Annotated in this window: 48 protein-coding genes, 1 tRNA gene and 1 pseudogene (1 of these 50 running past the window's edge); 23 read left to right on the forward strand and 27 right to left on the reverse strand. The window is 72.2% G+C overall.

The annotated features are described in order from the left end of the window. Positions 1–32: 32 nt before the first annotated feature. The 5 genes from ACWFR1_RS17140 to ACWFR1_RS17160 all read right to left on the reverse strand — a co-directional run bounded on the left by ACWFR1_RS17140 (position 33) and on the right by ACWFR1_RS17160 (position 7,212). The gene (locus ACWFR1_RS17140; protein WP_453551772.1) at positions 33–1,058 is read right to left on the reverse strand and encodes a TerC family protein; all 1,026 of its coding nucleotides are present in this window, start codon (positions 1,056–1,058) and stop codon (positions 33–35) included. A gap of 232 nt (positions 1,059–1,290) precedes the next feature. Beyond that, positions 1,291–3,174 (reverse strand): TerD family protein, encoded by a 1,884-nt coding sequence (locus ACWFR1_RS17145; protein WP_453551773.1) that lies wholly within the window; start codon positions 3,172–3,174, stop codon positions 1,291–1,293. Between the two features lie 189 nt (positions 3,175–3,363). Next, the gene (locus ACWFR1_RS17150) at positions 3,364–3,942 is read right to left on the reverse strand and encodes a TerD family protein (RefSeq protein WP_030206036.1); all 579 of its coding nucleotides are present in this window, start codon (positions 3,940–3,942) and stop codon (positions 3,364–3,366) included. Between the two features lie 139 nt (positions 3,943–4,081). Then, on the reverse strand, positions 4,082–6,220 hold the full coding sequence (gene uvrB, locus ACWFR1_RS17155; protein ID WP_453551776.1) for an excinuclease ABC subunit UvrB: 2,139 nt from the start codon (positions 6,218–6,220) through the stop codon (positions 4,082–4,084). A 92-nt stretch (positions 6,221–6,312) separates the two neighbouring features. Continuing rightward, positions 6,313–7,212 (reverse strand): MHYT domain-containing protein, encoded by a 900-nt coding sequence (locus tag ACWFR1_RS17160; protein ID WP_453551778.1) that lies wholly within the window; start codon positions 7,210–7,212, stop codon positions 6,313–6,315. Between the two features lie 318 nt (positions 7,213–7,530). Between ACWFR1_RS17160 and ACWFR1_RS17165 the strand changes: the two genes are divergently transcribed. After that, on the forward strand, positions 7,531–8,097 hold the full coding sequence (locus ACWFR1_RS17165; protein ID WP_453551781.1) for a methylated-DNA--[protein]-cysteine S-methyltransferase: 567 nt from the start codon (positions 7,531–7,533) through the stop codon (positions 8,095–8,097). Positions 8,098–8,187: 90 nt separating this feature from the next. Further along, the gene (locus ACWFR1_RS17170; RefSeq protein WP_453551784.1) at positions 8,188–9,495 is read left to right on the forward strand and encodes an MFS transporter; all 1,308 of its coding nucleotides are present in this window, start codon (positions 8,188–8,190) and stop codon (positions 9,493–9,495) included. Between the two features lie 92 nt (positions 9,496–9,587). Here ACWFR1_RS17170 and ACWFR1_RS17175 read toward each other — a convergent pair whose 3' ends face one another. The 4 genes from ACWFR1_RS17175 to ACWFR1_RS17190 form a co-directional block, all read right to left on the reverse strand. Beyond that, positions 9,588–10,586: a hypothetical protein gene (locus ACWFR1_RS17175; RefSeq protein ID WP_453551787.1), complete on the reverse strand. Its 999-nt coding sequence runs from the start codon at positions 10,584–10,586 to the stop codon at positions 9,588–9,590. A 3-nt stretch (positions 10,587–10,589) separates the two neighbouring features. Then, complete coding sequence (locus ACWFR1_RS17180) at positions 10,590–12,005, reverse strand: MFS transporter (RefSeq protein ID WP_453551789.1); 1,416 nt, start codon at positions 12,003–12,005, stop codon at positions 10,590–10,592. Next, a complete protein-coding gene (locus ACWFR1_RS17185; protein ID WP_453551792.1) occupies positions 12,005–13,363 on the reverse strand; it encodes a discoidin domain-containing protein in 1,359 nt (452 codons plus the stop codon). Before ACWFR1_RS17185 ends, ACWFR1_RS17180 begins: the two co-directional genes overlap by 1 nt. A gap of 281 nt (positions 13,364–13,644) precedes the next feature. Continuing rightward, entirely contained in the window at positions 13,645–14,001 is a 357-nt protein-coding gene (locus ACWFR1_RS17190) for a cupin domain-containing protein (protein ID WP_351818773.1), read from the reverse strand. A 273-nt stretch (positions 14,002–14,274) separates the two neighbouring features. On the opposite strand from ACWFR1_RS17190, the gene ACWFR1_RS17195 reads away from it, so the two are divergent. Both ACWFR1_RS17195 and ACWFR1_RS17200 read left to right on the forward strand, forming a co-directional pair. After that, complete coding sequence (locus ACWFR1_RS17195; protein ID WP_453551795.1) at positions 14,275–15,276, forward strand: pseudouridine-5'-phosphate glycosidase; 1,002 nt, start codon at positions 14,275–14,277, stop codon at positions 15,274–15,276. Then, complete coding sequence (locus ACWFR1_RS17200) at positions 15,273–16,238, forward strand: carbohydrate kinase family protein (protein WP_453551798.1); 966 nt, start codon at positions 15,273–15,275, stop codon at positions 16,236–16,238. The genes ACWFR1_RS17195 and ACWFR1_RS17200 overlap by 4 nt, the downstream gene beginning before the upstream one ends. Before the next feature lie 123 nt (positions 16,239–16,361). Here ACWFR1_RS17200 and ACWFR1_RS17205 read toward each other — a convergent pair whose 3' ends face one another. Next, a complete protein-coding gene (locus ACWFR1_RS17205) occupies positions 16,362–17,000 on the reverse strand; it encodes a uridine kinase (RefSeq protein ID WP_453551800.1) in 639 nt (212 codons plus the stop codon). Positions 17,001–17,076: 76 nt separating this feature from the next. Here ACWFR1_RS17205 and ACWFR1_RS17210 point away from each other — a divergent pair, with 76 nt between their 5' ends. After that, a complete protein-coding gene (locus ACWFR1_RS17210) occupies positions 17,077–17,829 on the forward strand; it encodes an SDR family NAD(P)-dependent oxidoreductase (RefSeq protein WP_453551802.1) in 753 nt (250 codons plus the stop codon). Positions 17,830–17,855: 26 nt separating this feature from the next. Further along, positions 17,856–18,287, forward strand: a complete 432-nt coding sequence (locus ACWFR1_RS17215) for a MerR family transcriptional regulator (RefSeq protein ID WP_453551805.1) — start codon at positions 17,856–17,858, stop codon at positions 18,285–18,287. Here ACWFR1_RS17215 and ACWFR1_RS17220 read toward each other — a convergent pair. Both ACWFR1_RS17220 and ACWFR1_RS17225 read right to left on the reverse strand, forming a co-directional pair. Beyond that, positions 18,221–18,715 (reverse strand): cupin domain-containing protein, encoded by a 495-nt coding sequence (locus ACWFR1_RS17220; protein WP_453551808.1) that lies wholly within the window; start codon positions 18,713–18,715, stop codon positions 18,221–18,223. The two genes, ACWFR1_RS17215 and ACWFR1_RS17220, sit on opposite strands and share 67 nt — an antisense overlap. A gap of 99 nt (positions 18,716–18,814) precedes the next feature. Then, positions 18,815–19,492 (reverse strand): winged helix-turn-helix transcriptional regulator, encoded by a 678-nt coding sequence (locus ACWFR1_RS17225; protein WP_453551811.1) that lies wholly within the window; start codon positions 19,490–19,492, stop codon positions 18,815–18,817. A 91-nt stretch (positions 19,493–19,583) separates the two neighbouring features. Between ACWFR1_RS17225 and ACWFR1_RS17230 the strand changes: the two genes are divergently transcribed. The 3 genes from ACWFR1_RS17230 (at position 19,584) to ACWFR1_RS17240 (ending at position 22,120) form a co-directional block, all read left to right on the forward strand. Next, positions 19,584–20,795 carry a pyridoxal phosphate-dependent aminotransferase gene (locus tag ACWFR1_RS17230; protein WP_453551814.1) on the forward strand — a complete coding sequence of 404 codons (1,212 nt, stop codon included), beginning with the start codon at positions 19,584–19,586 and terminating at the stop codon, positions 20,793–20,795. A 79-nt stretch (positions 20,796–20,874) separates the two neighbouring features. Beyond that, positions 20,875–21,333 (forward strand): hypothetical protein, encoded by a 459-nt coding sequence (locus tag ACWFR1_RS17235; RefSeq protein ID WP_453551817.1) that lies wholly within the window; start codon positions 20,875–20,877, stop codon positions 21,331–21,333. Between the two features lie 97 nt (positions 21,334–21,430). Further along, the gene (locus ACWFR1_RS17240; RefSeq protein ID WP_453551819.1) at positions 21,431–22,120 is read left to right on the forward strand and encodes a DUF2293 domain-containing protein; all 690 of its coding nucleotides are present in this window, start codon (positions 21,431–21,433) and stop codon (positions 22,118–22,120) included. A gap of 79 nt (positions 22,121–22,199) precedes the next feature. Here the strand turns inward: ACWFR1_RS17240 and ACWFR1_RS17245 are convergent, their stop codons facing one another. The 3 genes from ACWFR1_RS17245 to ACWFR1_RS17255 form a co-directional block, all read right to left on the reverse strand. Then, positions 22,200–23,000, reverse strand: a complete 801-nt coding sequence (locus ACWFR1_RS17245) for a chaplin (RefSeq protein ID WP_453551821.1) — start codon at positions 22,998–23,000, stop codon at positions 22,200–22,202. 140 nt (positions 23,001–23,140) lie between these two features. Then, on the reverse strand, positions 23,141–24,424 hold the full coding sequence (locus ACWFR1_RS17250; RefSeq protein WP_453551824.1) for an SWIM zinc finger family protein: 1,284 nt from the start codon (positions 24,422–24,424) through the stop codon (positions 23,141–23,143). Then, entirely contained in the window at positions 24,421–27,303 is a 2,883-nt protein-coding gene (locus ACWFR1_RS17255) for a DEAD/DEAH box helicase (RefSeq protein ID WP_453551827.1), read from the reverse strand. The genes ACWFR1_RS17250 and ACWFR1_RS17255 overlap by 4 nt, the downstream gene beginning before the upstream one ends. Positions 27,304–27,555: 252 nt before the next feature. On the opposite strand from ACWFR1_RS17255, the gene ACWFR1_RS17260 reads away from it, so the two are divergent. Beyond that, positions 27,556–27,891 carry a hypothetical protein gene (locus ACWFR1_RS17260; protein ID WP_453551830.1) on the forward strand — a complete coding sequence of 112 codons (336 nt, stop codon included), beginning with the start codon at positions 27,556–27,558 and terminating at the stop codon, positions 27,889–27,891. A gap of 136 nt (positions 27,892–28,027) precedes the next feature. Continuing rightward, positions 28,028–28,294 (forward strand): DUF6343 family protein, encoded by a 267-nt coding sequence (locus ACWFR1_RS17265; protein ID WP_453551832.1) that lies wholly within the window; start codon positions 28,028–28,030, stop codon positions 28,292–28,294. A gap of 10 nt (positions 28,295–28,304) precedes the next feature. On the opposite strand, the gene ACWFR1_RS17270 is transcribed toward ACWFR1_RS17265, so the two are convergent. From ACWFR1_RS17270 to rpsA, 4 genes are all read right to left on the reverse strand, one after another. Then, complete coding sequence (locus tag ACWFR1_RS17270) at positions 28,305–28,673, reverse strand: tetratricopeptide repeat protein (RefSeq protein ID WP_453551835.1); 369 nt, start codon at positions 28,671–28,673, stop codon at positions 28,305–28,307. 75 nt (positions 28,674–28,748) lie between these two features. Next, positions 28,749–29,354: a dephospho-CoA kinase gene (coaE, locus tag ACWFR1_RS17275; RefSeq protein WP_453551838.1), complete on the reverse strand. Its 606-nt coding sequence runs from the start codon at positions 29,352–29,354 to the stop codon at positions 28,749–28,751. A 31-nt stretch (positions 29,355–29,385) separates the two neighbouring features. Beyond that, positions 29,386–30,324: a PAC2 family protein gene (locus ACWFR1_RS17280; protein ID WP_453551842.1), complete on the reverse strand. Its 939-nt coding sequence runs from the start codon at positions 30,322–30,324 to the stop codon at positions 29,386–29,388. Between the two features lie 218 nt (positions 30,325–30,542). Beyond that, on the reverse strand, positions 30,543–32,057 hold the full coding sequence (rpsA, locus tag ACWFR1_RS17285; protein ID WP_073806662.1) for a 30S ribosomal protein S1: 1,515 nt from the start codon (positions 32,055–32,057) through the stop codon (positions 30,543–30,545). 353 nt (positions 32,058–32,410) lie between these two features. Between rpsA and ACWFR1_RS17290 the strand changes: the two genes are divergently transcribed. Further along, entirely contained in the window at positions 32,411–33,271 is an 861-nt protein-coding gene (locus tag ACWFR1_RS17290) for a class I SAM-dependent methyltransferase (RefSeq protein ID WP_453551844.1), read from the forward strand. A 59-nt stretch (positions 33,272–33,330) separates the two neighbouring features. Next, on the forward strand, positions 33,331–35,880 hold the full coding sequence (gene hrpB / locus ACWFR1_RS17295) for an ATP-dependent helicase HrpB (protein ID WP_453551847.1): 2,550 nt from the start codon (positions 33,331–33,333) through the stop codon (positions 35,878–35,880). Here hrpB and ACWFR1_RS17300 read toward each other — a convergent pair. The 3 genes from ACWFR1_RS17300 to ACWFR1_RS17310 all read right to left on the reverse strand — a co-directional run bounded on the left by ACWFR1_RS17300 (position 35,864) and on the right by ACWFR1_RS17310 (position 39,015). Continuing rightward, positions 35,864–36,847, reverse strand: a complete 984-nt coding sequence (locus ACWFR1_RS17300; RefSeq protein WP_453551850.1) for a DUF3068 domain-containing protein — start codon at positions 36,845–36,847, stop codon at positions 35,864–35,866. The two genes, hrpB and ACWFR1_RS17300, sit on opposite strands and share 17 nt — an antisense overlap. A gap of 9 nt (positions 36,848–36,856) precedes the next feature. Further along, positions 36,857–36,997: an SPW_0924 family protein gene (locus ACWFR1_RS17305; protein ID WP_453551852.1), complete on the reverse strand. Its 141-nt coding sequence runs from the start codon at positions 36,995–36,997 to the stop codon at positions 36,857–36,859. Positions 36,998–37,170: 173 nt separating this feature from the next. Further along, on the reverse strand, positions 37,171–39,015 hold the full coding sequence (locus ACWFR1_RS17310) for a lytic transglycosylase domain-containing protein (protein ID WP_453551855.1): 1,845 nt from the start codon (positions 39,013–39,015) through the stop codon (positions 37,171–37,173). Positions 39,016–39,284: 269 nt separating this feature from the next. Here ACWFR1_RS17310 and ACWFR1_RS17315 point away from each other — a divergent pair, with 269 nt between their 5' ends. After that, complete coding sequence (locus ACWFR1_RS17315; protein WP_453551857.1) at positions 39,285–40,217, forward strand: DUF4184 family protein; 933 nt, start codon at positions 39,285–39,287, stop codon at positions 40,215–40,217. Positions 40,218–40,458: 241 nt separating this feature from the next. On the opposite strand, the pseudogene ACWFR1_RS17320 reads toward ACWFR1_RS17315, so the two are convergent. Beyond that, a pseudogene (locus tag ACWFR1_RS17320) lies at positions 40,459–41,115 on the reverse strand (serine hydrolase); the annotation flags it as partial. Positions 41,116–41,424: 309 nt separating this feature from the next. Beyond that, a complete protein-coding gene (polA, locus tag ACWFR1_RS17325; RefSeq protein WP_453551860.1) occupies positions 41,425–44,148 on the reverse strand; it encodes a DNA polymerase I in 2,724 nt (907 codons plus the stop codon). Positions 44,149–44,295: 147 nt separating this feature from the next. Between polA and ACWFR1_RS17330 the strand changes: the two genes are divergently transcribed. The 7 genes from ACWFR1_RS17330 (at position 44,296) to ACWFR1_RS17360 (ending at position 53,692) form a co-directional block, all read left to right on the forward strand. Beyond that, positions 44,296–46,578: an FdhF/YdeP family oxidoreductase gene (locus ACWFR1_RS17330; RefSeq protein ID WP_453551863.1), complete on the forward strand. Its 2,283-nt coding sequence runs from the start codon at positions 44,296–44,298 to the stop codon at positions 46,576–46,578. A 78-nt stretch (positions 46,579–46,656) separates the two neighbouring features. Further along, the gene (locus ACWFR1_RS17335) at positions 46,657–47,142 is read left to right on the forward strand and encodes a hotdog fold thioesterase (protein ID WP_453551866.1); all 486 of its coding nucleotides are present in this window, start codon (positions 46,657–46,659) and stop codon (positions 47,140–47,142) included. A gap of 653 nt (positions 47,143–47,795) precedes the next feature. After that, positions 47,796–49,031: a branched-chain amino acid ABC transporter substrate-binding protein gene (locus ACWFR1_RS17340; protein WP_453551869.1), complete on the forward strand. Its 1,236-nt coding sequence runs from the start codon at positions 47,796–47,798 to the stop codon at positions 49,029–49,031. 116 nt (positions 49,032–49,147) lie between these two features. Continuing rightward, positions 49,148–50,077: a branched-chain amino acid ABC transporter permease gene (locus tag ACWFR1_RS17345; protein WP_390485253.1), complete on the forward strand. Its 930-nt coding sequence runs from the start codon at positions 49,148–49,150 to the stop codon at positions 50,075–50,077. Beyond that, positions 50,074–51,915: a branched-chain amino acid ABC transporter permease gene (locus ACWFR1_RS17350; RefSeq protein WP_453551872.1), complete on the forward strand. Its 1,842-nt coding sequence runs from the start codon at positions 50,074–50,076 to the stop codon at positions 51,913–51,915. Before ACWFR1_RS17345 ends, ACWFR1_RS17350 begins: the two co-directional genes overlap by 4 nt. Before the next feature lie 2 nt (positions 51,916–51,917). Beyond that, entirely contained in the window at positions 51,918–52,979 is a 1,062-nt protein-coding gene (locus tag ACWFR1_RS17355) for an ABC transporter ATP-binding protein (RefSeq protein WP_453551874.1), read from the forward strand. Continuing rightward, positions 52,976–53,692, forward strand: coding sequence for an ABC transporter ATP-binding protein (locus tag ACWFR1_RS17360; protein WP_453551877.1), 717 nt, complete (start codon positions 52,976–52,978; stop codon positions 53,690–53,692). The genes ACWFR1_RS17355 and ACWFR1_RS17360 overlap by 4 nt, the downstream gene beginning before the upstream one ends. A gap of 73 nt (positions 53,693–53,765) precedes the next feature. Here ACWFR1_RS17360 and ACWFR1_RS17365 read toward each other — a convergent pair whose 3' ends face one another. Next, positions 53,766–54,422: an ANTAR domain-containing response regulator gene (locus ACWFR1_RS17365; RefSeq protein WP_453551880.1), complete on the reverse strand. Its 657-nt coding sequence runs from the start codon at positions 54,420–54,422 to the stop codon at positions 53,766–53,768. A gap of 116 nt (positions 54,423–54,538) precedes the next feature. On the opposite strand from ACWFR1_RS17365, the gene ACWFR1_RS17370 reads away from it, so the two are divergent. Beyond that, positions 54,539–54,611 (forward strand) — tRNA-Leu (locus ACWFR1_RS17370). A gap of 84 nt (positions 54,612–54,695) precedes the next feature. Here the strand turns inward: ACWFR1_RS17370 and pyk are convergent. Together pyk and ACWFR1_RS17380 are read right to left on the reverse strand one after the other, a co-directional pair. Next, positions 54,696–56,123: a pyruvate kinase gene (pyk, locus tag ACWFR1_RS17375; RefSeq protein ID WP_453551882.1), complete on the reverse strand. Its 1,428-nt coding sequence runs from the start codon at positions 56,121–56,123 to the stop codon at positions 54,696–54,698. Positions 56,124–56,269: 146 nt separating this feature from the next. Then, positions 56,270–56,956 (reverse strand): SIMPL domain-containing protein, encoded by a 687-nt coding sequence (locus ACWFR1_RS17380; protein WP_453551885.1) that lies wholly within the window; start codon positions 56,954–56,956, stop codon positions 56,270–56,272. Between the two features lie 172 nt (positions 56,957–57,128). Between ACWFR1_RS17380 and ACWFR1_RS17385 the strand changes: the two genes are divergently transcribed. Then, positions 57,129–57,245 carry the 5' end (the start) of a bifunctional metallophosphatase/5'-nucleotidase gene (locus ACWFR1_RS17385; protein WP_453551888.1) on the forward strand. Its footprint extends 1,680 nt past the window's final position, so the window shows 117 of its 1,797 coding nt (coding positions 1–117); its start codon is at positions 57,129–57,131; the stop codon falls past the right edge of the window.

Consider the following 57,245-nt stretch of genomic DNA (forward strand, 5'->3'; position numbering starts at 1 on the left):
GCCCCGGGCCGGCCGTCGCCGTGCGTGACGCGTCAGGCGTCGATGCTGTCCTTCTCGACGTCGTCCGCGTCCTCGACACCCTTGGTGTCGGCAGCGCTCTCGGCGGCGTCGCGCTCCGCCTGCTTCTTGGAGGCGATCAGGCTGGTGATCGTGGTGATCACCAGGACGCCGCCGATGACCGCCAGCGAGAACCCGATGGAGATCTCCGGGACGTGCACCCCGGACTCGTGCAGGGCGTGCAGGACGAGCTTCACGCCGATGAAGCCGAGGATCACCGACAGGCCGTAGCTGAGGTGGACCAGCTTCTTGAGCAGGCCGCCGATCAGGAAGTACAGCTGCCGCAGGCCCATGAGGGCGAAGGCGTTGGCGGTGAAGACGATGTACGGGTCCTGGGTCAGGCCGAAGATCGCCGGGATGGAGTCGAGGGCGAAGAGGATGTCCGTGGTGCCGATGGCGATCATGACGACCATCAGCGGGGTCAGGACGCGCTTGCCGTTGACGCGGATGAAGAGCTTGGTGCCGTGGTACTTGTCGGCGACGCCGAACTTCTTCTCGACGGACTTGAGGAGACGGTTCTCCTCCCAGTCCTCCTCCTCTTCGTCGGCCCGCGCCTCCTGGATGAGCTTCCAGGCGGTGTAGATCAGGAACGCGCCGAAGATGTAGAAGACCCACGAGAAGTTCGCGATGACCGCGGCGCCCGCGACGATGAAGATCGTGCGGAGGACCAGGGCGATCACCACACCCACGAGCAGCACGCGCTGCTGGAGGTGGGAGGGGACCGAGAACTTCGCCATGATCAGGATGAAGACGAAGAGGTTGTCGACACTGAGCGACTTCTCGGTGACGTAGCCGGCGAAGAACTCCCCGGACGCCTGGCTGTTGCCGAACACGAGCAGGCCGATGCCGAAGAGCACGGCGAGTACGACCCAGACGATCGTCCAGATTCCGGCTTCCTTGACCGAGACGTCATGGGGCTTCCGCCCGATGAAGAAGTCGGCTCCGATGAGGGCCACCAGACCGAGAATGGTCAGCACCCACAGGGTCATTGAAACGTCCACTGCGCCTCCGGCGTCGTACGGCTACTTGATCAGCGTCGTCGCTGCCGGAGGTCTCTTCCACCCGAGCGGCTCACACCGCGGCCGGGCCGACGCCCCGGGATCGGACCCATGAGGATCCGTCCGTATTGACGGGTACGCCGCGCATGGGGAGTACTCCCCTCCGCGTCATCAACACTACCCGAAAGACCAAGAGAAGGTAAAGCGCAGGGTAAAGAGCCCCCAAGAGCCCAGGTCAGGGCCGCTTTGCGGGGCGGGCGTCCGCGACCTGCGCGAGGACCTGCCGGAGGATCCGGCTGCCGGGCGGAAGGAGCGGCGGCTCGTACGACCACGCGTGACCGACCCACGGATCGGCGAGGTGGTCGTCGGGGACGGGGGTGAGCCGCAGCAGCGAGCGCCAGAGCGGGTCGAGCACGGGCCCGTACGCGGCGGCGTCCGCCCGGTCGGCCACCATCATCAGATGGACGCCGACCCCCGGGCCCTCGTCCGCGAGGTACCGGAGCCGGGTGACCGCCCGGTCGTCGAAGCCGTGCGGGAAGTCGTGCACGATCAGGAGCTGCCGGGCCGTGTCCAGGCCGGGCGGCAGCGCGTCGGCTGCGCCGTTCCGCAGGGCCATCTGGAGAAGGTCGACCCGCTCGGTGAGCTGCTCCAGCACCGCCGAGACGCCCGCCGCGCCCCGGGCGGGCGGGGCGGCGAGCACCCCGGTGTCCACGAGCGGTGCGAGCGCGGCGGCGCCCGCACCGGCCGCGTCGACGACATGGACCGCGAACTCTCCCGGCGGGTGGACGGCGAGCAGCCGGGCCGCGTGCGCGACCGCGCTGTCGAGGGCGAGCCGCCTCAGCTCGGTCTCGTCGAGGAGGCCGGCGGCCTCCGAGCGGCCGCGCCCGCTGTCGACCCAGAGCCCGCGCTCCAGCGGGAGCCGGACCAGCATGGGGATCCGCAGTTCGGTGCGCTCGGGGAGGTGGAGGTCGCCCAGGCGCACGGCCATCGACTCCTCCGACGGCGGGCGGTAGCCGTGCCAGGCCGGGTTGTCCCAGCGGGCGTAGGCGGGCGGCAGGGCCGGTTCCACGACCTCGGACTCGACGGCGAGCTGGGCGAGGTCCCGGTCCAGGACCTCCTGGGCCCGCTCCACGAGCTCGTCGTGACGGGCGCGGGCGGCCGACCGGGCGGCGTCGTTCGCACCCCCGCCTCGGGCGCGGTAGTCGGAGAGCACCTCGTCGAGCTCCCGGTCGAGCCGGGACTCGGCGAATTCGCAGGCGCTGCGGTAGGCGGCGGCCGTACGGGCCAGGTCCTCGAACATCCCCCACACCTGGTTGTACAGGCGCTCGTCCATGGACCAGCCGGCCGCGTCCCCGGCGACCGGGACGGGCGCGCCCTGCGGACCGGGCGCCGCCTGCGGAGCCGGTGCGGGCTCCGGGGCGACGGAGCGGCGCCGGGGGTGGGTGTAGCTGATCGGGCCGCCCGTGCCCGGGGTGGGCCGGGGAGCGGCGGGGGCCTGCTCGGGGGCCGCGACCGGGGTCGGGGCCGAGGTGGGGACGGGGGGCGCGGCGGGGGTGGTCGGCGGCGTGCGGCGAGCCCGCTCCGACTCCATGATCGAGGCGGCCAGGTCGGCAGGGTGCTCCAGGCCCTGGTCGCCGAGGAGGGCGGCGAGGCCGCCCTCGTACCCCTGGCCCATGGCACGGACCTTCCAGGCGCCCTGCCGCCGGTACAGCTCCAGGGCGACGACGGCGGACTCGATGTCGAGCCCGGTGATCGTGTAGCTGGCGATCTCGGTGCCGTCGGAGCCGGTGACGGCCACGAAAGGGGCGGCCGCCCTGCCGAAGGAGGTCGGTCCGCCGACGCCCACGGGCAGCGCCAGGAGGACGGAGACGCGGTGGACGGCGTCCGGTACCGCCGCCAGGTCGACGGCGAGGCGCTGGTCGGCCGCGGCCTGCCGGGGTACGTCCACGCCGGGGAGCGAGGGCGCGACGGGGTGGGCGACCCACTCCACGCCGGGGACCCTGCCCCGCTCGTCGCCGAGGGCGGCTCCGGCGACGACCGGGTGACCGGCCGACACCCTGATCTCCAGTCGGGTGTCGGGCAGGGGGTGGTTCTGCCCCCGGACCAGCTCGGCCGTCATCGGCTCTGTCCCCTCAGCGGTTCCCGGTACGTACGAATGGCGCGGATGCGCCGTGGTGCGGTGTGCGGTGGTGCTGTGCGCGGCGGTGCGGTGGTGCGGTGCGCGGCGGTGCGGTGGTGCGGTGGTGCGGGACAGCTCCCGGCGGCCTGTTGCCTCCGGGAGCTGTGGGTGCGTCCTGCGCGGGCCTGACTACAGGTGCGGCAGGATCGCCGGCATCAGGTCCTGGAACGTCCGGCCGTTGGCCGGGTTGCCCAGAGCCGTCATCTGCCAGCCCGAGCCGACCCGGTGCACCTTCGCCATGATCTGCGCGGTGTAATTGCCGCCGCCGTCGAGGGTGTAGCGCGCGAGCTCCTGGCCGTTCGTCTCGTCGACGATCCGGCAGAAGGCGTTCTGCACCTCCTGGAACGTCTGACCGGTGAAGGAGTTCACGGTGAAGACGATCGTGTCGATGTGGACCGGGACCCGCTGGAGGTCGACGAGGATCGCCTCGTCGTCCCCGCCCTGGCCCGCGCCGCCGACGAGGTTGTCACCGGTGTGCTTGACCGAGCCGTCGTCGCTGACCAGGTGGCGGAAGAAGACCACGTCGACCGGCTGCTTGTCGGCGAAGAGGACGGCCGAGGCGTCCAGGTCGATCTCCTGGGTGCGCTTGCCGAACAGACCGCGGCGCGGCGCCGCCTGCCAGCCGAGCCCCATCCGTACCTGGGTGAGGCTGCCTCCGCCCTGCTTCTCCAGGCTGATGGCCTGACCCTTGGTCATGTTGACCGTCACGCGCTTGCCCCTCTCGTTGCGTTCCCCGCGCCCGCTGTCCGGTGCGTGCGGTTGTCCAGCACCCTACGCAGGGGGACTGACACCGCAGAGCCGCGGTCCGGATTTGTGTCGGTCTTGCAACACACCGGACCGCCTCCGGTCAGGCGAGACCCGCCTCCTTCATCTGGCGCAACTCCTTCTTCAGTTCTCCCACTTCGTCGCGGAGCCTGGCCGCCACCTCGAACTGCAGCTCGGCGGCGGCGGCGCGCATCCGGTCGGTCATCTCCTCGATGATCGCGGCCAGTTCGGTGGCCGGCCGGCTGCCGAGCTCGACCGTCGAGCTCGACGCACCGGCCTTGCCCCGGCCCTTGGGGCCGTGCGCGGCGAGCGAGGGGACGGGTGCCTTGGCGGCCTTCCCCTCCTTCCCCTGGCGGTAGCCGCTGCCGAGGAGCTCCTCGGTGTCGACCTCCTCGCGGGCGATGGTCGCGACGATGTCGTTGATCTTCTTGCGGAGCGGCTGCGGGTCGATGCCGTGGGCGGTGTTGTACGCGACCTGCTTCTCGCGGCGCCGGTTGGTCTCGTCGATGGCCTGCTCCATCGCCGGGGTGATCCGGTCCGCGTACATGTGGACCTGGCCCGAGACGTTTCGCGCGGCACGGCCGATGGTCTGGATGAGGGAGGTTCCCGAGCGCAGGAAGCCCTGCTTGTCGGCGTCGAGGATGGCGACGAGGGACACCTCGGGGAGGTCGAGGCCCTCCCGGAGGAGGTTGATGCCGACGAGGACGTCGTACTCGCCGGCGCGCAGCTCGCGCAGCAGCTCGATGCGGCGCAGCGTGTCCACGTCGCTGTGGAGGTAGCGCACCTGGATGCCGAGCTCCAGGAAGTAGTCGGTGAGGTCCTCGGCCATCTTCTTGGTGAGGGTGGTGACGAGGACCCGCTCGTCCTTCTCGGTGCGCAGCCGGATCTCGTGGACGAGGTCGTCGATCTGGCCCTCGGTCGGCTTGACGACGACCTCGGGGTCGATGAGCCCGGTGGGGCGGATGATCTGCTCGACGAAGCCGTCGCCCCGGGAGAGTTCGTACGTGCCGGGCGTCGCCGAGAGGTAGACGGTCTGGCCGATCCGCTCCTGGAACTCCTCCCACTTCAGCGGGCGGTTGTCGAGCGCGGAGGGGAGCCGGAAGCCGTGGTCGACGAGGGTCCGCTTGCGGGAGGCGTCGCCCTCGTACATGGCGCCGATCTGCGGCACGGTGACGTGCGACTCGTCGATGACGAGCAGGAAGTCCTCGGGGAAGTAGTCGATGAGCGTGTTCGGCGCGGAGCCGGGCTCGCGGCCGTCGAAGTGCATCGAGTAGTTCTCGATGCCGGAGCAGGAGCCGATCTGCCGCATCATCTCGATGTCGTACGTGGTCCGCATGCGCAGGCGCTGGGACTCCAGGTGCTTCCCCTGCTTGTCGAGCTCGGCGAGGCGGACCTCCAGCTCGCGCTCGATGTCGTTGACCGCGCGCTCCATGCGCTCGGGGCCCGCGACGTAGTGGCTGGCGGGGAAGACGTAGAGCTCGCGGTCCTCGCTGATGATCTCGCCGGTGAGCGGGTGGAGGGTGGAGAGGGCCTCGATCTCGTCGCCGAACATCTCGATGCGGACGGCCAGCTCCTCGTACACCGGGAAGATCTCGATGGTGTCGCCGCGGACCCGGAAGGTGCCGCGGGTGAACGCCAGGTCGTTGCGGGTGTACTGGATGTCGACGAAGCGGCGGAGCAGCTGGTCGCGGTCGATCTCCTCGCCGACCTTGAGCGGGACCATCCGGTCCACGTACTCCTGGGGCGTGCCGAGGCCGTAGATGCAGGAGACGGAGGCGACGACGATGACGTCCCTGCGGGTGAGCAGGGAGTTCGTCGCGGAGTGGCGGAGCCGCTCCACCTCCTCGTTGATGGAGGAGTCCTTCTCGATGTACGTGTCCGACTGGGGGACGTACGCCTCGGGCTGGTAGTAGTCGTAGTACGAGACGAAGTACTCGACCGCGTTGTTCGGCAGGAGTTCGCGGAACTCGTTCGCCAGCTGGGCGGCCAGGGTCTTGTTCGGCGCCATCACCAGGGTGGGGCGCTGGAGCTTCTCGATCATCCACGCCGTGGTGGCCGACTTGCCGGTGCCGGTGGCGCCGAGGAGCACGACGTCCTTCTCGCCCGCGCGGATGCGCCGCTCGAGGTCGGCGATGGCCGTCGGCTGGTCGCCGCTGGGCTTGTAGGAGCTGACGACCTCGAAAGGCGCCACCGAACGTTCGATCTTGGAAACGGGCCGCATGCAACCACCGTACGACCCGGCACTGACACTCGGGCGGTGATCGGCCCGCCGCCCTCTTTCGGGGCGTCCCCGAGGTGTCCCGGAGCGTCCTGTCACCAGTCCTGGGAGCGGTGGCCGCCACGGGGCACGCTCCTGCGGGCGCCGCGGCCGTCGGGGCGTGCCGTCCAGTTGGCGGGCTCGCCGTAGGACGGCACGTGGCGCGGGGCGGGCACGCCGGGACGGTGCACGCTCTGCGCGGCGGGCCGCTGCCAGTCCGGGTCGCCCATCACGAGCAGCGGGTCGAACATGACGACCACGGCGGCGAGGATGAGGAAGACCGCCGGACCGATCAGCATCGGCAGGAGGAGCGAGGTCGCGGTGTCGCCGGTACCGGCGGGGGTCTCGCTGCCCTGGAGGTGGACGCTGACGGCCGCCATGGCGGTGTAGTGCATACCACTGACGGCGCCGCCCATCACCAGGCTCGCACCGAGGCTGGCCAGAAATCCGTGTACGGAGACGGCCGCCCAGAGGGCCGCCGTGGCGGCCACCACGGCGATGACCACGGAGAGGGCGACGGTGAGCGTGTCGTACTCGATGCGGCCGTGCAGGCGCATCCCGGCCATGCCGAGGTAGTGCATCGTGGCGACGCCGAGGCCGGTGATCGTGCCGCCGGTGACGAGGGTCAGGGCGGTCGCCCCGCGGTACCCGACGATGAAGATCCCGATGCCGACCATGAGGACGGCGACTCCCAGGCTGGCGAAGGTGATGGGGCGGTCGTAGCTGATCGGTGCCTGCTGCACCGAGAAGCCCATCATGGCGATGAAGTGCATCGTCCAGATGCCGGTGCCTATGGAGGTGGCGCCGAGCGCGAGCCACCCGGCCTTGAAGGTGTCGCGGTGGCGGAGCGACCTGGTGGTGCACCTCAGACCGAGGGCGCCGCCGAGGCAGGCCATGATGAAAGCGGCCACCGGGGTGACGAGCCCGTAGCTGAATCCGTCGACCGAGCCCTGCATGAGCGTATGCCCTCCACCCCTGGTGCCACGTCGTCCGAAAACAGTCGGTACCGCTGGGTAGTACTACCGGGGCGAGATTATGGCGCGCCGGGGGCCTCGCGACCACGTGACCGGGGAATTTCTGCTCGTGAGACTGGAGCGAGACCGGTCCGTGATCTTCGGAGCGGTTCACGCCCCCTTCGCGACCGGTCCGCGCCGTTCTTGGCCGGGTCTGATCTTGTCGGGTGCCGTTCTTGTCGGGCGCCGCTCTTGTCCGGGCCGTTCCTGTCCGGGGCCGCTCTTGTCCGGCTGTCAGTGGCGGGTCGTACCGTGGGCGGCATGGACATCGAAGTGGAGCCGACGGGCGGGGAACCGGTCGCCGCGGTGGAGTGGACGGTCGTGGAGAGCGACATCGGCCCGCTCTTCCTCGCCGCGACCGGGCGGGGTCTGGTGCGGGTCGAGTTCCACGCCGACGCGGAGCGGCGGGTGCAGATGCTCGACCGCCTGGGCGGGCGGTTCGGGGTGGAGCCGGTGGAGTGCGCCTCGGGGCTGCTGGCGGAGGCGATACGCCGGCTCGACGGGTACTTCGCGGGCGACACGCGCGCGTTCGACCTGCCGCTGGACTGGAGTCTGACGACCGGCTTCAACCGGCAGGTGCTGCGCGAGCTGGCGACCGGCGTCCCGTACGGCACGGTCGTGGGGTACGGGGAGCTGGCGCGGCGCGTGGGGCAGCCGGGCGCGGCGCAGGCGGTCGGAGCGGCGATGGGCGCCAATCCGCTGCCCGTGGTGGTGCCGTGCCACCGTGTGGTGGAGAGCGACGGCGGGCTCGGGGGGTTCGGGGGCGGTCTGGAGACCAAGCGGCAGCTGCTGGCGCTGGAGGGTGTGCTGCCCGCGCCGCTGTTCTGACGCCCTTCCGGTACGGGACCTGCGGAAAGCGCAGGAGAGAACGGTCGGGGGGCGTTCCCATCGGATGGGACGGCTGGCACACTCACGTAAGTGACCAACACCCCCGACGCCCCTGACGTCACCCTGCCCGACGGGATATCCGCCCCCGTCACCGCCGCGGAGCTGCCCGCGCTGCGCCGACGGATTCAGGCCGTCCTCATCGCCACCCAGATCCTCGGCGGCCTCGGCATCGCCATCGGCGTCGCGCTCGCCGCCGTCCTCGCCAGGGACGTCAGCGGTACGGAGGCGCTGTCCGGTCTCGCCTCCACGGCGACGGTCGCGGGTCCCGCACTGCTCGCGATGCCGCTGGCCGCGCTGATGGCCTCTCGGGGGCGCCGGGCGGGGCTCGTCCTCGCGTACCTGCTCGGGGCGCTGGGAGCCGTCGTGGTGGTCCTTGGCGCGGTCCTGGGGAGCTTCCCGCTGCTGCTCGTCGGGCTCGTCGGCTTCGGCGCCGGATCCTCGGCCAACCTGGCGGCCCGTTTCGCCGCCGCCGACCTGGCCGAGCCCGACCGCCGGGCCCGGGCCATCTCCACGGTGGTGTGGGCGACCACGATCGGGGCGGTGCTCGGACCGAACATCGCCGCGCCCGCCGGGAAGAGCGTGTCCGGCCTGGGCATCCCGGCGACGGCGGGCCCCTTCGTCTGGGCCGCCGGCATCTTCGTCGTCTCGGCGGCGGTGGTCACCCTCCTCCTGCGCCCGGACCCCCTCCTCACGGCCCGCGCGCTCGCGAACCCCGGGGCGGGCGAGCAGGCGGAGGCCCGCTCCCTGCGCGCCGGCATGCGGGCGGTACGGGAGTCGCCGAAGGCACAACTCGCCCTGGTCACCGTGGCCGCCTCGCACACCGCGATGGTCTCGATCATGTCGATGACCCCGGTCGCGCTGACCCACCACGGCGCCGACATCCAGCTGATCGGGCTGGTGATCAGCGGGCACATCGCGGGCATGTACGCCTTCTCGCCCCTGATGGGCCGGCTGTCCGACCGGCTGGGCCGGCTGTCGGTGATCGGGCTCGCCGTCGGGCTCATCGCCGTGGCGGCGCTCATCGCGGGCACGGCGGGGCCGAGCCACGGGCGGACGGCCCTGGGTCTCTTCGTCCTCGGCCTCGGCTGGTCCGCCGGGCTGGTGTCCGGTTCGGCGCTGCTCACCGACTCGGTGCCGCAGGCCGCGCGGGCGGCCGTCCAGGGCCTCTCCGACTTCGTCATGAACACGGCCGCGGGCGTCGGCGGGCTCGCGGCGGGCCTGATCGTCTCGCAGGCGGGCTACGGGCCGCTCAACGCGATCGCCGCGTGTCTGCTGCTGCCGATGGCGGCACTCGCGATCCGCGGCGCCCTCCGGAAGCCTGAAGGCCGGAAGGCCTGAGACGGGCCCGGACCGGGTCGCGTCCGGTCCGGTACGGGGTCCGGAACGGACCCGACCCGGGGGCTGACCGCACCCCGACCCGTCCTGGCGGGTCAGCGCGGTACCGCGGGCGATGCGGCGCCGCTCGCCAACCGTCGCGGCGCCCCCGTGCCGTCGGCCGCCACGGACCAGACCGCTCCCCCGTATCCGTACGCGAGGGTCTCCCGGTCCGTCCACAGGGCCTGGTCGTCGATGCCGCGCCGCTCGGCGACCGGATGCTCGCGCCCGGAGCGCAGGTCGTACACGTACAGCCGCCACGGCTCGCGCGGGCCGTCGGAGACGCGCTTCTTGAAGGCGATCCGGGTGCCGTCCGGGGAGAGCGACGGGCATTCGACGTTCTCCCGCAGGGTTCGGGCCGACCAGCCCTTCATGTCCCCCTCGACGAGATGGGTGCGCCCGGCCGTCGAGACGGTGGCGTAGAAGCGGTTGTCGTCGGCGGCGAAGGAGACACCCCAGTAGTTGACGTCGGGGGCGTGGTACCGGCGTCCGCCGAGGGTGAGCGGGATCTGCTCGATGTTCTTCACCAGGTATCCGGTGCGCAGGTCGAGGATCGACGTGCGCGTGGAGAACGACGAGCGCGCGTAGGAGTCGCCGGTCGCGAACATCGTCCAGGCGAGCATCTGTCCCGAGGCGGAGACCCGGGCTCGGCTGGGGATGCCCGGGAGCGCGATGCGGCGCACCTCCCGCAGCCGGCGATCGAGCACGAGGACGTACGAGCGGGCCGGTACGCCCGGTCGGCGCACGAGGCAGAGGGCGGTGGGCCCGGCCGCGTGGAACCGGTCGCAGGCGGGCCCGCCGGCCACCCGGCCCCCGGGCGAGGACGGGTCCACGCGCGCGACGCGCCCCGTCGCGGTGTCCCGGACGTGGAGCGCGCCGGGGCTGCCCCCGTCGAGGGTGAAGCCGGGTTCCGGGGCGCCGGCAGCCCCGGTCTGCCGTCCCGAGGCCGCCCGCAGCGTGTAGGCGGTGGCGCCGCCGCCCAGCAGCAGGAGGGCGAGGACGAGGATCCACACGCGCGCGTGGCGGGACAGGCGGACATCGGTCATGGCGGGCATGGGTCAGTCCTCTCGGAGGGGCGTGGACGGGGTGGGGAGCGGGAGGGCGTCGCCAGGCAGGGGACTCCCGGCAGGCAGGACCCGGGTGGCGCAGCACAGGGCCGCGGCGAGGGCCAGGAGCGCCGCCACGAGCGCCGCCTCCGGACCGCTCGCCGTCCAGACGGCGCCGAACGCGACGGCGGCGCCGAGCCTGGCGAGCGCCTGCGCGGTCTGGACGAGCGCGAGGCCGCCCGCCTGTCGCCCCTCGGCCAGGAAGGGTCCGGTCAGGGCCATCAGGACGCCGTCGGTGGCCGCGTAGAACGTGCCGATCAGCACCAGGACGCCCCCGAGGAGCAGGACGTCGGGTGCGGGGGCGAGGAGCAGTCCGTACGCGAGGAGCAGGGCCCCGTGCCCGTACAGGAACGGCCGACGGCGCCCGAAGCGGTCGGCGAGGCGGCCCGCCGGGACGGCGAGCAGCAGGTAGACGGCGGCGGCGCCGAGCGGCAGGAACGGGAACCAGGTGGCGTCGAGTGCGAGGCGTCGCTGGAGCAGTAGGTACAGGAAGGCGTCGCCGACGGTCGCGGCGCCGAGCAGGGCGGCGCAGAGGAGGATGCGGCGGTACGCGGGCGAGCGCAGCGCGGCGAAGACCCCGCCACGCGCGCGTGGCGCCGCTTCGGCGGCGGGGCGGGATCCCGGCTCCTTCGACTGCGCCGGAACCTTCGGCTGACCGGGGGCCTTCGACTGGCCCAGGTCCCTCGACTGACCCGGCTCCTTCGACTGCCCCGGCACTTTCGCCGACCCTTGACCCGTCAGGCGTCGTCGCCCTGGGACGAGGAGCACCCACAGCAGGACGCCGAACACCCCGACGGAGAAGCTGACGGCGAAGACCGCCTCGTACGCCTCGGCCGTGGCCCAGAGCAGGGCGAAGGCGGCCAGGGGGCCGAGGAGGGCCCCCGTCGTGTCCATGGCGCGGTGGGTCCCGAAGGCGCGGCCCAGCTCCTCGGGCGGGCTGTGCAGGGTGATGAGCGCGTCGCGCGGGGCCGTGCGGACGCCCTTGCCGAGCCGGTCGGCGGCGAGGGCGGCGGCGATCCCGCCGGCCGAGCCGCCCGCGAGGAGGAGACCGAGCCGTGAACAGGCCGAGAGGGCGTAGCCGAGCCCCGCGACCTGCTTGTGGCGTCCGCCGCGGTCGGCGGTGGCGCCGCCGAGGATCCGGACGAGCGCGGTGGCACCGGTGGACAACCCGTCGAGCAGGCCGAACTGGAGCGGGGAGAGGCCGAGGCCGACGACGAGGTAGAGAGGCAGGACGGCGGTCACCATCTCCGAGGAGATGTCGGTGACGAGGCTGACCGCGCCGAGCGCGAGGACGGTGCCGGGGACGCGCCGCCGGACCCCCGAGGGGGCGGGCGGCGCGCCGCGGCGACCGGTGGTCGCGAGGTACATCAGTGGCAGGTGTAGGTCGGGCCGGAGTCCTTGACCTGGTCGTCGGTGCCGACGTACTGCCAGGTGTAGGTGGTGTCGGTGAGGTCCAGTTTCAGCACGCCGTACGGGCCGCTGATCCGCTTCTGGCTGTTCGGCTGGACCGTCTCGATGGCGTAGGGCTCGGCGCCGCCCATGCCGCCGACGATCTCGACGATGCCGTCGGGGGTGGCGCGCCCGGCAGGGTCCTGCGGGGCGAACCGCTCGTAGTGGTGGTCGTGTCCGTTGAGGACGAGGTCGGCCTTGGCCCCGTACAGGATCTCCCAGACCGGACGGGACACCGGGTCGTTGCCGTGGCCGCCGGAGGAGTACAGGGGGTGGTGGAAGTAGGCGGCGAGGCAGCCCTTGGTGTTCCGCGCGAGGTCGTCCTTGAGCCACTGGATCTGCGCGGGGTCGTCGAAGGAGTTGGAGTCGAGGGCGACGAAGTGCCAGTTGCCCTGGTCGTAGCTGTAGTAGGGCTCGCCCTGCGGGTAGGCGATGGCGCCGAAGTATGCCTTGTAGCCGGCGAGTGAGCCCGCGGGGTCGTAGGTCTCGTGGTTGCCGGGCACGGGCCGGGTCTTGGCCTTGAAGACGCCCCACGTCTTGTCGTAGTAGGCGCGGAAGTCGGAGAGCAGGGCGTCGTCGTACTGGTTGTCGCCCATCGTCAGGTAGAAGGACGGGGCGATCCGCTGCGCCAGGGCCGCGGTCTTGGGATGGGCGCAGGAGCTGCTGGAGGCCGTGCACTGGGCGGCGATGTCCCCGGCGGCGACGACGGTGAAGGCGCCGGTGGGCGGGGGCGTGGTGCCGGTCGTGCCGTAGACCTCCACCGAGTAGAGGGAGTAGCCGTACGTGGTGCCGCGCGCGGTCCCGTAGACGCGCAGGTAGCGGCCCTGGCCGGTGAGGCCGGTCCAGTCGTCCGTGGCGCCGTTTCCGGCGGTCTCGGTCGCGAGGCGGGTCCAGGTGGTGCCGTCGGCGGAGATCTCGACGCGGTAGGCCTTGGCGTAGGCGACCTCCCAGACCAGCTTGACGCGGGAGACGGTGGCCGAGGGGCCGAGATCGACCCGGATCCACTGCGGGTCGATGCCTTCGGCGCTGGCCCAGCGGGTGGTGGAGATGCCGTCGAAGGCCTTCTCCGGGCCGAACGTACTGTCCTCGACGGAGGAGGAGGTGGCCGGCCGGCCCTGGGAGATCAGCGTGTCGGCGGCGGCGGCCCGGTCCGGGTGGGCGAGCAGGAGACCGCCGACGAGCAGCAGGACGGCGGTGAGGACGAGGGTCAGCCGGGTGCTGGTGAAGGGGGAGGTGGTGGGGGTGCGGTGCGGTGGTGTGGAGGCGTACAGGCGCATACCTGGACTCCCTGGCCTGAGGGGTCGGCGAGAGCTGGACACCGGTGCGGGGCACGGCGACCCGGCCGCGTGGCGATTCGGGCGCCACGCGGCAGGGCGGTGCTCGGCGGCCGGGTCAGAGCTCTCGCTGAGCGCGTCACGCCCGTAGGGTCGGGCGCCGCGCCAAGCCGCTGGCCGGGATGCTAGCGGATAGGAAGGTTTCCTACCAGACTTTTCCCGGCCTCAAGTGGGCGCAGGGGCCCGGGTGGGCTCAGGTGGCCCCAGGCAGGCTCAGGTGGCCCTCAGAGGCTGATGTGGTACGCCTTGCGCAGGGTTTCGTGCACGGTCCAGGTGGTCCGGTCGCCCTCGCGGAGCACGCACGCGTCGCCGGGGCCGATCTCCAGCGTCTCCCCGCCCTCGACGGCGACGGTCGCGCGACCGGAGACCACCACGAAGAGCTCGTTGGCCTCGGTGTCGGTGACGACGCCGGGCGTGATCTGCCAGATGCCGCGCACCTGCTTGCCGTCGGCGGACTCCCACAGCACCTTGCCCGTCACCTCGGGCGCGCCGGAGACGATCTGGGCGGGGTCGAGGGGGTCGGCCTCGAGCTCCGCGTCGGGGATGTGCACGGCGAAGGAAGGCGCGTCATGTGTCGTCATGGGCGGTGACTGTAGCGGGGGTCCGGAGCTGCCCGAGGGCCGGGATCGGATGGAACAGATCACTCCGCTTCGCCCCCTACCAGGGGACTTACCCGGATACGCCGACGTCGACGGATTCCGCACCACGCTCCCGGCAAGGCACCCCGGGGCCCCGCGGCCGTCTTCGGGGACCGGGTCGGGGCCGCCGTCACGGATTCCGCACCACGCCTGCGGGGTGTGGCAGGAGCTCGCCACCGAGGTTTGCGGGGCCTGTGGTCGCGCCAGGAATGGGACATGTCCACACAGGTGTCCGAAGAGGTACGGGAGGCGCTCCACGAGGGCCGTCCCGTCGTCGCACTGGAATCGACGATCATCGCCCACGGTCTGCCCCGCCCGCGCAACCTCGCCGTGGCCCTGGAGCTGGAGGAGCTCGTACGGGCCGGGGGCGCCGTCCCCGCCACCGTCGCTGTCGTCGACGGCACCGCCCGGGTGGGCCTGGACCGTGCGGCGCTGACCCGGATCGCGGAGGACCCGGCGGTACGGAAGCTGGGCCACCGCGATCTCGCCCCGGCCCTGGCGACCGGGACGACGGGCGCGACGACGGTCTCGGCGACGGCGTGGCTCGCGGACGCGGCAGGCATACGGGTGTTCGCGACCGGCGGGCTCGGCGGCGTGCACCGCGGGTGGACCGAGACGCAGGACGAGTCGGCCGACCTGCGGCTGCTCGCCGGGGTCGGGATCACGGTGGTGTGCGCCGGGGTGAAGTCGATCCTCGACGTGCCGGCGACGCTGCAGCGCATGGAGACGCTGGGCGTGACGGTCGTCGGGTACGGCACGGAGCACTTCCCCGGGTTCTATCTGTCCTCCTCCGGCGAGCCCGTCGACTGGACCCTGCGGACCCCGGAAGAAGTGGCCGGGGTCATACGGGCCCAGGACGCGCTCGGCGGGCCGCGGACGTCGCTCGTCGTGGCCAACCCGGTGCCGGAGGCGGAGCAGTTGGACCCCGCGCTCCACGACCGGGTCCTGGCGCAGGGACTCGCGGCGGCGCAGGAGAAGACGATCACGGGGCAGGCGGTGACGCCGTTCCTGCTCGAATACCTGACGGTGCACACGGAGGGAGCGTCCCTGGAGGCGAACCTCGCGGCGGTACGGGGCAACGTACGGCTCGCGGCCCGGATCGCGACGGCGTACGGAGCGGGGGCGTCGGGAGCGGAGGCGTCAGGCGCAGGGGCGTCAGAAACGGGGGCGTCAGGAAAGGGGGCGCACGGCTCCGAGCCCGGCGCCGGCGGCCGGTGAGGCATCCGGGGAGCGCACTGCTGGTCGTCGGGGACGTGGTGACGGACGTCGTCGCCCGGCACCGGACACCCCTCGCGCCCGCGACGGACACGGCGGCGGAGATCCGGACCCTCCCGGGCGGCGCCGGGGCCAACGCGGCCTGCTGGGCGGCGCGTTCCGGCGGCGGGGAGGTGCGGCTGCTCGGCCGGGTCGGGACGGACGCGGCGGACTGGCACGAGCGGGCGCTGAGACGGGCGGGTGTGCACCCGCTGCTCGTCACGGACGCGGAGGCGCCGACGGCCACCGTGATCGCGCTCGTCGACGCCTCGGCCGAGCGGACCTTCCTCACCGACAGCGGCGCCGCGCTGCGCCTCTCCCCCACCGACTGGACGGCCGGCCTGCTCGACGGCGTCGCCGCACTCCATCTGTCCGGCTATCTGTTCTTCGCCCCGGCGAGCCGTGAGACGGCCCGGCAGGCGCTCCGGGACGCGCGGGAGGCGGGCGTTCCGGTGAGCGTGGACCCGGCCTCCGCCGGGTTCCTCGCGGAGCTGGGGCCGGCCGGGTTCCTGGCGGCGACGGCGGGCGCCGACGTGCTGCTGCCGAACGCCGACGAGGCCCGGCTGCTGGCGGGGGGCCGCGACACGGAGGCGGCGGCCGCGGAGCTGAGCCGACGCCATCCGCTGGTCGTGGTCACGCTCGGAGCGGCGGGCGCACTGGTCGCGGAGGGCGGCGCGGTCACGGCCCGGGTGGCGGCGCCCCCGGTGGCCCCGGCGAGACGGCTGGACTCGACGGGCGCGGGCGACGCGTTCACCGGGGCGTTCCTCGCCGCCCGGCTCGCGGGCGCGGACGCGGCGAAGGCCGCGGAGGCGGGGTGCCGCGCGGGCGCGGAAGCGATCACGGTCGTGGGAGGCAGGCCCCCTGTGCCCCCTGCCCGGGGCGACCGCCCGGAGCCTGCCCGGCCTGATCCGCCGGACAGGCTCTGAACCACCGGGCAGGACCTGAGCCACGGACAGATCCTGAACCGCCTGCCCGACCCTGACCCGCCTGCCCTGCCCTGCCCTGCCCTGAACCGCCTGCCCGGCCTTGAACCGCCGGACAGGCCCTGATCACCGGGACCCCAGCCCGGTCCAGGCCGGATGGCGCGGGTCGTCGGCGCGTACGACGGCGTCGGCTGTCGCGGCGGGGTCGACCTCCGACTCGTACCGGGCGAAGGCGGGCAGCGTCCAGGGGTCGTCGGTGCGCCGGGCGAGGGCGGCGACCGAGAGCCGCAGGTGCACGGTGAGGTCGAAGGGGAACCAGTGGCCGAGGAGGAACGGCCCGTGGAGCAGGAGCACCCCGCCGGGCGGCAGCGTCACGTACGGGCTGCGGGTCGCCCGGTCCGTGGCCGGGTCCCACAGGTCGGGCAGCACACGTCCGGTGCCGCCGGGTTCCAGCGGCGCGAAGACCTCTCGCCACAGGGCCCCGATGTCGGTCCACCCGTCGTAGTACGCGTCGGGGTCCCGCTTCCCGTGCTCGTACCGGAGCGAGGCGGGGCGCAGGAAGCCGCCGGTCCCGGCCACGTGGACGGCCCGCCCGCGCGCCCGGAGCTCCTCGGCGAGGAGCCCGGCGAGCTCGCCGCCCGGGGCGGCGGGCGGCCCGTCGATGCCGACCTTGAGCCACGGTCCGCCGTCGCCGGGCGTGGCCGCGTCAAGGTGCCCGGCGAGCGTGCCGGCCAGCCGTTCCCAGGTGATCGCCTCGTATCGCATCCCACTCGTCCTGCCCGCCGCTTCATGCCTCACGGCTTGACCTTGCCACTGGCGTCACTGTTCGACCATCGGATTCATGGACACCATCACACCCACCAGGGTCGTCGTCGTCACCGGCGCGGGCACCGGCATCGGCCGGGCCACCGCGCGCGCCTTCGCCGTGCAGGGGGCGACGGTCGTCGCCGTCGGCCGCCGGAAGGAGCCGCTGCGCGAGGCCGCCGAGGGACACCCCGGGATCCACCCGTTCGTCGCGGACGTCACCGCGGAGGGCGCCGCGGAGGGGATCGTCGAGGCGGCCCTGGCCGATCACGGCCGCCTCGACGTCCTCGTCAACAACGCCGGGATCTCCACCGGCGGTCCGCTCGGCACCCTCGACCGCACCGCGCTCACCCCGCTCCTGGAGACGAACGTCGTCGCCCCGGTCCTCCTCACCCAGGCCGCCGTCCCCGCGCTCAAGGAGTCGCGGGGCGTGGTGGTGAACGTGTCGACGGCGATCGGGCAGCGCGGCTGGCCTGCCAACTCCGTGTATCCGGCGACCAAGAGCGCCCTGGAGACGCTGACCCGCTGCTGGGCGCTGGAGCTCGCGCCGGACGGCGTCCGGGTGGTGGCCGTCGCGCCCGGCGCGATCGAGACCCCGATCGCCGAGCACATGGGGCTCTCCCCCGAGCGGCTGGCGGCGCTGCGGACGTGGCAGCTCGCCCACACCCCGCTGGGCCGCATCGGCAGGCCCGAGGAGGTCGCGCGGGCGATCACCCTGCTCGCCGCGCCCGACGCGGGCTTTCTGACCGGCACCGTTCTGCCCGTCGACGGGGGCGCGCTGGTCACGTGATACGACTGTGTGCGGAGGTGACGCCCTTGCGCATCGGTGAACTGGCCCGGCGGACAGGGGTGTCGCCCCGCGCGCTGCGCCACTACGAGCAGGCGGGACTCCTCACGTCGGTCCGCGCGGAGAACGGGTACCGGGTGTACGAGGAAGGCGCCGTCGCGCGCGTGTCGAACATCCGGTACCTGCTGGACGCGGGGCTCACGCTCGACGACGTGTCCGCGTTCCGCTCGTGCCTCGACGGGGACGTCGCCTCGGCCGCGCCGTCCGCCCGCGGGCTGGAGATCGCCCGCGAGCGGCTGGCCGTCGTCGACGCGCGGATCGCGGCGCAGACTGCGGCCCGGGACCGGCTCGCGGCCGCCCTGGCGGAGTCCGCCCCGGGGCCCCTCGCGGACGCTCAGCCCTCAGCGCAGTCGGGAGCCGGCTCGTCGACCGAGAGCGGCGCCCCCTTCGGCAGCAGGTAGGTCACGTACAGGACGACCGGCTCGGTGCCGAGGTTCCGGCCGATGTGGACGTGCTTCCCGCCCGAGGGCTCGATGAACGCCTGGCCCGCCGCGGTCACTTCGACCGAGCAGTCGTCGAGGGTACGGGTGAGCGTGCCGGCCTGGACCACGGCGACGAGCTGTCCGGGGTGGTGGTGCCACCCGGTGGAGCCGCCGGGGGCGAGGGTGATGGTCCGGACGACCACGTCGGCGTCGCCCTTGGGCGTGTCGATCCTCAGCTTGCCGTCCGAGGTGCCCTTGGCGAGCACCGTTCCGCTGACGCCGCTGCCGGGCGTGGCCAGCGCGGCGGACGGCGCGACCGCCACCGCGGCGACCGCGCCCGCGACAAGTAGCCCTCTGCGCAGGCGCGCGCCGCGCCCCGCCTCACGTATGTCGTGCCCCAGCCCCATGACGACGCTCCTCCGAGTTCGTGGAACGACCGTACGTTCGACGGCCGCCGAAACGGCCATACGTTACTCGGGAGCGGGCTGCCCCGGACAGGTATTCGATCAAGAAATACGCGTGAGCCGTTCGAGCGCGGCACGTCCCGACTCGATCGCCTCGGCGAGCGTCAACTCCCCTTCGGCGAGCGCCCGGCAGGTCGCCGCGTCGGTCCGCAGCCAGGCGTCGGGACCACCGCCCGATCCATCGCCGGCCCCGGTGGCCCCACTGACCCCGGTGACCCCACTGACCCCGTACACCCCGTCCCCGTACTCCGCGCCGCCCTCGCCGTCGATCCGTACGTGGAACTCCCCCTCGTCCAGGGTCACCTGGACGACCCCCGCGCCCAGTTCCGCGAGCGGCCCGATGAGCGGGATCGCGTACCAGTGCGCGCGGACGGCGTCGGTCGGCCGCGGTTCGCCCAGGTCGGACGCCCCCCAGGCGGCGAGCGAGCGCAGGACGGGCAGCAGGTCCCGGCCGCGCGGGGTGAGTTCGTAGACGGACGCCGAGGCGGGCGGCGGCAGCCGGCGCCGGGTGACGAGCCCGGCGCTCTCCATGTCCTTCAGGCGGCCGGCGAGCATGTCCGTGCTGACGCCGGGCAGGTCGGCGTGGAGGTCGGTGTAGCGGCGCGGCCCGGCGAGGAGTTCGCGGACGACGAGCAGGGTCCAGCGGTCGCCGACGAGGTCGAGGGCGCGCGCGGCGGCGCAGTGCTGGTCGTAGCTGCGGCGGCGTGGCTGACGTGGCATGCGACGCAGTCTAGACATGTTGTTGGACTTTCCAAGCTTGAACTTGGTAAAACCAAGCAACACTGATTCCGGGGACCAGGGGAGGTCGGACATGGAGTTCCGGCAGTCGAGCAAGCTCAGCGAGGTCTGCTACGAGATCCGCGGCCCGGTGATCGAGCACGCCAACGCGCTGGAGGAGGCGGGCCACAGCGTCCTGCGCCTCAACACCGGCAACCCCGCGCTCTTCGGGTTCGAGGCGCCCGAGGAGATCGTCCAGGACATGATCCGGATGCTCCCCAGGGCCCACGGATACACGGACTCGCGCGGCATCCTCTCCGCCCGGCGCGCGGTCGCCCAGCGCTACCAGTCCATGGGCCTGCCGGACGTGGACGTCGACGACATCTTCCTCGGCAACGGCGTGTCCGAGCTGATCTCGATGGCCGTCCAGGCCCTCCTGGAGGACGGTGACGAGGTCCTCGTACCCGCCCCTGACTACCCGTTGTGGACGGCGGTGGTCACGCTCGCGGGCGGCAAGCCCAGGCACTACCTGTGCGACGAGTCCGCCGACTGGTACCCGGACGTCGAGGACATGGCCTCGAAGATCACCGACCGCACCAAGGCCATCGTCATCATCAACCCCAACAACCCCACGGGCGCCGTCTATCCGAAGGAGGTCCTGGAGGGCATCCTGGACCTCGCCCGGCGCCACAACCTGATGGTCTTCGCCGACGAGATCTACGACCAGATCGTCTACGACGAGGCCGTCCACCACCCGGCCGCCTCCCTCGCCCCCGACGTGGTCGTCCTCACCTTCGGCGGGCTCTCCAAGACGTACCGGGTGGCGGGTTTCCGCTCCGGCTGGCTGGTCGTCAGCGGGCCGAAGCAGCACGCCGGGAACTATCTGGAGGGCCTCACCATGCTGGCCTCCATGCGGCTCTGCCCCAACGCCCCCGCCCAGTACGCCATCCAGGCCGCGCTCGGCGGCCGGCAGTCGATCCACGAGCTCACCGCCCCCGGCGGCCGGCTGCGCGAACAGCGCGACCGGGCCTGGGAGAAGCTCAACGAGATCCCCGGCGTCTCCTGTGTGAAGCCCAAGGGAGCGCTGTACGCCTTCCCGCGCCTCGACCCCGCCGTGCACAAGATCCACGACGACGAGAAGTTCGTCCTCGACCTGCTGCTGCGAGAGAAGATCCAGGTCGTCCAGGGAACGGGCTTCAACTGGTCGCGCCCCGACCACTTCCGCATCCTGACCCTCCCGTACGTCGACGACCTCGACGCCGCCATCAGCCGCATCGGCCGCTTCCTGAGCAGCTACCGGCAGTGACGTCCCGCCCTCCCTGCTGTCATGATCTACAGGTCGGAAACGGGTCTGAAAATCCGGGGAATCGGGAGGGCTGGCGGTCATGGACGCGGCGCTGATAGCCGTGGCGGGAACCCTGCTGGGTGCCGTCTTCACACACTGGTTCCAGGGGCGGGCCACCGAGCGCACGGCCGCGCTCGCCCGCACCGAGCAGCTCAGACAGGAACGGATCGCAACCTACAGCGCCTTCGCCGGCGCGGTCGTCGACTACCGGCACAGCCAGAACGACCGCTGGTTCCGGGCGCTCGATCGCCCCGGGTCGGAGGAGGCCGAAGAGTCCCGCCACGCCTCCTACCGGCAGCGCACCGCCGCTCGACAGGCCCTCTTCCGCGTCCAGTTGGTGTGCGACGACCCGGAGGTCCGACGGTTGGCCGAGGCGGCCTTCGTGGATTCCCACTGCATGCACGAGGCGGTCGACGAGGCGGACCGGGCCGGCCGCTCGGAGCAGGCGAAGGAAGCGCTCGCCGCGTTCATCGCCGCGGCCGCGCCCGGCGTCCGCTGAGGAACGACCGGAGAAACGCCCGGCGGTAAGACCGCAGGAAGGGCCGGGGTAACGCTCCGGGACGCGCCCGGAGGAAGGACCGGAGGGAGGGCCTGCCATGGACCTCGTCGCACCCGTCGTCGTCGAACCGCTCAAACGGCGCCGCTGCTCGGAGTGCCACCAGGGGCCGCTGGAGCGGATGATCGTCGAGTTCAACGCTCCGGTCTGCCTGGACTGCGCCGATCTCGGCCACCTGGTGTTCCTGCGCCGGGGAGACACGGCGCTCACCCGGCGCGCCAGGGAGAGCAGCACCCTCTGGGCCGTGGTCGTCCGGCACAACCGGCGCCGCACACGGTACGAGCGTCAGGGCCTGCTCGTCGAAGAGGCGGCGCTGGTACGGGCGGAGGCGGCCTGCCTGGCGGACGCGGAGGCGCGGGCCAGGCGGCGGGCCCGGGACGCGGTGCGGCGCGCGGCGCTCGACGCCGGGATCACCGCGACCCTGCGGGCCGAGATCCTCCGCTTGTTCCCGTCCTGCCCGGAAAACCGGGCCACGGAGATCTCCGAGCACGCGTCGGCGAAGGGCAGCGGTCGTGTGGGGCGGACGGCCGCGGGCCGTTCGCTCGACCGGGGCGCCGTCACCGCCGCCGTACGCGCCTCCGTACGGCATGTCGACACGCCCTACGACAGCCTGCTGATGCAGGGGGTTCCCCGGCACCAGGCCCGGACGAGGGTCGCTCCCGCCATCGAGGCGGTGCTCCGGGCCTGGCGCCACGGCGCCGGGGACACGCGCGGCCGGGGACGCGGCTGACGGCTCGGGTGTCAGCGCGCGCCGGTCGGTGCGCGAAGAGGACGACCTCGGGTCCGGCCCCGGCGCGGGGGTGGGACCGTCAGGCCCCGTCGCCGGCGCGGCGGGCGCGGCGGTACATCAGGGCGCCGCCGAGCAGCAGCGCGGCGCTCCCCGCGGCGGCGTAGCCGACGGTGTCCGAACCCGTGGCGGCCAGCGCGACCGACTCGGACGCGCTCTGCGGAGCGTGCGCAGGGGCGGGTACGGGCGCGGGCGTCGGCTTCTCGGTCTCGTCGGCGCGCGGAACCGGCACGTTCCTGACGGGGGTCTGCGGGCGCGGCGTCGGCTGCTCGATCGGCTGGGCGGGCTTTCCGGGGCCGTTGACCGCGGTGTTGCCGACGGCCGGGTTGCCGACGCCGACGACGTTGACCGAGTTCCCGCTGACGTTCACGGGGAGGTCGATCGGCAGCTGGAGGCCGTTTCCGGAGAGGATGCCGGGGGAACCCTCGGTACGGGTCTCGGCCGTGGAACCACCGCCGTTGGAGGAACCACCGCTCTCGGAACCGCCGCCCTGCTCGCCGCCGCGCGGGGTGCCGGGCAGGTCCTTGTGCGACCGGCCGCCGCCGTCCTCCTCGCCGTAGCCACCGGGCTCAGGAGCGGGCGACGTGTTGGCACAGCTGTTGCCGGCCGCCGGGTTGAGCAGTCCGATGACGTTGACCGTGTTGCCACAGACGTTGACCGGCACGTGGACGGGCAGCTGGACCGTGTTGCCGGAGATCACTCCTGGCGAACCGACCGCGGCGCCCTGGGCACCGGCGTCGGCGTGCGCGGCGCCCGCCGAGAGCGCGAGCGCTCCACCCGTGACCATCAATGTGGCCAGACCACTTCGGCGAATCTGCCTCATGGCTTCCTGCCTTCCGGAGGTGTACACGGGCAAGTGCCCGTACCGGAATCAACGCGACAAACGCGGGTGCCGGATCCGGCCGTTGGCGTGATTCACTCCTTCGAGTGGGGTGCCGTTCGAGTGTCGGTACCTCCTTCCCCTCACCCGCCGAGCAGGTCGGTGAGGGCGCCGACCGGGTCCTGATCCGGCTCGCCGCGCGGCCACCAGTCCTCGCGCCCCCCGTCCGACTCGTAGCCGTACCAGAGGCCGTCCCGGCCCAGTCTGAGCTGCAGGGACTCGGTGGACAGCCGATTGCGCCAGGGCCGGAAGGCGGGGAAGTCGGCGGCGAGCAGCGCGGGTCGGGCCCGGTCGAACGGGCCCGCCGGGGGGTCCCAGGGCTCCTCCAGGACGGCAAGGCCGGCGGCGCCGCCCTGCCGCCAGGCGGCGACGGCGCGGGCGAGGTCCGTGGGCGTGCGGTCCAGCGCGTACGCCAGGTCGCGGTAGAGCGCGCGGGTCGAGGCGGTGAGCCCGGAGCCGGGGTGCGCGGCGGCCAGCCGTACCGCGTCCTGCCACGGCGTGAGAGCGGCGACCGGGTCCTGTCCGGTGGCGAGGAAGGTGTGGGCACGGACCGCTGCCTCGCTCGCGAGGAGGTCGAGGGAGAGCGGATCGGGGGCTTCGGGGTCGGGCGGGAAGACAGCCGGACGGCCCGGCCGGTCGGGCAGCGCCAACGGCCGGGGCAGGGGCGGGAGTCCCGTCCCTGCCGCCCCGGACGCCGTCGCGGCGAGCGCGGCGCGGGCGGGGACCGTCGGCATCGGCGGCGCCGTGGCGGACGTCTCGGCCGCGGACAAGGCGGCGTTGCGCCGGGTGAGCTCGGCGAGCAGCTCCTGCTCGCCACGACCGCGCATCAGGAAGAGGACGAACGGATCCTCGTCGAGAAGCCTCGCCGCCTGGTAGCAGAGGGCGGCGGCGTGCTTGCAGGGGTAACCGTCGTCCGGGCAGGAGCAGTCGGGGATCAGGTCCCCCGGCGCGGGCAGCAGGCCGGTGACGGCCTCCAGGGCGTGCGGCACGTCCTTGTCGAGGAGGGCGGCGATGTGATCGGGGCGGGCGGTGGCCTCGTCGAGGAACCGCTCCCAGCCGTCGTCGCCGAGGGTCCGCATCCTGATCTCGGTGCGGTACGGGCGGGGGCGGCTGCCGTGGACGTAGGCGACGACCCGGCCGGGGGTGACGGTGATCGCGTCGACGTGGCCCCGTCCGGCGTACGCCCTGCCGCGGGCGAGGCGCGCCGGGTCGAGGGCGGCGTCCTCCAGCGCCTCCACCCAGGCGTTGCCCCACCAGGTGGCGGCGAACCGGCCGTCGGGCGCCTCGCGGGGCGCGACTTGCGGAAAGCTGCGGCGGCGGTCGTCGTGACGGGGCGTGGCCCCACGGGCGGAGCGCGGAAGGTTCACGCCTGCCTCCTCAGGGACACCAGGTCGGCCAGCTCGCGGTCGGTCAGTTCGGTCAGTGCGGCCTCGCCCGAGCCGAGGACGGCGTCGGCCAGGGCACGCTTGGCGCGCAGCATCTCGGCGATGCGGTCCTCGACCGTCCCCTCGGCCACGAGGCGGTGGACCTGCACCGGTTGGGTCTGTCCGATCCGGTAGGCCCGGTCGGTGGCCTGTTCCTCGACGGCCGGGTTCCACCAGCGGTCGTAGTGCACGACGTGGCCGGCGCGGGTGAGGTTGAGGCCGGTCCCCGCGGCCTTGAGCGAGAGCAGGAAGACGGGGACCTCCCCCGCCTGGAAGCGGTCGACCATCCGCTCGCGCTCGGCCACCGGGGTGCCGCCGTGGAGCAGTTGGGCCTGGATGCCGCGCGCGGCCAGGTGGTCGGCGAGGAGCCTGGCCATGGACACGTACTGGGTGAAGACGAGCACGGACCCGTCCTCGGAGAGGATCGTGTCGAGGAGTTCGTCGAGCAGGGCGAGCTTCCCGGAGCGGCCCGCGAGCCGGGCGGTGCCGCTGCCGCGCGGCGCCTCCTCCTTGAGGTACTGCGCGGGGTGGTTGCAGATCTGCTTCAGGGAGGTCAGCAGCTTCATGACGAGCCCGCGGCGCGCCATGCCCTCGGCGGCCTCGATCTGCGCCATGGTCTCGCGGACGACGGCCTCGTAGAGCGAGGCCTGTTCCCGGGTGAGGGACACGGGGTGGTCGGACTCGGTCTTGGGCGGCAGCTCGGGAACGATCCCTGGGTCGGACTTCCGGCGGCGCAGCAGGAAGGGCCGAACGAGCCTGGCGAGCCGCTCGACGGCCTCCGTGTGCTCGATCTCCTCGTTGTTCTCCACGGCCCGGGCGTGGCGGGAGCGGAAGGCCTTGAGTGGGCCGAGGAGACCGGGGGTGGTCCAGTCGAGGAGCGCCCACAGTTCGGAGAGGTTGTTCTCCACGGGGGTGCCGGTCAGGGCGACCCGGGCGGGTGAGGGGATCTCGCGCAGTGCCTTCGCGGTCGCGGAGAACGGGTTCTTGACGTGCTGCGCCTCGTCGGCGACGACCATGCCCCACTCCCGCTCGGCAAGTTGGGCGGCGCTGGTGCGGAGGGTGCCGTAGGTGGTGAGGACGAAACCGCCGTCCACCCCGCCGAGATCCCGGTCGACACCGTGGAAGCGGCACACCGGTGTGCCGGGCGCGAACTTCTCGATCTCACGCTGCCAGTTGCCGAGGAGGGACGCCGGGCAGACCACGAGGGTGGGGGCACGGCGGGCGCGGCGCAGGTGGAGGGCGATGAGCGTGACGGTCTTGCCGAGTCCCATGTCGTCGGCGAGGCAGCCGCCGAGGCCGAGCGAGGTCATCAGGTCCAGCCAGGCGAGGCCGCGGAGCTGGTAGTCGCGGAGGGTGGCGGTCAGGCCGGGCGGGGCCTGTACTTCCTCGGGGCCGGCCATGAGCCGGTCCCGGAGGGCGGCGAGCGCGCCGACGGGGACGGCGGGGACGGTCTCGCCGTCCACCTCCGCGGTGCCGGTGAGGGCGACGGCGAGGGCGTCGACCGGTTCCAGCAGGCCCAGTTCGCGCTTGCGGGCCTTGCGGACGAGATCGGGGTCGATGACCACCCACTGGTCGCGGAGGCGTACGACGGGCCGGTGCGACTCGGCGAGAAGGTCCATCTCGCGCTCGGTGAGCGGATCGCCGTCGAGTGCCAGCTGCCAGTTGAACCGCAGGAGCTCCTCGCTGTCGAAGAACGCGGTGCCGTCGGTCGCGGAGCCGGGCGCGGAGAGGGCGGGGCTGACGACGGCGGAGGCGCTCAGCGAGCGCGCGAGCTCGCGCGGCCAGTGCACGGCGACCCCGGCGTCGGCGAGGCGGGCCGCCGCGGGGCCGAGCAGTTCGTACAACTCGCCCTCGGTGACGGCGAGGACGTCGGGCACGTCCCGCTCCATGAGCCGGGCAAGCGGCGGCCAGACCCGGGCGGCCCGGCGCAGGGCGAGGACCGCGTCGACCCGGGCGCGCGGCCCGAAGTGCTCGCCCTCCCCCGCCCACAGGGCCAGGGCGTCGATGACGAGGGTCGGGTCGGCGAGACTGTGGATCTGGAGGATCGCGGCGGCCGCCTGGCGCTCGGCACCGCCCTCCTCGCCGGCGCCTGTGTCGGCGATGTCGAAGAGTTCCCACCCGGACAGGTCGAGGCGGAGGGATACCCGCACGCCCGCGTCCATCCCGGCGGCGGCCTCCGCTGCCCAGGCACGCGCGCGGGGCAGATGCTGCGGCGCGCGGGCCGCGAACGGCGCCCCGACCGCGTGGACAGCGGCCGGGGTGCGGGGCAGGGTGTCGGCGACCGCGTCGAGGAAGGCGCGGACGAGCGCCTCGGGCTCGGGCAGCCGCAGGGGGCCTGGTCCGGGAACGGGCACGGCGTGCGCCTCGTACGGCATGGCCGCGGCGACGGCCCGCAGGTGGGCGATGTCATCGGCGTCCAGCGGGCCGGCCCGCCAGGCGTCCAGGTCGTCGGCGGTGAGCCCGGGCAGGAGCCGGCCCCGGGCGAGCAGCTGCAGGGCGTGCAGGGCTGCGGCTCCCCAGCAGGCGGTGGCGGGGTGTGCGGCCGGGTGGTGGCGGGCCGCGACGAGATGGGGCAGGGCGGCGGCGACGGGGAGGGTGACGGCGGGCACGACCCGGGTGCGGGCCCCGCTCCCGTGCCGCCGGACGACGGTCAGCTCGACGTGCTCCGGACCGTCGGGCCCGGCTTCGGCGGACTCCGGGCCGCCGCCGGACACGGCGAGGTCCGGCAGGGCTCCCCCGTCGGGTGCCCAGAAGGCGATGCGGCCCTCGCGCGGAAGGGCAGCCGGGAGAAAGACGGCGGCGGTCGCCCAGGTGTGCGTCACGGCTCTGCTCTCCTCCCGCTGTGCGGCGGATTCCGACGGGATCTCCGCCCGGCTCTCCTACTGGGAACTCCGACCTTACGGGTGGGGTCTGACAACGCCGCCAGGGCCCGTTCGCCCGGCCGGCCCAGCAGCGGATGCGGCACGGTCCGGCAGGCGGCATGGTGGCCTGGACCGGGGGTGGGCCCGAGGTGGACCCGGGTGAACCGGGGTGCCCGCGGACCGCCGCCTTCGCACGACAGAAGAGGATTCGCCATGTCCGTTCGCCGGCGTCTCACGACGGCCACCGGAGCCGTCCTGCTCACTCTCGCGGTCGCCGGCTGCTCGGGCCTCGGCCGCAGCGCCGTCGGCACGCTCTCGTACGAGACGGAACGCGAGGTGACGGTGACCGTGACCAGCCCCTCGGTGAAGGGCTGCCACCGGCTCGCGCCGTCCGGTGCGACCCACGTGCTGAACGAGACCCTGGTCGACATCAGGCTCTACCCGACCCGCGACTGCCGGGGGAAGACCAACACCTACCTCCCCACCAACAGCGGCAACAACATCGTGCCGGGCACCCTCCCCTGGCGCAGCTACAGCGTCATCCACTAGGCACGACCAGACCGGAGGCGGCCGCCCATAGGCACCCGCCTGCCGCGCCCTCCGCTCGTTCGCCCGCCCTTCCCCCTCCGCCGCCGCGGGTCCATCCTGGAAGTGGACAGGGGCCCCGGAGGGAGGGGTGACCGTCATGCGCTCAGGGAACGAGCCGGCCACCGCGCGCAGTGCCCTGCGGCTGCGGTTCTGGCTCAGTGTGTGGGGGCTGCTCTGGGCCGCCTTCGGCACGACCGTGTTCTCGCTGGTGGGCCGCCCGGGCTGGGCCGCCGCCTGCGGGGTGCTCCTCCTGGTGGTCGTGGTCGACCTGTCGATGGTCCTGCACCACCTCCACCAGGGCCCGCACTGGCAGCCGGGACGGGACGTCCCGCCCTACGAACCCGACCACGGCGCGGACCGCTGAGCCCGGGCCGTCACTTCGGTGTGTCGAAACCCGCCGCCTGGAGGTACTCCGGCTTCGGGTCGAGCGCGGCGGCGAGCCGGAAGTGCCGAGTGGCCTGGGCGGTCCGCCCCGAGCGCTCGAAGGTGCGGGCCAGCGCGAAGTGCGCGAAGGCGTTGTCCGGCTCGCGCTCCAGGACCAGCTCGAACTCCAGCTGCGCCGGGCGGAGCTGGGCGGCCGCGAAGAACGCCCGGGCCCTCAGCAGTCGCGCCGCCGTGTTCTCGGGATGGGCGGCGATCACCGAGTCCAGCAGCTTCACGGCGCCACGCGGGTCCCGCGCGGCCAGCAGGTGCTCGGCGGCGCGGAAGTCGATGACGTGCGTTTCCGGGTTCCTGTCGGCCACGATGGCATCCTTCCCTCGATCAGGTGAAGGAACACCGGACCCGGCGACGGCATTCCGCCACGTACGGGGAGAGGCCTAGACCGAAGCGGCGGCGCGGCGCTCCAGCTCGTCCCAGACCTTCCGGACCTGCGGTTCCAGCGCCTCCAGCGGACCGTCGTTGTCGATCACGAGCTCCGCGATCGCCAGCCGCTGGGCGCGTGTGGCCTGGGCGGCCATCCGGGCCCTGGCCTCGGACTCGGCCATGCCCCTGAGGCGTACGAGCCGGTCGAGCTGGGTCTCGGGGGACGCGTCCACGACCACGACCAGGTCGTACAGCGGCGCGAGTCCGTTCTCGGCGAGCAGGGGTACGTCGTGGACGACGACGTCTCCGGTACCCGCCCTGCTCTCCAGCTCCGCCGACCGGGCCCCGACCAGGGGGTGCACGATGGCGTTCAGGGTGGCCAGCCGGTCGGCGTCGGCGAACACGATGGAGCCGAGCTTCGGCCGGTCGAGCGCGCCGTCCTCGGTCAGGACGTCGTCCCCGAAGGCCTCCACGACGGCCGCGAGCCCAGGTGTCCCGGGTTCGACGACCTCGCGGGCGATCCGGTCCGCGTCGATCAGCACGGCCCCGTACGAGACGAGCAGCCGCGACACTTCGCTCTTGCCGGCGCCGATCCCGCCGGTCAGGCCCACCTTCAGCATGAGCGGCAGCTTAGGGCCTGGCCCGCGGGGGCTATGCGTCGCCCTCCCGCTCGGCGAGGAAGCGCTCGAACTCGCGGCCCAGCTCGTCGGCCGAGGGCAGGTCGACCGGCTCGGCGACCAGGCTGCCGCGGGTCTCGGCGCCGGCCACCGCGTCGTACTGGTGCTCAAGGCCCTGTACGAGCGCGACCAGCTCCTCGTCGCCCTCGCCGATCTGGCGGTCGATCTCGGTCTGGGTGCGGCGGGCCTCGGTCCGCAGCGCGTGGGCGACGCCGGGCAGCACGAGGCCGGTGGCGGCCGTGACGGCCTCGAGGACGGTCAGGGCGGCGTCCGGATACGGCGAGCGGGCCACGTAGTGCGGGACGTGGGCGGCTACCCCGAGGGTGTCGTGGCCGGACTCCGACAGCCGGTACTCGACGAGGGACTCGGCGCTGCCGGGGACCTGGGCCTCGTCGAAGGGGCTGGTGTGCCCGGGCATGAGGTCCGTGCGGGTGCCGTGCGGGGTGAGGCCGACGGGCCGGGTGTGCGGCACGCCCATGGGGATGCCGTGGAAGTTGACCGAGAGGCGCACGCCGAGGCGCTCGACGATCTGCCGGACGGCGGCGGCGAACCGCTCCCACTCGACGTCGGGCTCGGGCCCCGAGAGGAGCAGGAAGGGGGCCCCTGTGGCGTCCTGGACGAGGCGGACCTCGATGGACGGCGTCTCGTACGCGCTCCAGCGGTCACGCCGGAAGGTCAGCAGGGGGCGGCGGGCGCGGTAGTCCACGAGCCGGTCGTGGTCGAAGCGGGCCACCAGCTGGTGGGGAAGGGTGTCGAGCAGCCGCTCGACGATCTGCTCACCCGCCTCGCCGGCGTCGATGTAGCCCTCGAAGTGGTAGAGCATGACCAGCCCGGCCGACTCCTGCGCGAGAGCCAGGTCGACGACGGCCAGGCCCTTCGGGTCCCATTCGTACAAATCCTGGGGATCAAGCACGATTACCGCTCCTCCTCGTGTTCTCTCTGGCAACGCCGTGAGCCGCACCACCATTCCCGTGCGGGCCGATCTTCCGGCGGAGGAGCCCGGACGTACCCCGGTGGAGCCCGTGGAAGCCCCGAGCCCCGGAGGGGACCCGTGGAAACGACCGAGGCCCGCTTCCCCGAAGGGAAGCGGGCCTCGATTCGCTAGCGGCTAGCGCTCAGCGGAGAGCCTGTTCAGCTCTGGCCGCCGGCGAGCTTCTCGCGGAGGGCGGCGAGCGCCTCGTCCGACGCCAGGGCGCCGGAGTTGTCGTCCGACTCCGAGGAGTACGAACCACCCGAGATGCCCGCACCGGCGTTGCCACCGGCGGCCGGGGCGGCAGCGCCCTCGGCAGCGGCGGCCTCGTCGGCCTCGCGGGACTTGATGACCTGAGCCTGGTGCTGCTCGAAGCGCGACTGCGCCTCGGCGTACTGGGTCTCCCAGGCCTCGCGCTGGGTCTCGAAGCCCTCGAGCCAGTCGTTGGTCTCGGGGTCGAAGCCCTCGGGGTAGATGTAGTTGCCCTGGTCGTCGTAGGACGCGGCCATGCCGTACAGGGTCGGGTCGAACTCGACCGAGGCCGGGTCGGCACCGAAGGACTCGTTGGCCTGCTTCAGCGAGAGGCTGATGCGACGACGCTCGAGGTCGATGTCGATGACCTTGACGAAGATCTCGTCGTTGACCTGGACGACCTGCTCCGGGATCTCCACGTGGCGCTCGGCCAGCTCGGAGATGTGGACCAGACCCTCGATGCCCTCGTCCACGCGGACGAACGCACCGAACGGAACCAGCTTCGTGACCTTACCCGGGACGACCTGGCCGATCTGGTGGGTCCGGGCGAACTGCTGCCACGGGTCCTCCTGCGTCGCCTTCAGCGACAGGGAGACACGCTCGCGGTCCATGTCCACGTCGAGAACCTCGACGGTGACTTCCTGGCCGACCTCGACAACCTCGGACGGGTGGTCGATGTGCTTCCAGGACAGCTCGGAGACGTGCACGAGACCGTCGACGCCACCCAGGTCCACGAAGGCACCGAAGTTGACGATCGAGGAAACGACGCCGGAGCGGACCTGACCCTTCTGCAGGGTGGTGAGGAACGTCTGGCGAACCTCGGACTGGGTCTGCTCGAGCCAGGCGCGGCGGGACAGGACCACGTTGTTGCGGTTCTTGTCCAGCTCGATGATCTTCGCCTCGAGCTCCTTGCCCACGTAGGGCTGGAGGTCGCGGACACGACGCATCTCGACCAGGGAGGCCGGGAGGAAGCCGCGGAGGCCGATGTCGAGGATGAGACCACCCTTGACGACCTCGATGACGGTACCGGTGACGATGCCGTCTTCTTCCTTGATCTTCTCGATGGTGCCCCAGGCGCGCTCGTACTGGGCGCGCTTCTTCGAGAGGATCAGGCGGCCTTCCTTGTCCTCCTTCTGGAGAACCAGGGCCTCGATCTCGTCGCCGACCTTGACGACCTCGTTCGGGTCGACGTCGTGCTTGATCGAGAGCTCGCGGCTCGGGATAACGCCTTCGGTCTTGTAACCGATGTCGAGCAGGACCTCGTCCCGGTCGACCTTCACGATGACGCCGTCGACGATGTCGCCGTCGTTGAAGTACTTGATCGTCTCGTCGATCGCGGCGAGGAAGGCTTCCTCGTTACCGATGTCGTTGACCGCAACCTGCGGGGTGGTGCTGGTGGCGGTGGTCTCGGTGCTGCTCGTCATGTGGGAAAGGGCTCCGGTTACGGACAGAAAGTCGTAGGTACTGCTACGCCGAGAGCCCGTATCGCACCAAGAAGCCGGACAGCCAATGAAGCCCCTGCCCGCGAACGGGAGGCGCCTCGAAAACCGAGGGGACATACAACAGGTACGAGCGCGGCCTGCTCCGTCTGAGGCGCGCAGGCCCGCAGCGCAACCTTTAGCATACGGGGGCGGCCGGACAGGGTCAATGCGCGAAGCGCGCACCGGGGGCAGAACCGTGCAAACCCGGCACTATTTCTTGTCCGCCGCGCCGATCCGCACCACAGGCGGGGTCGGCCGCACGGCGGCACTGAGCGCAAACTACATCGGCGGGCGAGATGAACCAAGAGTACGAACAGCACGAGGGCCGCGACTCCGTCGAGAGCGGGGCCGAGGGCGAGGCCGAGGCGACCCGGCGTGACGCGGGGGACGCGGAGAGCAGCCGGGCCAGCCGCGGCTGGTGGGACCGGAACGCGGACGAGTACCAGAGCGAGCACGGGGCCTTCCTCGGTGACGACCGGTTCGTATGGGGTCCCGAGGGGCTCGACGAGGCCGAGGCGGAGCTGCTCGGGCCGGCCGGTTCGCTGAAGGGGCGCGACGTCCTGGAGATCGGCGCGGGCGCGGCGCAGTGCTCGCGCTGGCTGGCGGCGCAGGGGGCACGGCCGGTGGCCCTCGACCTCTCGCACCGGCAGCTCCAGCACGCGCTGCGGATCGGCGGGGGCGTGCCGCTGGTCGAGGCGGACGCCGGGGCGCTGCCCTTCCGGGACGGCTCCTTCGACCTGGTCTGCTCGGCGTACGGCGCGGTGCCGTTCGTGGCCGATCCCGTACGGGTCTTCCGCGAGGTGCGCCGGGTGCTGCGGCCCGGCGGCCGCTGGGTCTTCTCGGTGACGCACCCGATCCGCTGGGCGTTCCCGGACGAGCCGGGGCCGGAGGGCCTCTCGGTGGCGGCCTCGTACTTCGACCGCACGCCCTACGTCGAACAGGACGAGCAGGGCCGGGCCGTCTATGTGGAGCACCACAGGACGATCGGGGACCGGGTGCGGGACGTGGTGGCGGGCGGTTTCCGGCTCGTGGACCTGGTCGAGCCGGAGTGGCCGGCCTGGAACAGCCAGGAGTGGGGCGGCTGGTCGCCGCTCCGGGGGAACCTGATCCCGGGCACGGCGATCTTCGTCTGCGAACGCCAGGAACAGTCCTATTAATGGGTGGGGCCTGTGGACAGCCGGGCCCACTTCTTCTTCTCGCGTATGAGACTGAGTACGTGATCCGAAACGACGCACTCGACCTGCTTCCCGTCCGCCATGCCGTCCCCGAGCTGCTGACCGCGCTCGAGGAGCGCGGCACGGCGGTGCTCCACGCGCCGCCCGGCACCGGCAAGACGACGCTGGTGCCGCTCGCCCTCGCGGGGTACATAGGGGGCGGACCGAAGCGGCAGGTGCTGGTGGCCGAGCCGCGCCGGATGGCGGTGCGGGCGGCGGCCCGGCGGATGGCCTGGCTGCTCGGCGAGGAGGTCGGCGGGGCGGTCGGCTTCTCGGTGCGCGGCGAGCGGCGGATCGGTCCCGCGACCCGGGTCGAGGTGGTGACCACGGGCGTCCTGCTCCAGCGGCTCCAGCGGGATCCCGAGCTGGCGGGCGTGGACGTGGTGCTGCTCGACGAGTGCCACGAGCGGCATCTGGACGCCGATACGGCCCTGGCCTTCCTGGTGGACGTCCGCGCCGCCCTGCGGCCGGAGCTGAAGCTGATCGCGGCCTCGGCGACGAGCGACGCGGAAGCGTGGGCGCGGCTGCTCACGGTCGTGGACGGCGGCGGACCCGCGCCGGTCGTGCGGAGCGAGGGCGAGGGACACGGATACACGGTCCGGTTCGCCGCCCCGCCGGCCGGGATCCGGCCCGCGCACGGCACCTGGGTGGATCCGGCGCTGCTGCGCCATGTGGCGGCGACGGTCCGGCTGGCGATGGAGCGGCACGAGGGGGACGTCCTCTGCTTCCTCCCCGGCACAGGCGAGATCGCCCGGACGGCGGGGCTGCTCGCGGGGCTGGACGCGGAGGTCCTCCAGCTGCACGGCCGGGCGCCTGCCGCGGTGCAGGACGCGGTCCTGCGAGGGGCCGAGCCGGGCGGGCGGCGCCGGGTGGTGCTGTCGACCTCGGTGGCGGAGTCGAGCCTGACGGTGCCCGGGGTCCGGATCGTCGTGGACTCGGGGCTCGCACGGGAGCCCCGGATGGACCACGCGCGGGGGCTGGGGTCGCTGGCGACGGTGCCGGTGTCGACCGCGGCCGCCACTCAGCGGGCCGGGCGTTCGATGCGCGAGGCCTCCGGCACCGTCTACCGGTGCTGGGCGGAGGCCGAGGACGGGAGCCGGGTGCGGTTCCCCTCGCCCGAGATCAGGATCGCCGACCTCGCGGCCTTCGCCCTGCGGGTCGCCTGCTGGGGCGATCCGACGGCGGAGGGGCTCGCCCTGCTGGACGCGCCGCCGGCCGGTGCGATGGCGGCGGCCCGTTCCGTGCTCGCGGCGGTCGGTGCCGTGGACGAGGAGGGGCGGGCCACCGAGCGGGGAGGGCGGCTGTCCCGGCTCGGGCTTCACCCCCGGCTGGGCCGGGCGCTGCTCGACGGCGCCGCCGAGGTGGGGGTCCGGCGGGCGGCGGAGGTGGTGGCGCTGCTGAGCGAGGAGCCTCCCAGGGAGTACGGGGACGATCTGACGGCGGCCTGGCGGTCGGCCTGTCGGGGCGGGGACGGCTACGCGGCCCGTTGGAAGGCGGAGGCGCGGCGTCTGGAGCGTTCGGCCGGTGAGGCGGCCGAACCAGGGCAGCGCGCGGCGCCGGGGTCCGGGGACGAGGACGCCGTGGCCGGGTTGGTGACCGCGCTGGCCTTTCCGGAGCGGGTGGCCAGGGCCCGGGAGCAGGGCGGGTATCTGATGGTGTCGGGCGGCGGGGCCCGGATCGCCGAGGGTTCGGGGCTGCGTTCCACTCCGTGGCTGGCCGTGGCGGTGGCGGACCGTACGGCGCGGGACGCCACGGCGCGGGTGCGGCTGGCAGCCGTGGTCGACGAGGGCACGGCCCGGTGGGCGGCGGGTCATCTGCGAGCCACGGGCGAGGAGGTCCACTGGGAGGACGGGGACGTGGTCGCGCGTTCGGTGGACCGGCTGGGCGCGGTCGAGCTGACCGTACGGCCCCTCGGGCCGGGGGCCGAGCCCGCGCTCGTACGGGCGGCGCTGCTCGACGGGCTGCGGCGGGAGGGGCTCGGGCTGCTGCGGTGGAGCCGGGAGGCCTCGGAGCTGCGCGAGCGGCTCGCCTTCCTGTACGGAGAGCTGGGCGAGCCCTGGCCGGACGTGGCGGACGGGGCGTTGGTGGACGGGGCCGGGGAGTGGCTGGAGCCGGAGTTGTCCCGGGCGGCGCGCCGGGCCGATCTGGGGCGGATCGACGCCGGTCAGGCCCTGCGGCGGCTGCTGCCCTGGGCGACGGGCGAGGCGGGCCGGCTGGACGAGCTCGCGCCGGAGCGGATCGAGGTGCCGAGCGGTTCGCGGATACGGGTCGAGTACGGCGGCGGGCGGCCGGTGCTCGCGGTGAAGCTGCAGGAGATGTTCGGTCTGACCGAGACGCCCCGGGTGGCGGGGGTGCCGGTGCTGGTCCATCTGCTCTCGCCCGCCGGGCGGCCGGCGGCCGTCACCGCCGACCTGGCGTCGTTCTGGCGGGAGGGCTACCGGGCCGTGCGGGCGGAGCTCCGCGGCCGGTATCCGAAGCATCCGTGGCCGGAGGACCCCTCCGCGTACGAGCCGACCCGGTACACCAGCGCGCGGGTCAGACGGGAGCGGTGACGGACCCCGAGGGTGCCGAAGGCGATGCCGTGCGGCGGGAGCGGGCCTCCAGCCAGAAGGCCAGGGCGAGGAGGGCGAGGGCCAGGACGGTGAGGCTCCAGGGCAGGTAGGAGACGAGCATCAGGACCATCAGCCGGTTGGATTCGACCAGCTCGCCGACGCTCTTGACGTAATCCTCGCGCATCTTCACGTGGCCCTCGAAGACGGTGAGGGTGTCCTGCCCCATCAGTGTCCTGGCGTTGCGGAGCTCCTCCTTGTGGATCTCCTCGCCGTTGACGGGCGCGCCGGTGACGGGCTCGATCCAGAACATGCGCTTGGTCGTGTACCAGCGGGTGAGGCCGGAATCGGCGATGACCTCCGGGGGGATCTTGACCGGCATGGTCTTGGGCATGGGGACCTTGGTCCAGGGGATGGTCTGCTCGAAGTAGTAGACCTCCAGGCCGCGGAAGTTCTGTGTGCCCTTGTAGTGGATGGGGGCCGAGGTACGGGTCTGGGCGTCGAAGTACTGGTAGTCCCGCTTCTCGGTGAGGAAGGGCCACTTGAACTCGATGCCCTCGCGCCGGACCGGGTCGCCGTCGACCGTCTCGCCGGTGGCGTGGACGGGGTCCTGGGTGTGGGCGTCGAAGATGTAGCGCTCGGGGATCTTGGAGACCATCTTGCCGTCGGGGCCGGTGATGTAGGCGAGGGCGTCCCAGACGACGACGTCGCGTCCGGCGTCGCGTTCGATCCGCTTCGACTCCTCCACGTTGCCCTTGAGGGTCTGGATGATCGTGAGCTTCTGGACCTTCTCGGACTTGAGCGTGGAGTAGTTGAGGAGGGTCGCGGGGCTCGCCTCCAGGACGGTCTCCTGGTACTGGTTCGGCGGGATCTTCGCCAGGCGCGGGAAGGCGTACCACCGCAGGGTCGGTGCCATCGCGGCGCAGCAGACGGCGAGGGCGAGCAGGACGAGGCTGGCTCGGCGGCGCACGGTCGCCCCCTACTTCTTCGGGCCGGGATCGGCGGTGAGCAGCGGTTTGGGCGAGGTCGGCCCGTCGGGCGGCAGATCGACGAAGGAGACGAGGAGGACGAAGAGGAGGACTGGGGCGAGTCCGATGGCGACGGCGACAAGGGCGCGCATGGTCGGCCTCCCGCTGCTCGATCTGATGGGGCGTCAGGGCGGGGGGAACCGTAGCAACGGGACCGCGAGATGAGAACACGTTGTACCCGGGTAACGCGGAACGCCGCCCCCCGCGTCCGGTACGGACGGAGGGGCGGCGCGGGGTGACGCGACGCGGTGAGCGGGGCTCTCGGTCAGGCCGAGGGGGAGGGAGAGGAGGTGGCCTCGGGTGCGTCGGTCGTGGAGGGCGCCGGCGCCGGGGTCGACGGCTCGGTGGTGGGCGCCGCCGTGACCGTGAGCTCGACGAAGGTGCTGCCGCCGCCGGGCGTCGTCAGCTTGAGGAAGTACGTGCCCGCCTTGTCGCCCGCGAGGAGTGCGCCGGGATCGAGGGTGATCAGACCGTTCGCGTCGGTCGTGAAGGTCTTCGTCCTGGCCGTCGTTCCCGCGTCGCCCTTGAAGTACGGGCCGTCGGCGCTCGCCGCGGTGTCCGTCTGCGAGGCGACGACGAGGCCGGTGACGACGACACCGGGGGCGAGCGCGCCCTGGTCGGTGGCCTTCACCCGCAGCTGCTGGGTGAACCCGGTGCCGGCGGTGGCGGACAGGGCGTCGCCTTCGAGCCGCGTGAGGGCGTCCGCCTGGCGCTCGGTGACCGTCGCGGTGAACTCGACGGCGGGCAGGGTGCGGCTCACCACGGTGGCCCGCACCGTGAACGAACCGAGCGTCTCGCCCGCCCGCAGCACGGGAGAGGCCGCCATGCCGCTCGACCCGGTGGTGGCGAGGGCCGAGGTCGTGCCGCCGGAGAAGCGGGCGTCGGTGGCGCCGATGATCTCGAAGCGGATGCTCACGCCGGCGACGGGCGCGCCGGACGCGTCGAGCGCCGCGACCGTGGGGGCCTTGGCGAAGACGTTCCCGGTGCTGGTCGTCAGCGGGCCTGTGGCCACGGTCGAGAGCCGTGTGACCTTGACGGCCGGCGGGACGGTGGGCGTCGTCGTCGGCGGAGTGGTCGGGGGCTCGCTCGGGCTCGTCGTCGGCGGGACCGTCGTCGGCGGGACCGTCGGCGACGGGTCGGTCGTCGGGGGCGTGGCCTTCGGCGGCGCGACCGTACCGGACGGCTTCGGCACGGGGGGCTTCGGCGCGCGATCCGTCGGCAGGGGCGAGAACGGCGGGGTGGGCCTGGGGCGGTTGACCCGGCCGCGGTCGTCGCTGCGGTCGACCGGCAGCACGCCCATGCCGTCCGGGACCTGGTGGGTGCCGCGCTTGTAGTACTCGAACCAGGACAGGACCGTGTTCAGGTACTCCGTCGAGCGGTTGTAGCTGAGGACGGCGCGGTCGAGGTCGGCCTTGAGCGCGAGGTTCCGGTCGTTGGCGCAGAGGTAGAGACCGGCGGCCTGCGCGGCGTCGTAGATGTTGTTCGGGTCCTTCTTGCCGTCGCTGTTGGCGTCCTGGCCCCAGGTCGCCCAGGTCGACGGGATGAACTGCATCGGGCCGACGGCGCGGTCGTGGATCTTGTCGTTGTCGTAGGCGCCGCCGTCGGTGTCCGAGATGTCGGCGAAGCCGACGCCGTTGAGGACGGGGCCGAGGATCGGCGAGAGGGTCGTGCCGTTGGCATCGACCCGGCCGCCGCGCGCCTGCCCGGACTCGACCTTGCCGATACCGGCGAGCAGCTGCCACGGCAGGTTGCAGGCGGGGTCGGTCGAGCGGATCGATGCCTCGGCCCGCTTGTAGGCGGAGAGGACGGACGCGGGTATGCCGGCCTCGGCGGGCCCGGTGATCACCGGCAGGTGGGTGGGCGCCCCCGGCTTGTTCGGGGTGTTCAGGGGAGGCAGTTCGGTGTAGTACGGGGAATCGCCGGTCGCGGACCCGTCGGCCGGCGGCGTCGCGGTGTCCCCCGCGCCGATGGGCCGGTCGCCACCGGCGTTGTCCGCGGGCGGCGGGGTCATCTCCGGTGCCTGCGAGGCGGCGAGCGCCGCGACCGCCGCGGCCACCACCGCACCGCTGGTGGCCCCCCTGCGCAGACGGCGGCCCAATTGCGCTGCCATACCTGTGGTCCCCTCCCCATCGACTGCGTCCCACGCTCCCCGCGTGTGACCTCAGGCGACCCTATGCCAACTCCGGACCGGCGGACACGGGCGCCTGACCGTGCTTCACGCTTTCGTCACCTCTCGGGCTCCTGTCGATCGGACACGGACCGGTGGTCTCCGCACGTATACGGGCCGGGAAAGGGAACCGGTCGGCGCGTCCGGTACCTCTTGTACTGCGGCCGTTCCCCGCCCCGGCCGTCACCACCGGAACCGAGTTGGAGCTCCTGTTGCCGTTCACGCTGAGCCATGCCGCCGCCGTCCTGCCCGGGCTGCACCGGGACGGAACCGCGCGCGGACCGCTGGTCGCGTCCGCCCTCGTCGCCGGCTCCTTCGCGCCGGACATGACCTACTTCGCGGCCACGGCGGTGCCCGGTGCGATGGCCCTCGGGGACGTCACCCACTCCCCCGTCGGGATCGTCACGGCCGACGTACTGATCACCGCGGCTCTCGTGGGCCTCTGGCTGACCGTGCGCGAGCCGCTCGTCGCGCTGCTGCCCGCCCGGGTGCGCGGGCGGGTGTACGGGCTCGTGCGGGGCCGGCCCTGGCGGGAGCGGCACGCGGCGGTGCTCGCCGGGTGGTTCTTCCTCTCCGCGGTGCTCGGTTCGACGACCCACGTGGTGTGGGACTCCTTCACCCACATCGACCGCTGGGGCACGCGGGCGATCCCCTTCCTCGGCGAGCTCGTCGCCGGGTTCCCCGTCTATCTCTACGCGCAGTACGGGGGTTCCGCGCTGGCCCTGGGGCTCCTCTGCTGGTTCACGTTCCGGGCGGCGCGCTCCACCGCGCCGGGCACGGAGCTGCCCGCCGGGGTGCCGGTCCCGGGCCGGCGGGGGCGGCTTGTCGCGGTCGGCCTCATCGGCGGCTGTGTCCTCGCCGGTGTCGCCCACCGGGTGCTGCGCTGGGCCGCGTACTGGGGCTGGAACCGGATCGAGACGCCCCTGGACGTCATTCCGACGGCCTGCTTCGGGGCCGGCGCGGGGCTCGCCGTCGGGCTCGTGCTGTACGGGACGGGGGCGCGGCTCCTGGGAACGTCCCCCACTCCTGTGGCCGGGGCCCCGGCCACGACCCTCCCGGCGTCGGAGGGACCGGAGGGCTCGGAGGGCTCGAAGGGAGAGGCCCCGGTTCGCCGGGCGGAGCGCTCCCGTCCGGGGTCTCGCTGATCCTGTCGCCAGGGGTGAAACCGCGGGCCGCCGTGCTGCCCGCGAGGCCGCGGTGCACGGCGAGGGCGACGCCCTCCAGGGTGCGTACTCCGTACCGCATGGTGGGGTTGTCGTGGCTCAGGAGCGCCAGTCGGTAGTCGGCGGTGGCGGCAGTACCCGTACCGGTGCCGGTACCTGTGCCCGTGCCCGTGCCCGTGCCGCGGACGATGCCGATGCTGTGGACCCGCCACTCGTGGGTGGCGCGAGGCAGCCAGCCGTTCTTGAGGTGGACCTTGACCGTGCGGGGCGCGCCCGCGGTGACGCCCCAGGCCTGGCTGCTGACGACCTGCCCCATCAGGGTGAGCGCCTCGGTGCGGTGGGAGACCGCGGCGAGCAGGGCCAGTTGATCGCGGGCGGTGGTGCGGGTGAGGCCCCAGTAGCGGTCGTGGCCGAGGACGGTGTCCTGGGCGCCGGCCTCGCGCAGCACCCTGTTCAGGCGAGCGCGTGAGAGCCCGTGCCACAGGTCGGTGGCGGCGGTGTTGTCCGAGCGGGTGATCATGGCCTTCATCCGCTGGGCCTCCAGCCGGGTGGGCGCGCGGCCCAGTTCCTCGGCCCGGCCGAGGACGGCCTGCATGATGAGGACCTTGGCGGTGCTGGCGGAGTCGTAGAGCCGGGTGTCCCCGAGCCGGCAGCGCAGTCCGCGGCGGGGGTCGTGGACGGCGACCGAGACCGTGCCGTCGCGGCCCTTGAGCGCCGCCGCGATGTCCTGGGACATCCGGGCGGCGAGGGCCGGCTCGCGGGACGAGGTGCAGAGTGCGGGCGCGCGGTGTGCCTCGGCGGGCCAGGCGGTGCCCGATGCTCCGAGGAACGCCCCGAGGAGCGCCCAGGCGCGGAGGCGGGAGCGGCGGCTCATGATCATGCTCCCCAGTCTCGGGAGCGGGGGCGTCGACCCGCCCCCTGACTGGTCCACCTGGCGCACAACCCCGGGGCCGCACCGCACCCGTGGTGCGGGTCCGGGGCACCGGCAGCCTGGGCCCGGCAAGGGGCGCCGCCCCGTCGTGCCCACCCTCCCCCTGGGGCTTCGCCCCGGGGGGACCCCCAACCCAGCGGGACGAATGCCCACAACAGGGCGGCGGGACCCGCACGGGCGGGCGCGGGGCACGGGCGGGGCCGGCCCCCACGCGGGCAGAGCACGGGCCCCACCCCGGCGGGCGCCGGGCCCCCTGCGTCAGTGGGCGGCCGAGTCCCAGTTCAGGCCTACTCCGACCGAGACGTCGAGCGGGGCGCGGAGGTCCGCCGCGGCGGACATCTGCTCGCGGACCAGCGCCTCGACCTGCTCGCGCTCGCCCGGGGCGAGTTCGAGCACGATTTCGTCGTGGACCTGGAGCAGCATCCGGGAGGCGAGGCCCGCTTCGGTCAGCGCCCGGTCGACGCCCAGCATGGCGACCTTGACGATGTCGGCGGCCGTGCCCTGGATCGGTGCGTTGAGCGCCATCCGCTCGGCGGACTCGCGGCGCTGCCGGTTGTCGCTGTTGAGGTCGGGCAGGTAGCGGCGGCGGCCCAACATCGTCTCGGTGTATCCGGTGGCGCGGGCCTCGTCGACGACCCGGCGCAGATAGTCCCGGACCCCGCCGAAGCGCTCGAAGTAGGTGTCCATCAGGCCGCGGGCCTCGCCCGGGTCGATGTTCAGCTGCTGCGAGAGGCCGAAGGCGGAGAGGCCGTAGGCCAGGCCGTACGACATGGCCTTGATCTTGCGGCGCATCTCGGCGTCGACGGCGGACCGCTCCACGCCGAAGACCTGGGAGGCGACCGTGGTGTGCAGGTCCTCGCCCGAGGTGAAGGCCTCGATGAGCCCCTCGTCCTCGGAGAGGTGGGCCATGACGCGCAGCTCGATCTGGCTGTAGTCGGCGGTCATGAGGGCTTCGAAGCCCTCGCCGACGACGAAGCCGTGCCGGATGGCGCGGCCCTCGTCCGTGCGGACCGGAACGTTCTGCAGGTTCGGGTCGGTGGAGGAGAGACGGCCGGTGGCGGCGACGGTCTGACTGAAGGTGGTGTGGATCCGGCCGTCGGCGGCGACCGTCTTGATCAGGCCCTCGACGGTGGAGCGGAGCCGGGCCTGCTCGCGATGGCGGAGCATGATCAGGGGCAGTTCGTGCTCGGTCTGGCCGGCCAGCCAGGCGAGCGCGTCGGCGTCCGTCGTGTACCCGGTCTTGGTCTTCTTGGTCTTCGGGAGGTTCAGCTCGCCGAAGAAGACCTCCTGGAGCTGCTTGGGCGAGCCGAGGTTGAACTCGTGGCCGACGGAGGCGTGCGCCTCCTTCACGGCCTGCTGCACGGCGCCGGCGAACTGCTGCTCCATGGCCTCCAGATGGTCGCGGTCGGCGGCGATGCCGTTGCGCTCCAGGCGGGCGAGGAGGGCGGAGGTGGGCAGCTCGACGTCGTGGAGGAGCTCGCGGGCGCCGACCTCGCCGAGCCGCTCGTCGAAGGCGGCGGCGAGGTCGAGGACCGCGCGGGCCTGGGTCATGAGGGCTTCGGCCTCGGCGGTGTCGTCGGCGCCGAAGGCGAGCTGGCCGTCGGCGGCGGCCGCCGCCGGGGCGAGCTCGCGCCCGAGGTACTCGACGGAGAGCGCGTCGAGCGCGAAGGAGCGCCGGCCGGGCTTGACGAGGTAGGCGGCGAGGGCGGTGTCCATGGTGACGCCCGCGACGCTCCAGCCGTGCTCGGGGAAGACCCGCATCGCGCCCTTGGCGTTGTGCATGACCTTGGGGCGGGCCGGGTCGGCGATCCACGCGGCCCAGGCCTGCTCGTCGGCCTCGTCGACCGCGCTCGGGTCGAACCAGGCGGCGGCTCCTCCGGCGGCGGCGAGGGCGACCTCGCTGACGTTCCCCGTGCCGAGGGCCCAGCTGTCGACGGTGGCGATGCCGAGGGGCTCGGTGCCGTGCTCGGCGAGCCAGGGGGCGAGCTCGCCGGCGCCGAGGACGGAGGTGTCGAGCTCGACACCCGCGGCGGGGGCGGGGGCGGCCTCCTCGGCGGCGCCGGGGTCGACGGCGAGGAGCCGCTCGCGCAGCGAGGGGTTGCGGATCTCCAGGGTGTCGAGGACGAACGCGACGGCCCCGCGGTCGTAGGGCTCGCGGACGAGGTCGAGCACGGTCTTCGGCAGCTCGACGTCCCGGACCATCTCGGTCAGGCGGCGGTTGAGCTTGACCGACTGCAGGTGGTCGCGGAAGTTCTGCCCGGCCTTGCCCTTGACCTCCTCGGCGCGGTCGACCAGCTCGGCGAAGGAGCCGAACTGGTTGATCCACTTCGCGGCGGTCTTCTCGCCGACGCCGGGGATGCCCGGGAGGTTGTCGGACGGGTCGCCGCGCAGGGCGGCGAAGTCGGGGTACTGCGCGGGGGTCAGGCCGTACTTCTCCTCGACCTTCTCCGGGGTGAAGCGGGTCAGCTCGGAGACGCCCTTGGTGGGGTAGAGCACGGTGGTGCGCTCGGTGACGAGCTGGAACGAGTCCCGGTCGCCGGTGACGATCAGGACCTCGAAGCCCTCGGCCTCCGCCTGGGTGGCGAGGGTCGCGATGACGTCGTCGGCCTCGAAGCCGTCGACCGCGAAGCGCGGCGCGTGCATCGCGTCGAGGAGCTCGCCGATGAGCTCGACCTGGCCCTTGAACTCGTCGGGGGTCTTCGAGCGGTTCGCCTTGTACTCGGGGAACTCGTCGGACCGCCAGGTCTTGCGGGACACGTCGAACGCGACCGCGAAGTGCGTGGGCGCCTCGTCGCGGAGGGTGTTCGCCAGCATCGAGGCGAACCCGTAGATCGCGTTCGTCGGCTGTCCCGTCGCGGTGGTGAAGTTCTCCGCGGGCAGCGCGAAGAACGCGCGGTACGCCAGGGAGTGCCCGTCCATGAGGAGGAGTCGCGGGCGGTCCGCTTCGGTCTTCTCGGTCTTCTTCGATGCTGTCTCGGCCACGGAACGATCCTCCCACGCCCCACTGACATTCCCGGTCGCCCAGGCGTCGCCCCCGCCCCGTCGCGCTGCCCGGACCGCCTCCGTGTCGGTGCCGCGTGACAGGATCGGAGACGTACACCACAGGTCTACCGCTCAAGGGAGAGCGCGATGGTCAGCAAGCCGCCGGCCGGCGACCCGGTCCAGGACGCACCGCAGGTCTCGGCGCCGCAGCACGCCGCGGCGGGCCTGCCCGCCATCGGGCACACCCTGCGGATCGCGCAGGAGCAGATGGGGCTGCGGCGCACCGCGCGCACCCTGCTCAAGGTCAACCAGAAGGACGGCTTCGACTGTCCCGGCTGCGCGTGGCCCGAGGAGGACAAGCGGCACGTCGCCGAGTTCTGCGAGAACGGCGCGAAGGCGGTCGCCGAGGAGGCGACGCTGCGCCGGGTGACCCCGGAGTTCTTCGCCGCGCACCCGGTGGCCGACCTGGCGACCCGCAGCGGGTACTGGCTGGGCCAGCAGGGCCGGATCACCCAGCCCATGCTGCTGCCGGAGGGCGGCGAGCGGTACGAGCCGGTGACCTGGGAGCGGGCCTTCGCGATCATCGCCGAGGAGCTCCGGGCCCTGGGCTCCCCCGACGAGGCGCTGTTCTACACCTCGGGCCGGACGAGCAACGAGGCGGCGTTCCTGCTCCAGCTCTTCGCCCGCGAGTTCGGCACGAACAACCTGCCGGACTGCTCCAACATGTGCCACGAGTCCTCGGGTTCGGCGCTGACCGAGACCATCGGCATCGGCAAGGGCAGTGTCTCCCTGGAGGACCTGCACCGGGCGGACCTGATCGTCGTGGCCGGGCAGAACCCGGGCACGAACCACCCCCGGATGCTCTCGGCCCTGGAGAAGGCGAAGGCCGCCGGAGCGAAGATCATCTCGGTCAATCCGCTGCCCGAGGCCGGTCTGGAGAAGTTCAAGAACCCGCAGACCCCGCAGGGCATGCTCAAGGGTGCCGCGCTCACCGACCTCTTCCTCCAGATCCGGATCGGCGGCGACCAGGCCCTCTTCCGGCTCCTCAACAAGCTGGTCCTGGAGACGCCCGGGGCGGTCGACGAGGAGTTCGTACGGGAACACACCCACGGGTACGAGGAGTTCACCGCGGCGGCGCGGGCGGCCGACTGGGACGAGACGCTCGCCGCGACCGGGCTCGACCGCGCCGAGATCGAGCGGGCCCTGGAGATGGTGCTGGCCTCGGAGCGGACGATCGTCTGCTGGGCGATGGGGCTCACGCAGCACAAGCACTCCGTGCCGACCATCCGCGAGGTGGTCAACTTCCTTCTGCTGCGCGGGAACATCGGGCGGCCGGGCGCGGGCGTGTGCCCGGTGCGCGGCCATTCGAACGTGCAGGGCGACCGGACCATGGGGATCTTCGAGCGCCCGGCACCGGCCTTCCTCGACGCCCTGGACAAGGAGTTCGGCATCGTCTCGCCGCGCCACCACGGCTACGACGTGGTCCGCTCGATCGAGGCGCTGCGCGACGGTGAGGCGAAGGTGTTCTTCGCGATGGGCGGCAACTTCGTGGGGGCGACGCCCGACACGGAGGTGACGGAGGCGGCGATGCGGAACGCGCGCCTGACCGTGCACGTCTCGACGAAGCTGAACCGCTCGCACGCGGTCACGGGCACGCGCGCGCTGATCCTGCCCACGCTCGGGCGCACCGACAAGGACGTGCAGAAGAGCGGCCGCCAGATCGTGACGGTCGAGGACTCGATGAGTCTGGTGCACGCCTCGCGCGGCAACCTGCCGCCGGCGAGCCCGCACCTGCTGTCCGAGCCGGCGATCGTGGCGCGCATGGCCCGGGCCGCGCTCGGGGACGGATCGGCCACGCCCTGGGAGCAGTTCGAGGCGGACTACGCCACGATCCGGGACCGCATCGCGCGCGTGGTGCCCGGTTTCGAGGACTTCAACGCCCGTCTCTCGGCGAACGCGGGCGGCTTCGCGCTGCCGCACGGCCCGCGCGACGAGCGTCGCTTCCCCACGAAGACCGGCAAGGCCAACTTCACGGCCGCGCCCGTCGAGTACCCGAAGGTGCCGGAGGGCCGGCTGCTCCTCCAGACGCTCCGCTCGCACGACCAGTACAACACCACGATCTACGGTCTGGACGACCGCTACCGGGGCATCAAGGGCGGCCGCCGGGTCGTCCTCGTCCACCCCGAGGACGCGGCGGCGCTCGGTCTCGCCGACGGGGCGTACACGGATCTGGTGAGCGAGTGGACGGACGGGACGGAGCGGCGGGCGCCCGGCTTCCGGGTGGTGCACTACCCGACGTCCCGGGGCTGCGCGGCGGCCTACTACCCGGAGACGAACGTGCTGATCCCGCTGGAGTCCACCGCGGACGTCAGCAACACCCCCGCCAGCAAGTCCGTGGTCGTCCGTCTGGAACAATCGCCCTCCGCCTAAGCGTTTGCTCAGGCGGATCGCGGCGATCGCGGCGATCACCGCGATCACCAGCCGTACGAAGACGAACGGAGCCGGGCCATGGGTGAACAGCAGCACGTGAAGTTCCCACAGGAGGTCATCGACGAGTACGCGGCACTCGGCGTCGACCTGCCCGCGCTCTTCTCCGCCGGGCACCTCGGCAACCGGATGGGCGTACAGATCCTGGAGGCCTCGGCCGAGCGGGTCGTCGGCACGATGCCGGTGGAGGGCAACACGCAGCCGTACGGCCTGCTGCACGGCGGCGCCTCCGCGGTGCTCGCCGAGACGCTGGGCTCCGTGGGCTCGATGCTGCACGGCGGGGTGTCCCGGATCGCGGTCGGCGTCGACCTCAACTGCACCCATCACCGCGGGGTGCGCAGCGGCCTCGTGACCGGCGTGGCGACGCCCGTGCACCGCGGGCGGTCCACCGCCACGTACGAGATCGTGATCAGCGACGAGGAGGGCAGGCGGGTCTGCTCGGCGCGGCTGACCTGCCTGCTGCGCGAGGTCACGACGAAGGACGCGGGGATCGTCGCGGGCGGCTGACCCGCACGGACGATCGACCGAACGGTCAAGGGGCGGCACCCGCGAGAGTGCCGCCCCTTCGTCGTCCCCTTCGTCGCCCCCTCCGTCGTCCTCTCCGTCGTCCCCTGCACCATCCCTCTCACCGCCCCCTTCCCCTCCCCCCTTCCCCTCCCCCCTTCCCCTCCCCTCTTCGTCGCCACCCTTCGATTCCGCCGACCGTCACTCTCCGTGATCTTCGTTCGAGGGGCGAACGGGAGGAAAACGCGAAGAACGGAAGGGCCGATTCGTCCGCTGAGGTTTCTGCCGCTGTCCGATATCCGGAGAGTCCGCTGAGCGGACCGTCAGTACCAAGAATCGCTCAAGCCCCTTAGCGGAACTGCATGTTCTCACTATGCGAACACCGCGATACCAACCCCTATGCCCCGTTATTCCCTGCCGTCGCGCACACTCTTTCCCCGTCGGCATAACAAGACAGTCACATCATGTCCTCGGCGCTCCCCGACCCTCCCCACCTGCGCTTAGAGTCACCGCCAGTCACCGCGCCGCCGGGCGCGTCCTACTGCACGGCCCAGCACCACCTCAGTACGGCCCGGCGTTCGACAACGGCACCCCTCGCTCCGCAGCTTCACGGCACCGCCTCATCCGAGGGGGCCGCGCCAGGGAAAGGACCCTTCGTGCGAAACCGTTCGTTGCTCATACTCACCACCGCGGTCACCGCGGGTGCACTCACCCTCACCGCCTGCGGATCGCGTGACGACAAGGGCGGCGCCGAAAAGGGCGGCGACGGTGGAAACGTCACCGTGACCATCGGTCTCGACGCGCCCCTCACGGGTGAGCTGTCCGCCCTCGGCCTGGGCATCAAGAACTCGGCCGACCTCGCGGTCAAGACGGCCAACGAGAAGGCCTACGTCAAGGGCGTGACCTTCAAGCTGGAGTCCCTGGACGACCAGGCGCAGCCCTCCGCCGGCCAGCAGAACGCCACCAAGTTCGTCGCCGACAAGAGCGTCCTCGGCGTCGTCGGTCCGCTGAACTCCTCCGTCGCGGAGTCGATGCAGAAGGTCTTCGACGACGCGAAGCTGGTCCAGGTCTCCCCGGCCAACACCAACCCGGCCCTGAGCCAGGGCGTCAACTGGTCCTCCGGCGACAAGAAGCGCGGCTACAAGTCGTACTTCCGCACCGCGACCACCGACGCCATCCAGGGTCCGTTCGCCGCCCAGTACGTCTTCAGCGAGGCCAAGAAGACCAAGGCCTTCATCATCGATGACAAGAAGACCTACGGCGCCGGCCTCGCGGGCACCTTCAAGGGCGAGTTCGAGAAGCTCGGCGGCAAGGTCCTCGGCACCGAGCACATCAACCCCGACACCAAGGACTTCTCCGCGGTCGCGACCAAGGTGAAGAGCTCCGGCGCCGACGTCGTCTACTACGGTGGCGAGTACCCGGCCGCCGGCCCGCTGGCCAAGCAGATCAAGGAAGCCGGCGCGAAGGTCGTCGTCGTCGGCGGCGACGCGATCTACAGCCCCGAGTACGTGAAGCTCGGCGGCGCGGCCGCGACCAACGGTGACATCGCGACCTCGGTCGGCGCGCCGATCGAGTCCCTCGCCTCCGCCAAGGAGTTCCTGACCAACTACAAGGCCAAGGGCTACAAGGAGGCCTACGAGGCCTACGGTGGCTACGCCTACGACTCCACCTGGGCGATCATCGAGGCCGTCAAGAAGGCCACCGAGGGCAACGGCGGCAAGGTCCCCGAGCGCGCCAAGGTCGTCGAGGCCATGCAGGGCGTCTCCTTCGAGGGTGTGACCGGCAAGGTCGCCTTCGACGAGTTCGGTGACACCACCAACAAGCAGCTGACGGTCTACAAGGTCGAGGGCGGCGCGTTCAAGCCGGTCAAGTCCGACACCTTCGGCGGCTGATCCGCCACCCCACTCCGCACCACCAGCACCACTCAGCACCACCTTCATCGCGCGGGGGGCCGCACAAGGCACCCCGCGCGGTGTCACATCCGTCGAAAGTCTCGGAGGACAATGCGGTGAACGAACTGCCGCAGCAGCTGGTCAACGGCCTGCTACTGGGATCCATGTACGGGCTCGTCGCCGTCGGCTACACGATGGTCTACGGCATCGTCCAGCTCATCAACTTCGCCCATGGCGAGATCTTCATGACCGGCGGCTTCGGGGCGCTCACGGTCTGGCTCATCCTGCCCGGCGGCACCAGCATGTGGGTCGCGCTGCCCGTCATGATCATCGGCGCCGTGCTCGTCGCGACGACGATAGCCGTCGGCGCGGAACGGTTCGCCTACCGCCCGCTGCGCGGTGGCCCCCGCCTCGCCCCGCTGATCACGGCCATCGGTCTCTCGCTCGCCCTGCAGTACGCGGTGTGGGTGTGGTACCCCGAGGCGAAGTCCGCCCGGACCTTCCCGCAGATCCCCGGCGGCCCGATCGAGCTCGGCCCCGTCACCATCCAGACCGGTGACGTCTTCCTCCTGATCGCCGCCCCGATCTGCATGGCCGTTCTCGCCTTCTTCGTCATGCGGACCCGCGTCGGCCGCGGCATGCAGGCCACGGCGCAGGACCCGGACACCGCGAAGCTCATGGGCGTCAACACCGACCGGATCATCGTGATCGCGTTCGCCCTCGGCGCCGCGATGGCGGCCGTCGGCGCGGTCGCCTACGGCCTCAAGTACGGCGTCGTCGACTACAAGATGGGCTTCCTCCTCGGACTCAAGGCCTTCACGGCCGCGGTCCTCGGCGGTATCGGCAACATCTACGGAGCCATGATCGGCGGAGTCGTCCTCGGTATCGCCGAGACCATGGCGACGGCGTACGTCAGCCACATCCCCGGTATGGAGCAGCTCGGCGGCCAGTCCTGGGCCGACGTCTGGGCCTTCGTACTCCTCATCGTCGTACTCCTCGCCCGGCCACAAGGCCTGCTCGGCGAGCGCGTCGCGGACAGGGCGTGAGCACCATGACCACCATCTCCGAGAACACGACGGCGGCCGCGCCGTCCACGTCGGCCGGAGCGACCGGGCTCATCGGCTTCGTGCCGGTGCGGATCGCCCGCGCCCTCGTCCTGGGCGGCGCCGTCCTCACGGTCGCCGGCTGTTTCCTCGCCTGGACCTGGACGCCCACCTTCCCGGGTGACCTCACGTACTACGGCTCCCCCGCGGGCCTGCAGCTCCAGGTCCTGGTCCTGGGCCTGCTGACCACCCTCTTCGCCCTCTCGTCGTACGGCGTCAAGGGCACCCGCTGGCTGACCCCGGCCGGCGCCGACGCGGCCGTGAAGCTCGCCGCGCTCGCCACCCTGGCCACCACCTGGTTCACGGTCGGCGCGATCAGCGTCGAGCTGGGCGGCCCGGTCAACCTGGAGCCGGGCGGCGCGATCGTCGCGCTCTCCTCCCTGGTCACCCTCCTCGGCGCCCTCGCCCTCCCCTTCGAGCGGCCGAAGGTGCTGCCCGTGGACCCGGAGGACACGAGCTGGGACCAGTTCAAGCACCGGGCCGGCAACGGCTGGACGGCCTTCAAGGGCGCGTTCGCGACCGCGGGCCCCGCCCGCAAGCTGCCTCCGCTGCACTCCTCCGTCGAGCTCCTGATCATCACGGGCATCCTCGCCGTGGCGCTCGGCGTCTTCACCTACGGTGTCGGCACCGAGTACGACGAGCTGTTCCTCGGCTTCCTGATCACGGCCGGCCTCGGCTTCGCCGCGGTCAACAAGTCGGGCCTCATGCAGCAGGCCACGCAGCTCACCAAGAAGCACCAGAACCTCACCATCGCGGGCGCGTTCACCGCGGCGGCGCTCTTCCCCTTCACCCAGACCGACGACCAGTACGCGACGCTCGGCGTCTACATCCTGATCTTCGCCACGGTCGCCCTGGGTCTGAACATCGTCGTCGGCCTCGCCGGTCTCCTCGACCTCGGTTACGTCGCCTTCCTCGGCGTCGGCGCCTACGCGGCCGCCCTCGTCTCGGGTGCCCCGACCTCGCCGTTCGGCGTGCACTTCCCCTTCTGGGCCGCCATCCTGGTCGGCGCGGGAGCCTCCCTGGTGTTCGGTGTCCTCATCGGCGCCCCGACCCTGCGGCTGCGCGGCGACTACCTCGCCATCGTCACGCTCGGTTTCGGTGAGATCTTCCGCATCGCGGTGATGAACACGGACGGCACGTCCGGTCCCGACATCACCAACGGCTCCAACGGCATCGCGTCCATCCCGAACCTCAGCATCTTCGGGTTCGACTTCGGCGCCGAGCACTCGATCGCCGGCTTCACCATCGGCCGCTTCGCGAACTACTTCTTCCTGATGCTGCTGATCATGGCGGTCGTCGTGATGGTCTTCCGCCGCAGCGGTGACTCCCGGATCGGCCGCGCCTGGGTCGCCATCCGCGAGGACGAGACCGCGGCGCTCGCCATGGGCATCAACGGCTTCCGGGTCAAGCTCATCGCCTTCGCGCTCGGTGCCTCGCTCGCCGGCCTCGCCGGCACCGTGCAGGCCCACGTGACCTACACGGTGACGCCGGAGCAGTACCTCTTCGCCGGTCCGATCCCGCCCAACTCCGCCTTCCTGCTCGCGGCCGTCGTCCTCGGCGGCATGGGCACCATGAGCGGTCCCCTGGTCGGCGCCTCGCTGCTCTTCCTCATCCCGAACAAGCTCCAGTTCATGGGCGAGTACCAGCTCTTCGCCTTCGGCGTCGCGCTGATCCTGCTCATGCGCTTCCGTCCGGAGGGCATGATCGCCAACCGGCGCAACCAGCTGGAGTTCCACGAGAACGACGAGACGCCCGCCACGCTCGCCAAGGCAGGTGCCTGATCATGACGACCACCACGAAGACCGCCGACGCCACCACCACGCCGGCCGCCGGCGAGGCCGTTCTCGACGCGCGGGGGGTCACCATGCGCTTCGGCGGCCTCACCGCCGTCCGCGATGTGAACCTGACCGTCAACAGCGGCGAGATCGTCGGTCTCATCGGCCCCAACGGCGCCGGCAAGACCACCTTCTTCAACTGCCTCACCGGTCTCTACGTCCCCACCGAGGGTGAGGTCCGGTACAAGGGCAAGGTCCTGCCGCCCACGTCCTACAAGGTGACCGACGCCGGCATCGCCCGTACCTTCCAGAACATCCGCCTCTTCCACAACATGACCGTCCTGGAGAACGTCCTCGTCGGACGCCACACCCGGATGAAGCAGGGCCTCTGGTCGGCGCTGCTCCGCCTCCCCGCCTTCAAGAAGGCCGAGGCGGAGGCCTCGCAGCGGGCGATGGAGCTCCTGGAGTTCATCGGCCTCCAGGACAAGGCGCAGCACCTCGCCAAGAACCTGCCGTACGGAGAGCAGCGCAAGCTGGAGATCGCCCGCGCCCTCGCGAGCGACCCCGGTCTGATCCTGCTCGACGAGCCCACGGCCGGCATGAACCCGCAGGAGACGCGGGCGGCGGAGGAACTCATCTTCGCCATCCGGGACATGGGCATCGCCGTGCTCGTCATCGAGCACGACATGCGGTTCATCTTCAACCTCTGCGACCGGGTCGCCGTGCTCGTCCAGGGCGAGAAGCTGATCGAGGGCGACAGCGCGACCGTCCAGGGCGACGAGCGGGTCATCGCCGCGTACCTGGGCGAGCCGGTCGACACCGGCGCGGCCCCGGCCCCGGCCGCGGCCGCCGATGCCGACGCGGAAGCCGAAGCTGACGCCGACGCCGACGCCGACGCGGAAGCTGACGCCGACGCCGACGCCGACGCCGAGGACGACGCCCCCGAGGCCCCTGAGGCCCCTGAGGCCCCGGTCTCGGAGGAGACCCCGGCCGACGAGACCCCGGACGCCGAGGAGACCTCGGAGGACACCCCGCAAGACCCCGGTTCGGGCAAGGAGAAAGACGCATGACCGCACTGCTCGAAGTCGAGGACCTGCGCGTCGCCTACGGAAAGATCGAGGCCGTCAAGGGCATCTCCTTCTCCGTCGACGCCGGTGAGGTCGTCACGCTCATCGGCACCAACGGCGCCGGAAAGACGACCACCCTGCGGACCCTCTCCGGGCTCCTCAAGCCGGTCGGCGGCCAGATCAAGTTCGAGGGCAAGTCCCTCCGCAAGGTCCCCGCGCACAAGATCGTCTCGCTGGGTCTGGCCCACTCCCCCGAGGGCCGGCACATCTTCCCCCGGATGACGATCGAGGAGAACCTCCTCCTCGGCGCCTTCCTCCGGAAGGACACCGCGGGCATCGCCAAGGACGTCCAGCGCGCCTACGACCTCTTCCCGATCCTGGGCGAGCGTCGCAAGCAGGCCGCCGGCACGCTCTCCGGTGGTGAGCAGCAGATGCTCGCCATGGGCCGGGCGCTGATGTCCCAGCCGAAGCTGCTCATGCTCGACGAGCCCTCCATGGGTCTCTCGCCGATCATGATGCAGAAGATCATGGCGACGATCGCCGAGCTGAAGGCCCAGGGCACCACCATCCTGCTCGTCGAGCAGAACGCCCAGGCCGCGCTCGCCCTGGCGGACCACGGGCACGTCATGGAGATCGGCAAGGTCGTGCTCTCGGGCACGGGCCAGAACCTGCTCCACGACGAGTCCGTCCGCAAGGCTTACCTCGGCGAGGACTGATCGCCCCGGTCAGCACACAGACGGAAGGCCCGCCCCACAGTGACGTGGGGCGGGCCTTCTTCCGTACGGGGGGCTACTGCTGGCCCTTGGCCGCCTTCTTCTCCTCGGCGTCCTCGATGACCGCCTCGGCGACCTGCTGCATCGACATGCGCCGGTCCATGGAGGTCTTCTGGATCCAGCGGAACGCGGCCGGCTCCGTCAGCCCGTACTGGGTCTGCAGGATCGACTTGGCGCGGTCCACGAGCTTGCGGGTCTCCAGGCGGAGGGAGAGGTCGGCGACCTCCTTCTCCAGGGCGCGCAGCTCGGCGAAGCGGGAGACGGCCATCTCGATGGCGGGCACCACGTCGCTCTTGCTGAACGGCTTGACCAGGTACGCCATGGCGCCGGCGTCCCGGGCCCGCTCGACGAGCTCGCGCTGCGAGAAGGCGGTCAGCATGAGGACCGGGGCGATGGACTCGCCCGCGATCTTCTCGGCGGCCGAGATGCCGTCGAGGACGGGCATCTTGACGTCCAGGATGACGAGGTCGGGGCGGTGCTCGCGAGCGAGCTCGACGGCCGTGGCGCCGTCTCCGGCCTCACCGACGACCTCGTAGCCCTCCTCCTCCAGCATCTCTTTGAGGTCGAGGCGGATGAGCGCCTCGTCCTCGGCGATGACGACGCGGGTCGTCAGCGGCGGGACGTGCGACGGCTCGGCGTCGTCGGCGGGCTGGGGCGACTCGGGGGCGGTCACGCGGGCTCCTCGTTCCATGGCCTCGTTTCGGAGGCGGATACAGCTCCCCATGAGCCTACCTACCTCCTGTAAGGTAGGGGCACGGCGGGTGATCACCGACCTTCGTTTCGAAGGATGCCCCGGTAGCCCAGCGGAAGAGGCAGTGGTCTCAAACACCATACAGCGTGGGTTCGAATCCCACCCGGGGCACTTTACCTTTGATTCCAAGGTTTGAGACGGGCGTCGCCCGCTCCGCCGGACGGCCCACTGACCAGCAGGCCGAGCACGGACGGCTCATGTCAGGGGCTCACCGATGTGGTGGACCCGCACCAGGTTCGTCGAGCCGGCGACACCCGGCGGGGAACCGGCCGTGATGACCACGATGTCGCCCTTCTGGCAGCGCCCGATCCGCAGCAGCTCCTCGTCGACCTGGGCCACCATCGCGTCCGTGGACTCGACGTGCGGGCCGAGGAAGGTCTCGACGCCCCAGGTGAGGTTGAGCTGCGAGCGTGTCGCCGGGTCCGGCGTGAAGGCCAGCAGCGGGATCGGCGAGCGGTAGCGGGAGAGCCGCTTGACCGTGTCACCGGACTGGGTGAAGGCCACGAGGAACTTGGCCCCGAGGAAGTCGCCCATCTCCGCGGCGGCCCGGGCGACGGCGCCGCCCTGGGTGCGGGGCTTGTTGCGCTCGGTCAGCGGGGGCAGCCCCTTGGCGAGGACGTCCTCCTCCGCGGCCTCGACGATCCGGCTCATGGTGCGGACCGTCTCGATCGGGTAGCGGCCGACACTGGTCTCGCCGGAGAGCATGACGGCGTCGGTGCCGTCGATGACCGCGTTCGCCACGTCGCTCGCCTCGGCGCGCGTGGGGCGGGAGTTGTCGATCATCGAGTCGAGCATCTGGGTGGCGACGATGACCGGCTTGGCGTTGCGCTTGGCCAGTTTGACCGCCCGCTTCTGGACGATCGGCACCTGCTCCAGGGGCATCTCGACGCCCAGGTCGCCGCGGGCGACCATGATGCCGTCGAAGGCGGCGACGATCTCCTCGATGTTCTCGACGGCCTGCGGCTTCTCGATCTTGGCGATGACGGGCAGGCGGCGGCCCTCCTCGTCCATGATCCGGTGGACGTCGACGATGTCCCGGGCGCTGCGGACGAAGGAGAGGGCGATGACGTCGGCGCCGATGCGCAGGGCCCAGCGGAGGTCCTCGATGTCCTTCTCGGACAGGGCGGGTACGGAGACGGCGACGCCCGGCAGGTTGAGGCCCTTGTGGTCGGAGACCATGCCGCCCTCGATGACCAGGGTGTTCACGCGGGGCCCGTCGACGGAGGTGACCTCCAGGGTGACGCGGCCGTCATCGACGAGGATGCGCTCGCCGGAGGTCACGTCCGCGGCGAGGCCGGAGTAGGTCGTCCCGCAGCAGTGGCGGTCGCCTTCCATCGGCTCGACGGTGATGGTGAACTCGTCGCCGCGTTCAAGGAGTACGGGACCTTCACGGAAGCGGCCGAGACGGATCTTCGGGCCTTGAAGGTCGGCCAGGACACCGACGCTGCGGCCGGTCTCGTCGGAGGCTTTGCGGACGCGCCGGTAGCGCTCCTCGTGCTCGGCGTACGTGCCGTGACTCAGGTTGAAGCGGGCCACGTCCATTCCGGCCTCGATCAACGCCTTGATCTGGTCGTATGTTTCGGTGGCGGGCCCAAGGGTACAAACGATTTTCGCTCGGCGCATGAGTCGAGAGTAGGCCTTACCCATCAGTAGGAAATCGGCCGGACATGACTACTCAACAACCTTTCCGTGAAAGGCTGTTGACAAGACTTGAATCTGTGCGCCGGGGTGCTCCGATGAGCGATTTCCGTGCCCTCGCGCGCCCTGTCTCAGAGTGCGGGCGGCACCATCGTGAAGCGCGCGACGACCTCGGCCGTGACCGTCCGCCGCTGCGGTTCGAGGTCCAGCGGAGGCGCCTCGCCGGCCCGTTCCGCCGCGAAGCCCGCCGGCGCCGCGGCGAAGACCGGCGGCATCGACGCCGTCCCGGTCCCCGCGAGGCCGGCGTCCGAGAGTTCGAGGAGTGAGGCGAGCGAGGTGCCGAGCGCCTCCGCGTACGCCCGCGCCCGCTGCACGGCCTCCGTCACCGCGAGGCGCCGCGCCTCCGCGTACGCCGGGGAGTCGGGCCGCAGTTCCCACCACGGGCCGTCGACGCCCGTCATCTCCAGATCCGCGAGACGGGTCACCAGCTCCCCGAGCGCCGTGAAGTCGGTCAGCTCGGCCGTGATCCGCACCCGGCCCACGAAGGCGTGCACCCGCTCGCCGCGCCCGCGCCTGCCGAGCTCCGGCGAGATCGAGAACCGGCCCGTCTCCAGTTTCCCGACCGCCTCCCCCTGCGCCTTGACGAGGTCGAGCACCGACGCGTTCCGTCGGGTCAGCTCCGCGAGCGTCGCCGAGCGGTCCGTCCCGCGCGCGGAGACCGTCACCCAGATCCGGGCGAACTCCGGGTCGACCTCCAGCCGGCCCTCGCCACGCACCGTCACCTGCGGGGCCACCGGGGTCGCGTGTTCCTGCGTCACGTCCTGACTCCTCCATGCTCGGTAACGATCGTCCACCGAACACTTTCCCACTCCGTAACCCGAAAGGGCTGTTGCCGACGTGCCGCCTGAGCCAGAATCTACGCGCGTTGTGCGTGCTCGACCAGGCTCGACCGCATGCCCGCGCCAACGCCACCGAACCGAGGAGAAGCACATGCCGTTGAACCGCCGGACGTTCCTGGAGAGCTCCGTCGCCGTCGGAGCCGGAGCCGCCCTCACCGCGGGGACCGTCGCCCCCGCCGAGGCCCACGGTCCCCGCCCCAGGCCGGCC

This window comes from Streptomyces sp. NPDC055103, assembly GCF_053607625.1.

Bases quoted from the DNA above. Each gene is read 5' to 3' on its own strand.
- coaE (WP_453551838.1), bottom strand. From the start codon at position 29,354: ATGCTGAAGGTGGGCCTGACCGGCGGGATCGGCGCCGGCAAGAGCGAA.
- ACWFR1_RS17335 (WP_453551866.1), top strand. From the start codon at position 46,657: ATGGGTGAACAGCAGCACGTGAAGTTCCCACAGGAGGTCATCGACGAG.
- pyk (WP_453551882.1), bottom strand. From the start codon at position 56,123: ATGCGCCGAGCGAAAATCGTTTGTACCCTTGGGCCCGCCACCGAAACA.
- ACWFR1_RS17185 (WP_453551792.1), bottom strand. From the start codon at position 13,363: ATGCGCCTGTACGCCTCCACACCACCGCACCGCACCCCCACCACCTCC.
- ACWFR1_RS17160 (WP_453551778.1), bottom strand. From the start codon at position 7,212: ATGCAGGGCTCGGTCGACGGATTCAGCTACGGGCTCGTCACCCCGGTG.
- ACWFR1_RS17210 (WP_453551802.1), top strand. From the start codon at position 17,077: ATGGACACCATCACACCCACCAGGGTCGTCGTCGTCACCGGCGCGGGC.
- rpsA (WP_073806662.1), bottom strand. From the start codon at position 32,057: ATGACGAGCAGCACCGAGACCACCGCCACCAGCACCACCCCGCAGGTT.
- ACWFR1_RS17235 (WP_453551817.1), top strand. From the start codon at position 20,875: ATGGACGCGGCGCTGATAGCCGTGGCGGGAACCCTGCTGGGTGCCGTC.
- uvrB (WP_453551776.1), bottom strand. From the start codon at position 6,220: ATGCGGCCCGTTTCCAAGATCGAACGTTCGGTGGCGCCTTTCGAGGTC.
- ACWFR1_RS17355 (WP_453551874.1), top strand. From the start codon at position 51,918: ATGACGACCACCACGAAGACCGCCGACGCCACCACCACGCCGGCCGCC.
- ACWFR1_RS17360 (WP_453551877.1), top strand. From the start codon at position 52,976: ATGACCGCACTGCTCGAAGTCGAGGACCTGCGCGTCGCCTACGGAAAG.
- ACWFR1_RS17175 (WP_453551787.1), bottom strand. From the start codon at position 10,586: ATGCCCGCCATGACCGATGTCCGCCTGTCCCGCCACGCGCGCGTGTGG.
- ACWFR1_RS17305 (WP_453551852.1), bottom strand. From the start codon at position 36,997: ATGCGCGCCCTTGTCGCCGTCGCCATCGGACTCGCCCCAGTCCTCCTC.
- ACWFR1_RS17260 (WP_453551830.1), top strand. From the start codon at position 27,556: ATGTCCGTTCGCCGGCGTCTCACGACGGCCACCGGAGCCGTCCTGCTC.
- ACWFR1_RS17245 (WP_453551821.1), bottom strand. From the start codon at position 23,000: ATGAGGCAGATTCGCCGAAGTGGTCTGGCCACATTGATGGTCACGGGT.
- ACWFR1_RS17145 (WP_453551773.1), bottom strand. From the start codon at position 3,174: ATGACGGCCGAGCTGGTCCGGGGGCAGAACCACCCCCTGCCCGACACC.
- ACWFR1_RS17310 (WP_453551855.1), bottom strand. From the start codon at position 39,015: ATGGCAGCGCAATTGGGCCGCCGTCTGCGCAGGGGGGCCACCAGCGGT.
- ACWFR1_RS17225 (WP_453551811.1), bottom strand. From the start codon at position 19,492: ATGCCACGTCAGCCACGCCGCCGCAGCTACGACCAGCACTGCGCCGCC.
- ACWFR1_RS17180 (WP_453551789.1), bottom strand. From the start codon at position 12,005: ATGTACCTCGCGACCACCGGTCGCCGCGGCGCGCCGCCCGCCCCCTCG.
- ACWFR1_RS17205 (WP_453551800.1), bottom strand. From the start codon at position 17,000: ATGCGATACGAGGCGATCACCTGGGAACGGCTGGCCGGCACGCTCGCC.
- ACWFR1_RS17265 (WP_453551832.1), top strand. From the start codon at position 28,028: ATGCGCTCAGGGAACGAGCCGGCCACCGCGCGCAGTGCCCTGCGGCTG.
- ACWFR1_RS17195 (WP_453551795.1), top strand. From the start codon at position 14,275: ATGTCCACACAGGTGTCCGAAGAGGTACGGGAGGCGCTCCACGAGGGC.
- ACWFR1_RS17330 (WP_453551863.1), top strand. From the start codon at position 44,296: ATGGTCAGCAAGCCGCCGGCCGGCGACCCGGTCCAGGACGCACCGCAG.
- ACWFR1_RS17290 (WP_453551844.1), top strand. From the start codon at position 32,411: ATGAACCAAGAGTACGAACAGCACGAGGGCCGCGACTCCGTCGAGAGC.
- ACWFR1_RS17230 (WP_453551814.1), top strand. From the start codon at position 19,584: ATGGAGTTCCGGCAGTCGAGCAAGCTCAGCGAGGTCTGCTACGAGATC.
- ACWFR1_RS17220 (WP_453551808.1), bottom strand. From the start codon at position 18,715: ATGGGGCTGGGGCACGACATACGTGAGGCGGGGCGCGGCGCGCGCCTG.
- ACWFR1_RS17165 (WP_453551781.1), top strand. From the start codon at position 7,531: ATGGACATCGAAGTGGAGCCGACGGGCGGGGAACCGGTCGCCGCGGTG.
- ACWFR1_RS17240 (WP_453551819.1), top strand. From the start codon at position 21,431: ATGGACCTCGTCGCACCCGTCGTCGTCGAACCGCTCAAACGGCGCCGC.
- ACWFR1_RS17190 (WP_351818773.1), bottom strand. From the start codon at position 14,001: ATGACGACACATGACGCGCCTTCCTTCGCCGTGCACATCCCCGACGCG.